46 protein-coding genes, 2 tRNA genes and 1 pseudogene (1 of these 49 running past the window's edge) are annotated in these 57671 nt (G+C 51.4%); 18 read left to right on the forward strand and 31 right to left on the reverse strand.

Annotated elements, in window-relative coordinates; genetic code table 11:
* Positions 1 to 81 precede the first annotated feature (81 nt).
* The 3 genes from BUB27_RS06870 to BUB27_RS06880 all read right to left on the reverse strand — a co-directional run bounded on the left by BUB27_RS06870 (position 82) and on the right by BUB27_RS06880 (position 2296).
* Complete coding sequence (locus BUB27_RS06870; RefSeq protein WP_143158827.1) at positions 82 to 756, reverse strand: L,D-transpeptidase family protein; 675 nt, start codon at positions 754 to 756, stop codon at positions 82 to 84.
* A gap of 80 nt (positions 757 to 836) precedes the next feature.
* The gene (gene gmk / locus BUB27_RS06875) at positions 837 to 1445 is read right to left on the reverse strand and encodes a guanylate kinase (RefSeq protein ID WP_143158828.1); all 609 of its coding nucleotides are present in this window, start codon (positions 1443 to 1445) and stop codon (positions 837 to 839) included.
* Between the two features lie 53 nt (positions 1446 to 1498).
* Positions 1499 to 2296, reverse strand: coding sequence for a DUF3108 domain-containing protein (locus BUB27_RS06880; protein WP_143158829.1), 798 nt, complete (start codon positions 2294 to 2296; stop codon positions 1499 to 1501).
* A 215-nt stretch (positions 2297 to 2511) separates the two neighbouring features.
* On the opposite strand from BUB27_RS06880, the gene BUB27_RS06885 reads away from it, so the two are divergent.
* On the forward strand, positions 2512 to 3132 hold the full coding sequence (locus tag BUB27_RS06885; protein ID WP_143158830.1) for a TetR/AcrR family transcriptional regulator: 621 nt from the start codon (positions 2512 to 2514) through the stop codon (positions 3130 to 3132).
* A gap of 79 nt (positions 3133 to 3211) precedes the next feature.
* Here BUB27_RS06885 and BUB27_RS06890 read toward each other — a convergent pair whose 3' ends face one another.
* Together BUB27_RS06890 and BUB27_RS06895 are read right to left on the reverse strand one after the other, a co-directional pair.
* The gene (locus tag BUB27_RS06890; RefSeq protein WP_143158831.1) at positions 3212 to 4765 is read right to left on the reverse strand and encodes a glucose-6-phosphate isomerase; all 1554 of its coding nucleotides are present in this window, start codon (positions 4763 to 4765) and stop codon (positions 3212 to 3214) included.
* A gap of 31 nt (positions 4766 to 4796) precedes the next feature.
* A complete protein-coding gene (locus BUB27_RS06895) occupies positions 4797 to 5315 on the reverse strand; it encodes an adenine phosphoribosyltransferase (RefSeq protein WP_143158832.1) in 519 nt (172 codons plus the stop codon).
* 239 nt (positions 5316 to 5554) lie between these two features.
* Here BUB27_RS06895 and ccsA point away from each other — a divergent pair, with 239 nt between their 5' ends.
* From ccsA to cobA, 4 genes are read left to right on the forward strand one after another with little or no spacing between them, the layout of a single operon-like run.
* Positions 5555 to 6277 (forward strand): cytochrome c biogenesis protein CcsA, encoded by a 723-nt coding sequence (ccsA, locus tag BUB27_RS06900; RefSeq protein ID WP_143158833.1) that lies wholly within the window; start codon positions 5555 to 5557, stop codon positions 6275 to 6277.
* 7 nt (positions 6278 to 6284) lie between these two features.
* Positions 6285 to 7295 (forward strand): glutamyl-tRNA reductase, encoded by a 1011-nt coding sequence (gene hemA, locus BUB27_RS06905; protein ID WP_143158834.1) that lies wholly within the window; start codon positions 6285 to 6287, stop codon positions 7293 to 7295.
* Complete coding sequence (hemC, locus tag BUB27_RS06910) at positions 7295 to 8245, forward strand: hydroxymethylbilane synthase (protein WP_143158835.1); 951 nt, start codon at positions 7295 to 7297, stop codon at positions 8243 to 8245. The genes hemA and hemC overlap by 1 nt, the downstream gene beginning before the upstream one ends.
* A complete protein-coding gene (cobA, locus tag BUB27_RS06915) occupies positions 8242 to 9762 on the forward strand; it encodes a uroporphyrinogen-III C-methyltransferase (protein ID WP_143158836.1) in 1521 nt (506 codons plus the stop codon). Before hemC ends, cobA begins: the two co-directional genes overlap by 4 nt.
* A 3-nt stretch (positions 9763 to 9765) precedes the next feature.
* Here cobA and mutS read toward each other — a convergent pair whose 3' ends face one another.
* A complete protein-coding gene (gene mutS / locus BUB27_RS06920) occupies positions 9766 to 12249 on the reverse strand; it encodes a DNA mismatch repair protein MutS (protein ID WP_143158837.1) in 2484 nt (827 codons plus the stop codon).
* Positions 12250 to 12399: 150 nt separating this feature from the next.
* Here mutS and BUB27_RS06925 point away from each other — a divergent pair, with 150 nt between their 5' ends.
* Both BUB27_RS06925 and BUB27_RS06930 read left to right on the forward strand, forming a co-directional pair.
* Positions 12400 to 12825: a hypothetical protein gene (locus BUB27_RS06925; RefSeq protein WP_143158838.1), complete on the forward strand. Its 426-nt coding sequence runs from the start codon at positions 12400 to 12402 to the stop codon at positions 12823 to 12825.
* A gap of 118 nt (positions 12826 to 12943) precedes the next feature.
* Entirely contained in the window at positions 12944 to 14296 is a 1353-nt protein-coding gene (locus BUB27_RS06930; RefSeq protein ID WP_143158839.1) for an AsmA family protein, read from the forward strand.
* Here the strand turns inward: BUB27_RS06930 and BUB27_RS06935 are convergent.
* The 9 genes from BUB27_RS06935 to ilvB form a co-directional block, all read right to left on the reverse strand.
* Complete coding sequence (locus BUB27_RS06935) at positions 14293 to 16209, reverse strand: RecQ family ATP-dependent DNA helicase (protein WP_143158840.1); 1917 nt, start codon at positions 16207 to 16209, stop codon at positions 14293 to 14295. The genes BUB27_RS06930 and BUB27_RS06935 overlap by 4 nt on opposite strands.
* 16 nt (positions 16210 to 16225) lie before the next feature.
* Positions 16226 to 16780: a hypothetical protein gene (locus tag BUB27_RS06940; protein WP_143158841.1), complete on the reverse strand. Its 555-nt coding sequence runs from the start codon at positions 16778 to 16780 to the stop codon at positions 16226 to 16228.
* Between the two features lie 81 nt (positions 16781 to 16861).
* Entirely contained in the window at positions 16862 to 18691 is a 1830-nt protein-coding gene (locus BUB27_RS06945) for an acyl-CoA dehydrogenase family protein (RefSeq protein ID WP_143158842.1), read from the reverse strand.
* A gap of 30 nt (positions 18692 to 18721) precedes the next feature.
* Positions 18722 to 20695, reverse strand: coding sequence for a 3-hydroxyacyl-CoA dehydrogenase NAD-binding domain-containing protein (locus BUB27_RS06950; protein WP_143158843.1), 1974 nt, complete (start codon positions 20693 to 20695; stop codon positions 18722 to 18724).
* Between the two features lie 35 nt (positions 20696 to 20730).
* Positions 20731 to 21993, reverse strand: coding sequence for a thiolase family protein (locus tag BUB27_RS06955; RefSeq protein WP_143158844.1), 1263 nt, complete (start codon positions 21991 to 21993; stop codon positions 20731 to 20733).
* Positions 21994 to 22020: 27 nt separating this feature from the next.
* Positions 22021 to 23475, reverse strand: a complete 1455-nt coding sequence (locus BUB27_RS06960; protein WP_143158845.1) for a phenylacetate--CoA ligase family protein — start codon at positions 23473 to 23475, stop codon at positions 22021 to 22023.
* On the reverse strand, positions 23429 to 24466 hold the full coding sequence (locus BUB27_RS06965) for a patatin-like phospholipase family protein (RefSeq protein ID WP_143158846.1): 1038 nt from the start codon (positions 24464 to 24466) through the stop codon (positions 23429 to 23431). The genes BUB27_RS06960 and BUB27_RS06965 overlap by 47 nt, the downstream gene beginning before the upstream one ends.
* Positions 24467 to 24662: 196 nt before the next feature.
* Entirely contained in the window at positions 24663 to 25205 is a 543-nt protein-coding gene (gene ilvN / locus BUB27_RS06970) for an acetolactate synthase small subunit (RefSeq protein WP_143158847.1), read from the reverse strand.
* A gap of 42 nt (positions 25206 to 25247) precedes the next feature.
* Positions 25248 to 26981 (reverse strand): biosynthetic-type acetolactate synthase large subunit, encoded by a 1734-nt coding sequence (gene ilvB / locus BUB27_RS06975; RefSeq protein ID WP_143158848.1) that lies wholly within the window; start codon positions 26979 to 26981, stop codon positions 25248 to 25250.
* Between the two features lie 314 nt (positions 26982 to 27295).
* On the opposite strand from ilvB, the gene BUB27_RS06980 reads away from it, so the two are divergent.
* Positions 27296 to 27371 (forward strand) — tRNA-Ile (locus BUB27_RS06980).
* A gap of 33 nt (positions 27372 to 27404) precedes the next feature.
* Here BUB27_RS06980 and BUB27_RS06985 read toward each other — a convergent pair.
* On the reverse strand, positions 27405 to 28283 hold the full coding sequence (locus BUB27_RS06985) for an alpha/beta hydrolase (RefSeq protein WP_143158849.1): 879 nt from the start codon (positions 28281 to 28283) through the stop codon (positions 27405 to 27407).
* A 288-nt stretch (positions 28284 to 28571) separates the two neighbouring features.
* Here BUB27_RS06985 and BUB27_RS06990 point away from each other — a divergent pair, with 288 nt between their 5' ends.
* Positions 28572 to 29600: a hypothetical protein gene (locus BUB27_RS06990; RefSeq protein WP_143158850.1), complete on the forward strand. Its 1029-nt coding sequence runs from the start codon at positions 28572 to 28574 to the stop codon at positions 29598 to 29600.
* A 130-nt stretch (positions 29601 to 29730) separates the two neighbouring features.
* Here the strand turns inward: BUB27_RS06990 and BUB27_RS06995 are convergent, their stop codons facing one another.
* The 4 genes from BUB27_RS06995 to BUB27_RS07010 form a co-directional block, all read right to left on the reverse strand.
* Entirely contained in the window at positions 29731 to 31086 is a 1356-nt protein-coding gene (locus tag BUB27_RS06995) for an MATE family efflux transporter (protein WP_143158851.1), read from the reverse strand.
* 14 nt (positions 31087 to 31100) lie between these two features.
* Positions 31101 to 32375, reverse strand: a complete 1275-nt coding sequence (locus BUB27_RS07000) for an efflux RND transporter periplasmic adaptor subunit (protein ID WP_159434847.1) — start codon at positions 32373 to 32375, stop codon at positions 31101 to 31103.
* Positions 32376 to 32551: 176 nt separating this feature from the next.
* Positions 32552 to 34012, reverse strand: coding sequence for a DUF1501 domain-containing protein (locus tag BUB27_RS07005; RefSeq protein WP_143158853.1), 1461 nt, complete (start codon positions 34010 to 34012; stop codon positions 32552 to 32554).
* Positions 34013 to 34042: 30 nt separating this feature from the next.
* Positions 34043 to 36913, reverse strand: coding sequence for a PSD1 and planctomycete cytochrome C domain-containing protein (locus tag BUB27_RS07010; RefSeq protein WP_143158854.1), 2871 nt, complete (start codon positions 36911 to 36913; stop codon positions 34043 to 34045).
* 129 nt (positions 36914 to 37042) lie between these two features.
* Between BUB27_RS07010 and BUB27_RS07015 the strand changes: the two genes are divergently transcribed.
* The 6 genes from BUB27_RS07015 (at position 37043) to BUB27_RS07040 (ending at position 41762) form a co-directional block, all read left to right on the forward strand.
* A complete protein-coding gene (locus tag BUB27_RS07015; protein ID WP_143158855.1) occupies positions 37043 to 37849 on the forward strand; it encodes a helix-turn-helix domain-containing protein in 807 nt (268 codons plus the stop codon).
* 83 nt (positions 37850 to 37932) lie between these two features.
* On the forward strand, positions 37933 to 39009 hold the full coding sequence (locus BUB27_RS07020) for a phosphate acyltransferase (protein ID WP_143158856.1): 1077 nt from the start codon (positions 37933 to 37935) through the stop codon (positions 39007 to 39009).
* Positions 39010 to 39017: 8 nt separating this feature from the next.
* Complete coding sequence (locus BUB27_RS07025) at positions 39018 to 39464, forward strand: DoxX family protein (RefSeq protein WP_143158857.1); 447 nt, start codon at positions 39018 to 39020, stop codon at positions 39462 to 39464.
* A 74-nt stretch (positions 39465 to 39538) separates the two neighbouring features.
* Positions 39539 to 40363: an undecaprenyl-diphosphate phosphatase gene (locus BUB27_RS07030; RefSeq protein WP_143158858.1), complete on the forward strand. Its 825-nt coding sequence runs from the start codon at positions 39539 to 39541 to the stop codon at positions 40361 to 40363.
* Positions 40364 to 40386: 23 nt separating this feature from the next.
* Positions 40387 to 41028 carry a murein hydrolase activator EnvC family protein gene (locus tag BUB27_RS07035; RefSeq protein WP_143158859.1) on the forward strand — a complete coding sequence of 214 codons (642 nt, stop codon included), beginning with the start codon at positions 40387 to 40389 and terminating at the stop codon, positions 41026 to 41028.
* 11 nt (positions 41029 to 41039) lie between these two features.
* Positions 41040 to 41762 (forward strand): thermonuclease family protein, encoded by a 723-nt coding sequence (locus tag BUB27_RS07040; protein ID WP_143158860.1) that lies wholly within the window; start codon positions 41040 to 41042, stop codon positions 41760 to 41762.
* Positions 41763 to 41769: 7 nt separating this feature from the next.
* Here BUB27_RS07040 and nspC read toward each other — a convergent pair whose 3' ends face one another.
* The 5 genes from nspC to BUB27_RS07065 all read right to left on the reverse strand — a co-directional run bounded on the left by nspC (position 41770) and on the right by BUB27_RS07065 (position 48537).
* Positions 41770 to 42927, reverse strand: a complete 1158-nt coding sequence (gene nspC / locus BUB27_RS07045) for a carboxynorspermidine decarboxylase (protein ID WP_143158861.1) — start codon at positions 42925 to 42927, stop codon at positions 41770 to 41772.
* Between the two features lie 201 nt (positions 42928 to 43128).
* Positions 43129 to 45075 (reverse strand): acetate--CoA ligase, encoded by a 1947-nt coding sequence (acs, locus tag BUB27_RS07050; RefSeq protein WP_143158862.1) that lies wholly within the window; start codon positions 45073 to 45075, stop codon positions 43129 to 43131.
* 197 nt (positions 45076 to 45272) lie between these two features.
* Positions 45273 to 47372, reverse strand: coding sequence for an alpha-galactosidase (locus BUB27_RS07055; protein ID WP_159434848.1), 2100 nt, complete (start codon positions 47370 to 47372; stop codon positions 45273 to 45275).
* A 65-nt stretch (positions 47373 to 47437) separates the two neighbouring features.
* Positions 47438 to 48271, reverse strand: a complete 834-nt coding sequence (locus BUB27_RS07060) for a pseudouridine synthase (protein ID WP_143158864.1) — start codon at positions 48269 to 48271, stop codon at positions 47438 to 47440.
* Between the two features lie 110 nt (positions 48272 to 48381).
* A complete protein-coding gene (locus tag BUB27_RS07065) occupies positions 48382 to 48537 on the reverse strand; it encodes a small basic protein (RefSeq protein WP_143158865.1) in 156 nt (51 codons plus the stop codon).
* Positions 48538 to 48788: 251 nt separating this feature from the next.
* Between BUB27_RS07065 and BUB27_RS07070 the strand changes: the two genes are divergently transcribed.
* Positions 48789 to 49727 (forward strand): chorismate-binding protein, encoded by a 939-nt coding sequence (locus BUB27_RS07070; protein ID WP_159434849.1) that lies wholly within the window; start codon positions 48789 to 48791, stop codon positions 49725 to 49727.
* Between the two features lie 186 nt (positions 49728 to 49913).
* Here the strand turns inward: BUB27_RS07070 and miaB are convergent, their stop codons facing one another.
* A complete protein-coding gene (miaB, locus tag BUB27_RS07075; protein WP_143158867.1) occupies positions 49914 to 51290 on the reverse strand; it encodes a tRNA (N6-isopentenyl adenosine(37)-C2)-methylthiotransferase MiaB in 1377 nt (458 codons plus the stop codon).
* Positions 51291 to 51491: 201 nt separating this feature from the next.
* On the opposite strand from miaB, the gene BUB27_RS07080 reads away from it, so the two are divergent.
* Positions 51492 to 51563 (forward strand) — tRNA-Arg (locus BUB27_RS07080).
* An 18-nt stretch (positions 51564 to 51581) separates the two neighbouring features.
* Here BUB27_RS07080 and BUB27_RS07085 read toward each other — a convergent pair.
* From BUB27_RS07085 to BUB27_RS07095, 3 genes and pseudogenes are all read right to left on the reverse strand, one after another.
* Complete coding sequence (locus BUB27_RS07085; RefSeq protein WP_143158868.1) at positions 51582 to 52082, reverse strand: hypothetical protein; 501 nt, start codon at positions 52080 to 52082, stop codon at positions 51582 to 51584.
* Between the two features lie 16 nt (positions 52083 to 52098).
* Positions 52099 to 52380 (reverse strand): annotated as a pseudogene (locus tag BUB27_RS07090) (TlpA family protein disulfide reductase); the annotation flags it as partial.
* Between the two features lie 12 nt (positions 52381 to 52392).
* A complete protein-coding gene (locus BUB27_RS07095; protein WP_143158870.1) occupies positions 52393 to 53073 on the reverse strand; it encodes a hypothetical protein in 681 nt (226 codons plus the stop codon).
* 134 nt (positions 53074 to 53207) lie between these two features.
* Between BUB27_RS07095 and BUB27_RS07100 the strand changes: the two genes are divergently transcribed.
* Positions 53208 to 54416: a glycosyltransferase family 4 protein gene (locus BUB27_RS07100; protein WP_234991698.1), complete on the forward strand. Its 1209-nt coding sequence runs from the start codon at positions 53208 to 53210 to the stop codon at positions 54414 to 54416.
* On the opposite strand, the gene BUB27_RS07105 is transcribed toward BUB27_RS07100, so the two are convergent.
* Positions 54417 to 55040, reverse strand: coding sequence for a c-type cytochrome (locus BUB27_RS07105; protein WP_143158872.1), 624 nt, complete (start codon positions 55038 to 55040; stop codon positions 54417 to 54419).
* Positions 55041 to 55130: 90 nt separating this feature from the next.
* On the reverse strand, positions 55131 to 57671 hold the 3' portion of the coding sequence (locus BUB27_RS07110; RefSeq protein WP_143158873.1) for a DUF7133 domain-containing protein. The gene runs 1749 nt beyond the window's last position; the window shows 2541 of its 4290 coding nt (coding positions 1750-4290); its start codon lies beyond the right edge, outside the window; it ends in the stop codon at positions 55131 to 55133.

Genomic DNA, 57671 nt, shown 5'->3' on the forward strand with positions numbered 1-57671 from the left:
GAAAAATTGAGACCAGGGGGAAATGAAAAAGCTCCGGCTAGGCGGAGCTTTTGAGTTGGAAAAGTTTTTATCTCGTTGAGGCTATGGCTGAACGGTGACAGGGGTGCCGATCTTGACCTTGTTGTAGACGATCTTCACCACGCTTCCGGGAGTCCGGATACATCCATGGGAGGCTGGGTAGCGGGGGACGCGGCCACGGTGCATGCCGATTCCGTCCCAAGTGAGTCTCATCCAGTTAGACATGAGAGCGCCCTCGAAACGGCCTCCTTCTGGAATTGGGTCGACAGCCTTATTGGCGTTAGAATTGACTACATTGCCTTCGGCGTCATAGATCTTGCCGTAGAGGTTAGAGCGCTTCTCGGCAGGAACTTTTTCTAGTACTGAGAAATTGCCTGTGCGAGTCGGGAATTTGGAGTTACCAGACGAGATCGGGTAATCCATGGCAAGCTGATTGCCGTTATAGAGTTTAGCGCGCTGCAAACTCAAATCGATGATGATTTTGGAATTTGTCTCATTGGTGGCAGCCAGCACATTCCCATTCTTGTAGACCTTGTATGTTTTGGGGTACTCAGGTAGAGCTGTAAAATGCTGGTAGGTACCAGGCTTGAATGGATTCACATAGACAGCCTTGATTGGCTTTACCTGGTTGGGGTTCGGAGTCGGAGCTGCGCCTGGGCCACAGCTGGTCGCCAAGCTGACTACGCTTCCGAGGAGTAGGCTCTTGATCAGGAGGGTTCTGATTCGGTGTTTATTCATTTGGTGAATGGGTGAAGACGAACTCAGCTTATGCGGGAAGACTTAAATATCAAGTAACTTCGGCTTCTTAGATCGTGTCATTATTGGTTCAAGTCAGTGGTCCTGCTGGTTTTAAGGCGTTCGGCCTCAAGTAGAGATTTGAAAAGAGCATAGTCGTTTTCCCGGGTGGAGGAGATCAGGCGGTAGGTGTATTTCGGCCATTGGCTGATTTCTCCAAGTGAGTTTTTCATGCGCCTTTCGATGATTTCAGGGTCATCCGTGGCTCGATTGGTGAGCCTGGCCCTGAGTTCTTCCTCATTGGGGGGCATGACAAACAAGTCGACCAAGGCATTGGAGATGACCGGGTCAGGACAGGCTCTCACGAGGTCGGCCCCTTGGACGTCGATGTCCATCACCACGTCGATGCCTTGCTCTAGTTTGGCGACTACTTCGGAGTGAAGGGTGCCGTAGTAGTTGCCATGGACTTCCGCATGTTCAATGAAATCCCCTTGCTCAACTTTGCTGATGAATTCCTCTCTGGAGAGGAAGAAGTAGTCCGTGCCGTGGGTTTCACCTGGGCGAGGAGGGCGCGTGGTGCAGGAAATAGCGTAACTGGCCTCACCTTCTTCGGCGAGACGTCTGCAGAGTGTGGTTTTTCCCGAACCGGAAGGGCCTGATACGAGATAGAGGATACCTGTTCTTTCTGGCATGCGGTTAGTTGGAGATAGAACGGGGATCTCTGCAAGCTTGGAGATGAAGAACTTTACATGGCCTCTTTTTTGGTGAGGACAGAGCGGACATCGCCAACAAACACCTCGGTACGTAATTCTACAGGGAGGCGTTCCTCGTCATCACTGATCCACATGGTTGCTCGTTTGAGCTTTTTGTATTCCTTCAACTCCATGGATTTGATGTCAATTTTCCTAAGGCGTATATCAAGCTTGATACATTTGACGCCATTGTGAGTCTCTCGGCCAAGTACTGTAATGTTGGTGTAATAGGGTGATGTGAAGGGGAAGAGGCAAAGGTTGATCTTGTCACCGTCATTCAGCTCCAGGCTTCTCAGGTAGAGGTAACAAGTGACTGAGTCGTGAACAGTTTTAAAATCAAAGGTCTTGTCCTTCGTTTTGACTTTCTTGGATGAGGGTATGGTTGTGCTGGAGCGGTGGATGACCTTGCTGCTCTTGTAGGAGTTTTTAGTGTCGATGATCTCGCCGTCATCGTTTTCCTTGGCGACGAAGAGCACTGGCTTGTGCTGTTTCAGTGTAGAGAAAGAGGTGTAGGTGAAGGAATAGGGGAAAATGGCAGCAGCGGCGCCAGTGGAGCGACCATACATGTGAGATATGAAGGCGCGGGGGTAGCGTTCATCTTTTTTGCCAAGTTCGATGACCATGGTGCCGGACTTGATTGCTCCGTTCCAACTCATCTCGTAGGTGAGTTTGACAGGTTTTACATTAGGGTGGCTTCCCGGTTTGAATGCTTGAACGCTTTCCTGCCACTCAGCTTGGGAACAGGTGATGCTGGAGATGAGCAGGAGGCTGCTTAGAATACGACACTTCATAAATAGCTATAATTGCATTATTATCTTATCCCGCATCAGCCATGGGGCAAATAGTAAATTGTGGCGAATCTGCCGATCGAGGGGGCTTGTAGTAACTAGCGGCAGTGAGTATTTAAATAATCGTTCGTTAGATAGATTGCAAATTTACAAAGAGTAAGTAGAATAGTTTGGAACGGTCAGTTTTTTACAATCAGAAACCTGGATTCTATACATAGATGAGTACAAGAGAGCAGATTTTAGACGCAGCATGGAAATTATTCGGAGAAAGAGGGTTTGAGGATGTCTCCGTACGTGATGTGACCAACGCCGCAGGTGTCAATCTAGCTTCGGTTAGTTATCATTTTGGTAGTAAGACAGGGCTGATTCAGGAGGTTGTCAAAAAGACTCTCAATCCAGCCAACCAGCACCGTCTCGAGCTGTTGGACAAGTTTGCCAAGGAGTATGGGGGAATTGATAAAATTCCTATCAGGTCGATTGTGGATGCATTTGTGCGCCCGGTGTCCTTTCCAGAGGAACATGGAAGTAATCAGGACATAGTTGCCCGTTTGGCAGCTCGTTATTTGATCGAGAGGGATTACAATGTGCCTAATCCGGTGATTATGCTATTTGGGGAAGTCTTTAAAAAGTTTGTGGTAGCGATGAAGTATCAGCTGCCCAATCTGAGTGAGGATGTGATTTTGAATCGCTTTCTGTTCTGTACAGGCTCCACCCTGCACTACCACTCATTTTCAGGTCTTGCGTCCAAGATAGCAGGGCACAATGTCGTGCCAGAACCTGAGGAGCGCTATCAGCAGTTACTAGACTTCTGTGTCCATGGCTTCGGCGGTGGCCAGTGAGAAAAGGAAATATTCTTTATACAAAAAAGCCACTGGTCTGATAACCAGTGGCTTTTTGCTAAATATAATGAAGTGCTCCTTACAGCTTGAAGGTGTCTTCAGCTGGGGTGTCACCCTCTGCGTGCATCGCCTCACCGTTTGCAGCAAGGTGAACGAGAGCATGATAAACCTCTTCCGGATCGTTAAAAGTAGCTTCAGCGATGTCATCAGCGGTCTTGTCCCAACCAGTGAGGGCACCACGGACCTGATTCAGCAGCTCCAGGAATGTAGCGGCGGCTTTCTTGCCTGCCTCTACACCAGGCTGGTGGTAGGCGTTGATGTTGACCAATGAGGCGTAGAAAGACACTGCACGTTCGAAGAGTGCGATGAGCATGCCAAGGCTGTGTGGAGTGACTTCCTGAATGGAGATAGTCACGGACTTGCGGCCTGACTCGTATAGCGCCTTGCGAGTACCACGCAGGAAGCCCTGCAGGTAATCGGCTGAGGTGTTGCCTGGCTCTACTTCGATAGACTCACCATTACGTCCCTTGCGTACCTCGATGAAGGTCGTGAAGAAGTTATGGACGCCATCACGGAGTTGCTGCACGTAGGCGTGCTGGTCGGTGGATCCTTTGTTGCCGTATACTGCGATGCCCTGGTTGACGACGTTGCCGTCGAGATCGTGCTCTTTACCAAGGGATTCCATGACGAGCTGCTGGAGGTACTTGGAGAAGAGAACGAGGGAGTCTTTGTATGGGAGGACGACCATGTCCTTCTCACCTTTGCCGTTGCCGGCGTGATACCAGGCAAGAGCGAGCTGCATCGCGGCGTTGTTACTGAGCTCGGTAGAGCGGGTGCGCTCATCCATTTCAGTGGCACCGGCGAGGAAGGTGTCGATATCGATTCCTTGGAGTGCTGCTGGCACGAGACCTACGGTGGACATCACGGAAGTACGACCGCCAACCCAGTCTTCCATCGGGAAGGTGGTGATCCACTTGTTCTCAGTGGCGTAATTGAAGAGCTTGGAGCCTTCACCTGTGATCGCGACGGCGTGGTGCGCGAAGTTGAGCTGCTGGTCTTCGAAGTATTCTTGAGCTTCCAGCATGCCGTTACGGGTTTCTGGAGTGCCGCCGGACTTGGAAACTACAAGAGCGAGAGTTTTGTTCAGGCCGTTGCCGATCTTAGCAAGAGTCTTGTCGATGCCTGCAGGGTCGGTGTTATCAAAGAAGAAAGTCTTCAGCTTGGAGTCGAATCCCAGAGCATCATAGACAAGCTGTGGGCCGAGAGCCGAACCGCCGATACCGATGATGAGAAGATTCTCAAAACGTCCACCTGATGGAGGAGCGATGTCTCCATTGTGAACCTTATCTGCAAATTCTTTGAGAGCCTTGAGCGGCTCTGTGATCTGTGCCTTGAGTTCTTCGCTTGGAGCTAGATCAGCGTTGCGAAGCCAATAGTGGCCAACCATGCGGCCTTCGTCTGGGTTGGCAATGGCGCCGGATTCAAGAGCCTTCATGTCTGAGAACGCTTTCTCAATCTTAGGACCCATTTCATCGATGAAGCTGGGCTGGATATCCATCAATGAGAGGTCGATGGTGAATCCGAGATTTGAGTAGCGGACCAGGCTCGAGTTGTAGTTGTTCCAGTTAGACATAATTGTTTTGTGCTAGAGTGGGGTGTGTACTTTAGAAAGTGATGATGGATTGGACGTTGTCGAGAGCGAGCTTGCTGCGACCTTCCAGAAAGCTTAGCTCCACAAGAAATGAAGCGCAGACTGTCTCAGCCCCGAGTGTGCGGAGGAGTTCTATGGCCGCTGCGGCAGTTCCGCCAGTGGCAAGTAAGTCATCAATCAACAGGACTTTTTCACCTGGTTTGATGGCGTCCTTGTGTACTTCGATCGTATTGGTGCCGTACTCCAAGGTATAAGAGAGAGAATGAGTCTCCCAAGGTAGCTTGCCTTGCTTGCGGATCGGGACAAAGCCTGCATTCAGAGCGATGGCTGCGGGGGCGCCGAATATGAAGCCTCTGGCGTCAATGCCAGCGACTTTATCGATCTGGTGCTCACTGACTGTATCCACGAGAAGTTCCACGCTGCGGCGAAGCAATTTTGCATCAGATAAGATGGGGGTGATGTCTTTGAAGATGATTCCCGGCTTGGGGAAATCTACCACATCACGGATAGCTTGTCGGAGCGTGTCAGGCATAGCCCTGATAGAATAGGGTGTTCTGGGAAAATGCACGCAAAAAACAGGTTGGCGTGAGATAGTAAGTCGCGTGTCGTTTCTGGCGGGGTCGTCGGTGTCCAGGCAGAGCGAGGCAGAATAATTGACCTATCGAGTCGAGGATCATTGCTATCTGGTCTTGATTGTGGGTCTGCCTCGTGCATGGTTCTCTCGTGACGGAGGTGAACATAGCGTTGATCATAGCGGCGGTGCTAGCAGGCATGGCCGGGTATTTAGGCATGGTTTCGGTACACCACAACAAACGGAGCCGTTGGACGGTCGTGTGGATGTTCTTCTCGTTCTTGAGCCAATGCATGGTTTTAGCCGGCAGAGGTGAATTGCGTGGCCAATGTCCATTGGGCGATTTTGGAGAGATTCTGGTCTTTCTCGCCTGGTCGATGACGATGTTTTATCTGGTCATTGGATCTACCTACCGTCTTTCCCTGCTTGGGGTATTCTCAGCACCTCTGGTCTCACTGATGCTCTTTATTGCGGCGATCCCTGGGGTCATGGAGGCTAATCCGGAGAAAGCCATGAAGATCGATCCATGGGACGAGGCTCACGCAGCGCTCTCGGTATTGGGGTATGGGGCTCTTGGCTTGGCGGCGATCGCCAGTGTGATGTTCATGGTGCTCAACAAGCAGCTGAAGGCACACCACACCAAGTCAGGTTTGTTCAAGAAACTGCCTCCTGTCCATTCAATCGTTGTCTCTGTAGTCAGGCTGACTGGTGTGGGGACCATGGTTTTGAGTGCGGGGATTTTCTGTGGATTGATGATGAAATCTGGTGGCGGCGGTGCCCATCTGTGGGTTGCCATCGGAGTTTGGCTCAGCTATGCCGCGCTCTTGGCAGTGTGGATAATCCGGGGTATGACGCCCTCCAAACTGGCGCTGAGCTCAGTCAGCTTGTTTGTAATCTCTCTCTTGGTATTCGCAGCTCTCTAGGTAAGTGATGGATTTGATTTGTTTGGGACTGAATCATCAGACGGCGCCCGTGGAAGTGCGGGAACGCTTCGCTGTGCCTGGTGATAAGCTGGGGGAAGCAAGCCAAAGGCTGGTAGAGCTTCCAGGGGTGAACGAGGCTGTGGTGCTGTCTACCTGCAACCGGATGGAGGTTTATTTCGTGGCTGATGAGGCTGGGCCAGCTTTGGAGCGAGTCAAAGGCTATCTAGCCAGCGGATTCAAGCTATCCCGCGAGGATGAGAGCCATTTCTACAAGAAATCCCAGCTGGATGTGGCCAAGCACCTCTGCCGTGTGGTGAGTGGCCTGGATTCCATGGTGCTGGGGGAGAATGAGATTTTTGGTCAAGTGAAGCAGGCCTACATGCAGGCGCTGGATTCATCGGCGACTGGTGGTTTGCTCAACAAGCTGTTCCAGAAATCATTTGGAGTTGGCAAAAAAGTGCGTACCAAGACTTCCATTCAGGAAGGCCAGACCAGCGTGGGCAGCGTAGCCGTGGACCTCGCGGAGAAGATTTTTGGAAATCTCAAGTCCAGCGAGATCATGGTGATTGGCGCAGGAGACATGAGTCGCACGACAGCCCAGCGCATGGCCGAGAGGGGGGCGAAGAAGATTTATGTGACCAACCGTTCTTTTGATAAGGCTCAGGATCTCGCCCAGGAGCTGAATGGTGAAGCCTTCAGCTTTGATGAGTGGGAAAAAGGCTTGGCCAAGGTAGACGTAGTCGTGTCATCGACCGGGGCTACTGAACCAGTGGTACTTGCCAAGCATGTCGAGGCGGTACGCCGTGCCCGCAAATACAGGCCACTGTTTATGATCGATATCGCCGTGCCGCGTGATATCGATTCCGCCGTTGGCGAGATCGAAGAGGTTTACCTCTATGACCTGGATACCTTGCAGCAGCAAGTGGCAGAGAACATGAATAAACGTGAGGAGCAGGTGAGGCTGTGCGAGACCATCATCGAGGAGGAAGTTGAACAATTTAAGGAAATTCAGAGATAATGAGTAATGAAGCGAAGCGCCTCGTAGTAGGTACACGTGGTAGCGCCCTGGCGCTGGTGCAGGCGGAAATGACAGAAGGCCTGCTGAGGGAAGCCTTCCCAGACACGGAGATTGTCAGGAAAGTTATCAAGACGACAGGTGACCGCCGCACGGACGTGTCTTTGAGCGAGGTAGCCAAGGTGGAGGGTGTTTTCGATAAAGGAGTTTTCATCAAGGAGCTTGAAACAGCGCTCATCGACGGAGAGATTGATCTCGCCGTGCACAGCCTGAAGGATGTGCCCACAGTCTTGGAGGATACGTTTGAGATCGTCTCTGTACTTGAGCGTGCTCCAGTAGCAGATGTGCTGGTGACCAAGCAGCCCGGCGGTCTGGATGCATTGCCTCAGGGGGCTACAGTCGCTACCAGTTCTGTACGTCGTCAGAAAATGCTGCAGTGGTTGCGTCCGGATCTTAAGGTTTGCGATATCCGAGGTAACGTTCCGACTCGCTTGGAGAAGCTGGCAGCCAGTGAGGAATTCGATGGCATTCTTCTGGCGCAGGCTGGACTCAAGCGTCTGGGATACGATCCTGAGGGTAAGATGAGCACAGATGAAGGTGATGTCTACGGAGCCTTGATTGCTCCAGACAAGTTCTTGCCTGCCGCAGGTCAAGGTGCCGTGGCTCTGGAAGTCCGTAAAGGAGACGAAAGTTCTGCAGCCTACGCCAAGGCTATTTGCCATGAACCGACCATGACCCGCATAGTGGCGGAGCGTGAATTCCTGCGTCTATTGGATGGTGGTTGCCATACGCCAGTCGGCGTGAGCACGGAGCTTTCTGGTGATACGATCAAGATGAATGGCATCGTTTTCCCAGAAGGAGACGAGACTGGAGAGCCTAAGATGGCAGAGGTTACAGGTGACGCTGGGGCTCCACTTGTGGTAGCTAGGGAGCTGTTCGACTCTTTAAAATGAAAAGCAAAGGCATCTGTTATCTGGTAGGCGCTGGTCCCGGTGATGTGGGGCTGGTGACCTTGAAAGCCAAGGAGTGCATCGAAAAGGCCGATGTGCTGGTTTACGATGCCTTGATTTCACCTGAGTTTGTACGCTGGACGAAGGAAGGGTGTGAGCTGATTTATGTGGGTAAGCGCGCTGATGATCACGCTTTGACTCAAGATGAGACCAATGAGCTGATTGTGCAGAAAGCTCAGGAAGGAAAGATAGTGGTTCGCCTGAAAGGTGGAGATCCGTTGATCTTTGGTCGTGGTGGTGAAGAGGCTGCCAAGCTGGCGGATGCCGGAGTACGATTCGAGATCGTTCCAGGCATTTCCTCGGCGATTGCTGGGCCTGCCTATGCAGGGATTCCAGTGACGCACCGCGAGCATTGCTCTCAGTTAACCATTTTTACCGGGCACGAAGACCCGACCAGAGGGGAGAGCAGACTGGACTATGAGCAGCTGGCAAAGGCTCCGGGAACCAGGGTGTTCCTGATGGGGATGCGCCGCTTGCGTGAGATTTGCGATGAGCTGATGAAGTATGGTGCTGCACCAGAGACACCGATCGGCTTAGTACGTTGGGCGACCACAGGTAACCAGACGAGCGTGGATGGCACACTGGCGACTATCGCGGACATTGCGGAAGAAAAGAATTTTAAGGCGCCAGCAGTGGCGGTAATTGGAGACGTTGTGAAAGACAGAGATAAGATCAATTGGTTTGAAGGTCGTCCCTTGTTTGGGAAGAAGATTGTTGTGACACGCACCCGCTCTCAGGCGAGTGAACTCAGCAGGCAGCTCGAAGAGCTGGGGGCTGATGTGTTAGAAATTCCGACCATCAAGATCGAGCATCCTGACGATAAGCGGGAGTTTGCTGAGTGTGTGGGTTCAGCCCATACCTACGACTGGCTCGTTTTCACTAGTCCGAACGGGGTGGAGCGTTTCTTTGAGGCATTCTTCAGTGTCTATGATGACGCTCGTAGCATTGGTGGTGTGCGTATCGCAGCTGTTGGTCCAGGTACCGCCAAGAAGGTGAATGAGTACCGTCTTGCCGTTGACCTGATCCCTGACAAACACGTCGCCGAGGGGCTTGTAGAAGCCTTTACGGAGAAAGAGAGTGTGGAAAACCAGACTATCCTCTGGGTGCGTCCGCAGGAGTCCCGTGATACCGTCGTGGAAGGACTTACAGCTCTCGGGGCGATTGTGGATGAATGTATCGCCTACAAGACCGTGCCTGAATTTGAGGACCCGACTGGTGCCAAAGAACGTTTTGAAAAGGAGGGTGCTGATCTTGTGACTTTCGTGAGCTCATCAGCTGCGAAGCATTTCTTCGCTCTCAGCCTCCCTTGGCCGGAAGGCTGCAAGGTCGCAAGTATAGGGCCTATCACCAGCGCGACACTCAATGTCATCGGCAAGCCTGCCGACGTTGAGGCCGAAGAGCATAATATTCCAGGCTTGGTAGAGGCAGTGGTGAAGAGCTTTTCCACTGAACAAGGATAATTCTTAGAACAGGTCCATCTGCGGCGAGTCTGCCACAGGCATATTCGCGCGGGTGTTCTTGGCCTTTGGCTTTTTCTTGGCTTCAGGCTTGGAGGAATTCATCTCCAAGTGGGAGAGGATGTCCTTGGCTCTATTGACGATGGAAGCGGGGAGGCCTGCGAGCTTGGCCACTTGGATACCGTAGGATTTATCAGCTGTACCGGGGAGGATCTTTCTGAGGAAGATGATGTCGTCGTTCCATTCTCGGACGGCGACGTTGTAGTTCTCCACACCGTTTCGGGTGTTAGAAAGATCGGTTAACTCGTGGTAGTGTGTGGCGAAGAGGGTGCGGGCCTTGATCTCGTCGTGCAAATGCTCCGCTACGGACCAAGCGATGGAGAGACCGTCGAAGGTGGCGGTGCCGCGACCGATTTCATCAAGAATAACCAAGGAGTTCTCCGTAGCGTTGTTGATGATGAGTGAGGTCTCGTTCATCTCCACCATGAAGGTGGATTGACCACGGGCAAGATCGTCAGAAGCACCGACACGGCAGAAGATCCGGTCGACGATGCCAATATGAGCGGACTCTGCCGGAACATAGGCTCCAATCTGAGCCATCAAGGTAATGAGGGCGACTTGACGAATGTAGGTGGATTTACCTGCCATGTTGGGGCCGGTGAGGATCAAGAGTCTTGCGTCCTTTGGTTCCATCAAGGTGTCATTGGGGACGAATTTTTCCTCCACGAGAGTCTGCTCAAGTACCGGGTGACGGCCCTCAACGATTTCCAGTTTGTTGGATTGGTCGATGGCTGGTCTGGTGTGGCTATAGAGCTGGGCTGTTTCAGTCAGACCTAACAAGACGTCCAAGGTGGCTAAAGCATCCGCAGTGGATTGCAGTTCGTCGAGGTGTTCGCAGACCTGAGCGCGTAGCTTGGCGAATTCATCGATCTCCAGTTGCTTGCTGCGCTCTTCGGCTCCAAGCACCTTGTTCTCGACCTCTTTGAGTTCGGGGGTGATGAAGCGCTCGGCATTAGCCATGGTTTGTTTGCGGGTGTAGTCCTCGGGGACGAGGCCGGCCTTGGCTTTGGTCACTTCGATGAAGTAGCCGAAGACGTTGTTAAACTTGATCTTCAGGGTGTCGATGCCGGTGCGCTGGCGTTCGGATTCCTGGAGTTGGGCGATCCATTTTTTGCCATCGCGAGACGCGGAGCGAAATTCGTCCAGTGCGTCGTTGTATCCATCACGAATGATACCACCGTCGGTCAATTTTGCGGGAGGCTCGTCAACGATGGCGCGTTCCAGTAGATCGACGAGGTCGTCGAAGGTTTCGATTTTGGAGAGTAAGCGTGCGGCAAGCTCAGTATTGGCTGCCACGGCAGTGAGATCTTCTTTCAGGGTTGGAATCTGGGCCAGTGAGAGACCCAAGGACTGGAGATCACGCGGGTTGCCGCTGCCCTGGGAAAGACGGCCAGTGGTGCGCTCGATATCGCGGATCTTTTTCAGGGTATCGCGGCACTGGGAAAGGAGATAAGGTTGGGCCAGAAAGGCTTCGAGAAGGTCGTGGCGAGCGGTGATTTCCTCAAGATCACGAAGCGGGTGAAGAATCCAATCGCGGAGCTTGCGAGCACCCATCGGGGTAGAGGTGCGGTCAAGGGCACCGAGTAAGGTATGCTTCTTGCCTGTGCGGGACTCCACCAGGTCGAGGTTGTTCTGGGAAGCTGCATCAATCAGAACGTGGGAGGAGGGATTGCGCACCGAGAGCCCACGGAGGTGATCACAGGAGCGGCGTAGCTGGTGGACGAGGTAATGCAGAATGGCACCAGCTGCTGCGGTGGCTGCCGTCAAACCGTCACAGCCGAAGCCGGCCAGAGACTGAACCTTGAAATGATCCCTCAAGGTGATGAGTGCCGAGTCTGGGATGAAGGCGTAGGAATCGTATGGGAGACAGGAGGCGACTCGGCCAAGGCTGTCAGCCTGATCATCTGGAACAATAATCTCAGACGGGGACAGGCGCTTGAGTTCATCCTCGAGCTGCGCACGATCAGGAAATTCCGCGACGCTGAATTCGCCCGTCGTGTGGTCTGCGCAGGCCAGTCCCCATTTCTTTCCGACTTGGCAAATGGCTGCCAGATAGTTGTGGCGTGTATCGTCGAGCAGGTTGATGTCATCGACCGTGCCCGCGGAGATGATTTGGGAGATTTCGCGCTCGACCAGTTTACCAGGGACAGGAGTGGAGGTCTGCTCGCCGATGGCCACGCGGATGCCGGCTTTGATCAGCTTGGCGATATAGCCTTGGGCTGCGTGGTGGGGTACACCGCACATGGGGACGTCGTGGCGCTTGGTCAGGGCCACATTGAGTACGGAGGCAGCCCGTTTGGCATCCTCAAAGAAGAGTTCATAGAAGTCTCCTAGCCGGAAAAACAGGATCACATCCTCAGGTAAGGAACGTCGCATGGAGACGTACTGTGCCATCATGGGAGTGAGCTTCTTTTCTTTGTTGGCTGCCATTGGATCGGGAGTTTGAAGAGTGGGCGGTGAAGTTTCAAGCGTGGGTTTACACGAGATTTGGACAGAACTCATCCACCATGAAGCGAATTACTTTCAAAATCGGGGCAGGAACTTGACAGGGAAGCTTTTCTGGAAGTGTATGTGACCAGTATGAGAAAATATTTTAGTTCCTCACTAATGGCCGGTCTGTTGTTGTCCGGTGCAATGGCTTGCTCCGTAGTGGCAGAAGAGCACACTCAAATGGAGAAGGACATGAAGGAGACTGGTAGTGCTCTTAAATCTCTTCGTAAGATCGAGAAAGGTGATTACGAGGGAGGCGCAAAGCTCGTCAGAGAAGCTCACGAAGCGCTTCTTAAGTCCATGTCTCAGCAGGCAAGCATGGTGAAGGATATGCCAGATGGGGTAGAAAAACAGAAGGCTCTCGCAGATTCCCGCCGCCTGCTGGGCTTGGCATACGCTGCTCTTTGTGAGCTGGAGATTGCTTACTTGGAAAAAGATGATGCCAAAATTGAGGCTGCCATGACAAAGATCAAGGACAGCAAGAAGGAGGGTCACAAGAAATACACCGACGATTAATCCTCAATAGAATATCTTTAATGGGAGGCCTCTCTGTTTGATGGCGGAGAGGTCTTTTTCTGTTTTGGAGAGTGAAGAAATCTGGGACAGCTTTACATGGCTGGTATATATAGACGTCATGAAGAAGTGGCTCAAGATTGGGGTTGGTGTGGTGATCCTGTTGATCGTGGCGCTGGTTGTGGCGTCTAACATTTTTCTGACGAAGAATTATTTGGTGGCAGAAATTGAATCCTCCATCGATAGCCGGATTCAGATTGGTGATTTAGAGGTGAATTTATTATCGAGCCCAGCAACGGTAACGATCTCAAACGTGATCATTGCTGAGAGAGACGTGTATGCTCAGGATGAAGTGCCTCATGATGAACGACCTAAGATTGAGGATGGTGAAATCAAGGTGAAGGAGATTAGTTTTGATGTGTCACTCGGTGAGCTGATTTCCAAAAAGATCAATGTTAGCAAGTTGGAGGTGACAGGTGCTCACACCAAGGTGGTGATGAATGAAGAAGGCGAGCTGAATATCGAGAAGCTCTTCGCCGAGCCGCCAAAGGAGAAGAAGGAGCGTGAGAGACGCGAGAAGGAGAAGAGCTTTAACGCCAAGGAAAACGAAGACTTTGTGACCGAACTGAAGCAGCTGATTGTTAAGGATACCTCATTCACCATGGTCATCGAAAAAACAGGCCTGGTGATTGAAGGGTCGGATCTAAATGTAGATCTATCAGATATCAGGGTAGATCCAAACTCTCTCGAGCAGGTCAATGAGGCTAAGCTCCAGTTTGCTGCGAAGATGGAAGTCTTCTCAAACGAGGATGAACGGGTGAAATTTGGCCAGATTGCACTACAGGGACCAGCGAGAGTGAAACTGTTTGATCCGGCCACAGGAGACCTGGAGCCAGATGCAGATGTGGATTTTAAAATCGATGATTCATCCTATGTCAGCACCAAGGTGCCTTACGTAAAGGAAGTCTGGAAGGTGACTGATACGCTGGGCAAATTGGGGCTAAAGGTGAAGGTGCTACCTGAGCAGCTGACCTTTGGACGAAGCAAGAAAATCAAGGCTAGCTATCTGAAAGGAAAAGTAGATCTACATGAGCCAGTTTCACTGGTGATGAGTGACTGGGAGCTGGCACTAGATGGAGGTTCTTGGTTTGAGTCTGGCACGGAGCAACACAGTTTCGGTGTTCTCCTGATGGCTGGTGAGTCTGAAAGCGCTTTTGTCAGCAAGCACCTTTCGACGATTACAGACCTTGTTCCCAAAGAACTGAGGGCCAAGCTCCATGAGGAGATCCTGGAGAAAGTGTTCGTCGAGGGCAGATTGACTTTGCAGGTGAAGACTCATGGAGCCTTGTCAAAACCAAAGGTCAAGCTGATCACGAGGCTTCCGGATACGGAAAAAATGGCAAAGGAATACGCCAAGAAAAAGCTCCTTAATTTTGCTCTAGATAAGCTGCTAGGAGATGACAAGGAGGATTAATCGTGGGCATTTAGGCTAGCCCTCACATGGGCTAGTACATCCTCGTAAGGATACTCAGAGAGCAAGCCGAAGTACTTGTGCTTGTTCAGCCAGTAGTGTCTCAGATACAGGCTCCCTATCCCGCATAGAAAACGGGTGAGTTGCTGATTGGTTTTGAAGCGCTTCTTGGGATGCTCAATCAACTCATGAAGAATACTCAGCTGAGTCTCTGAAAGCTCAGGAAGTTTGGAGTGAGGGAGTTTACGTGGACGTTTCTCCCCCTTGCAGGAAGAGCAAACACCGCAGGGATCTGATACCTTCTCACCGAACCATTTAGCCAATTGGTTAGGAAGGCAGCTGGTAGAGTTAGCAATCTTGACGACCTGCTGGAGTTTTAGGATTTCTTGGTTTCTTTGTGTATCCAGTGTGGTGAAGAGCTCGTCGGTCATCAGTTCTAGATCAGTCTCAGGGTTCTTGATCGCAAAGTGCCATAACCAACCACTCTTCATCAGTTTGTAGGAGCCGCTTTGCTGAAGGCAGAGCAAGTGTTTCCAGAGTACGGTGGTGGAAATACCGAAGTCCTCTTGGCTACAATGTGTATCGTATCTGTCATCCAAACTCAGGATATGCTGCAATGCTTTGCGCACCTTGGGCGGGTAGGACTCCAGGCTGTCTGGGCGTCCATAGAGGGGATAGAGTTTGATGTAGCGCCAGGAGAATTCTTTGTACTGGAGATGCCCCTTGATCTCAAGGTGTGCAAGGGTGATATCCATCACGCTGGACTGGATATCATGCTGTACGCGAGCATGATAGGGGGAAATCTTGGCTAGCTTTCCCTGTGAGTAGAGTTTTGTCAGGAAATTTGTGAGAGTGGTCTTGGAGACTCGCTTGGCTTCCGTGAAATTCTGCAGGGGGATAGTGTCGTCCTGACAGGCGAGGAGCAGGCAGTGGCTCTCTAGGCCATCACGCCCGGCTCTGCCACTTTCCTGCATCCAGCCTTCTGGCGACTTGGGAAGGTGGTAATGAATGACGGAGCGGATGTTGGCTTTGTCGACGCCCATTCCAAACGCAATAGTGGCCACGACGATTTCGATTTCATCCTTCAAGAAGGCGTCCTGAATCTTGTTGCGCACCTCATTGTTCAAACCTGCATGGTAGGAACGGGTATTTAGTCCGTGAGAGGAGAGGAAATGAGCGATCTCCTCACAGTGTTCCTGCCGCATCACATAAACTACTGCGGGGAGTTTTGCTGGATTAGTAAGAGCTTCTAACAAATGCGACTTCTTGCTGTCAGTGAGAGTCGGTACAATGCGGAACTGGAGATTGGCTCTTCTATGGGAGGAACTGAATTGCTCCGATTGTTTGATCTTAAAGAGTTTCCTAATACTGGATGCTGTTTTCTTTGTAGCCGTCGCTGTGAGCGCGAGTACCGCTTGAGGCTTAAGCTTTCGGATGAGTTTGGGTAGATAGAGGTAAGAAGGTCTGAACGAGTGACCCCACTCAGAAATGCAGTGAGCTTCATCGATAGCGATCAGAGAGATGTTTATAGATTTGAGTGATTCTAGCAAATCTGGGCGAGCGAGTGATTCCGGGGAGGTGTAGAAGAGCTTTACCTTGCCGGATTTGAGCTCTTGAATGACCTCGTTTTTCTCTTCAGTTGACTGGGTGGAATCCAAACGCGCTACATGAATTCCTTTCCGGTTCAGAGCCTCAGTCTGGTCTCTGATCAGTGAGAGGAGAGGGGAGATGACAATCGTGAGACCGTCCTGAAGAAGAGAGGGGAGTTGGTAAGTGAGAGATTTACCACCGCCTGTAGGTAGGATGGCTAGGGTGTTATTCCCCTGCAGGAGGGACTCGATGATTTCGCGCTGGAGAGGGCGAAAGTGGCTATGGCCAAAGTGCTCGTGTAGAGCTAGTGAAAGCGAGTCCGTCACCAGAAGTGCTTGAAGATCAGTTTTCTGTTTTCACAGGCTTGATCACTTTGGAAGTGAATCGAATGGAGACATAGTATTTATCCTTGGCGTGAGCTACGCCAAGCATGAGTGAACCTTCTCCTGGATGCCATAAGTGGGAGTTCATGATAGCGCCAGGATTGATGTCTTTGCGGGGAGGCATGTCATTGGACATGATTGGTGATCCGTAGATACGGGTAATCAGATCACTGGCATCTGAGTAGTACTCTTTGAGCTTAGAGTTGTAATCAGAAGGGCCGACATCTTCTGAGCGCAAGGTGACTTCCTTCAGTCCGCCAGTTTCATCCCAGTCGAAAAAGAGGGAGAACTTGAGACCATTGAGGTCTTTCTTGATCTTGAATGAGCCATTGAGGCCGACGCGGCCAAACATGGTTTCAGGCACCGTGACTTCTAAGCGTGGACAGGCCAGAAGTTTCTTGGTGACGGTTTCTCTGGTGTCCCCGTAGCTCAAGTTTTCATACACATGACCGGCAAAGGCGGTAGACGCCATTGATATCATCGCCAGAAGTGTCATCCGTACTAATCTACTCATCTCGCTACGGACAATAGAGTAGCGTGAATCAGGCTGGCAATGCAGTAATTGAGGCTCGTGTCATACTAGGCCGACTTGAGTCTAGCTATTCTTTGTCAGTGCTTGGGTTAGCTTATAGCCAGATTTTTCAGATTTGGTGTCTTTTGCCTCTCTGAAATGTGTCTCGATCCGTGTGTCACCTCGTGAACAGAGATAATTCACGGTAGATAAGGCGTTTTCCGCCTCCTTGTCCTTGCTCTTGAGCAAGAAGTCCGCCTGTGAGCAGGCGCATGACATGGCGAAAAGCTCAGCGGCGATATCAACATAGCGGCCAAGCAACAACTGGCGCTTCTCAAGCTTGGGGCCATTCATGGCCATTGCGAGGAAGAGCGCACGAGAGAGCTTGCGGCTCCACTTGGCGATCATCTTCAAGTTTTTTGCCAAATCAGGATGCATGTCTGAGGGGATACCTTTGGCAAAGGGGAGGTAGCGCGTAGGGAACCACAGCGAGTAGTGCATGCCTGCTTTGAGTGCGGCTGGTATACGCTCAGACATGGGTTTACGGGTATCGATGGCGGCCGCCCCTCGGCGCAGATGGGGATCCAGTGCCTCACGAGCGATGAAGAGCTTCATGATTTCAGTAGAGCCCTCAAAGATGGTGTTGATGCGTGAGTCGCGCATCAGGCGTTCAATCGGATCGGGAACCTCACCCCGGTTTTTGAGGGAGTCCGCTGTTTCGTAGCCACGCCCGCCTTTGATCTGCATGGTCTGGTCGATACCGTGCCAGCCAGCCTCAGTACCCCAGAGCTTGGCCATGGCCGCCTCGATCCGGATGTCGGCTTTCTTATCACGATCTACCAGAGCGGATACGTAGAGTACCATGGCTTCGGTGGCGAAAGCATCGGCAGCTAGGTCGGCTATTTTACCTGCGATGGCGGCATGTTTGGCGATGGGGGCTCCCCATTGTTCACGGGTGCTTGACCAGCGTAGTGAAATATCCAGACAGCGTTTCAGAAGACCGGCGCAGGCGGCAGGGAGAGTGAGGCGCCCAGTATTCAGGGTGGTGAGCGCTACTTTGAGTCCTTTTCCTTCTTGGTGGACGATATTCTTGCGGGGAATTTTGACATTGGTAAAGCGGATCACACCATTGTACAGCGCCTTCAGTCCCATGAAATGGCAGCGGGTTACGATCTCTACCCCAGGCCAGTCAACATCCACGATGAATGCGGTAGTGGCATAGGGTTTTTCAGGGGTTGCCGTCTTGGCCATGACCACGATGTGGCAGGCTTTCAGACCGTTGGTGCACCAGAGTTTTTCCCCATTGAGGATGAAATGTTCTCCATCCTCGGTAGGAGTCGCCGTGGTTTCCATTTTAGCCGGGTCGGAGCCGACCTTCTCCTCAGTAAGGGCGAAGGCTGAGACACCGCCTTTGGCGAAGATGGGAAGATATTCTTTCTTCTGTTCCTCTGTCCCGAAGACGATGAGAGGCTGAGGTACACCAATCGATTGGTGAGCCGAGAGCAGGGCGGTGAGGTTACCGCAATGTGCTCCCAGGATCATGGCAGCTCTGGAGTAGTTGGTCTGGGAAAGTCCCAGTCCTCCATATTCCTTGGGGATTTTAATACCAAAGGCTCCCATTTCACCAAGGTCTTTGAAGACTTGATCCGGGATTTCACCTGTACGGTCGATTTCGTCCGGATCGGTATGGTTCTCCAGATAGTCGCTTAGTTTTTTGAGGAAGACATCGCCTTCTTCTTTATCTTTGGCTGACTGGGCTGGGAAGGGTGCGATCCTGGAGAAATCTGCTTCACCTAAGAAAAGTGGTCCGGCAAAGCCTGAGATCTCACGGGTATCGCGAGAGTCCTCGGCCATTTCCAGCGCGGCGCGCTGACCTTCGGACATTTTTGAAGTATCAATGATGGTTTTGCTCATGGCTTTCTTTGGTTGGGGTTGATGTGAGGTTTAGTAAAAGCTTCGGTCTAACAAATTGGTGGTGTCTGCATGGCGAAGTGGACCTCCACGGAAGGGGGCATAGCCGGTACCCATGACCATCGCGAAGTCGATGTCCTCGGCACAAGTGGCGATGCCTTCGTCCAGACACATGGCAGCTTCTTTGCTCATTAATAGTGTGAGCTGGTACTGGACATCGCGTGGGGTTCGGTTGTTAGGGCGCAGAGCGATAGCATCACGGTTCGGTTCTGAGTGGCCCTTGCCATAGACGTAGAAGCCTTTGCCTGATTTTTTGCCAAGCATGCCCTTATCAATCATTTCCTGCAGGATGTAAGGCACAGCCATTCTGTCAGGGAAGGCTGCTGCCAGAGTTTTGGCAACATGAAGGGAGACATCCAGGCCCACTTCATCTAGCAGGCGAAGAGGCCCCATGGGCATGCCGAAATCGAGCATCGCCTGGTCGATCAAAGTAGGTTCCGCGCCATCGGTGAACATCTCACCAGCTCTTACCAGGTAGGGCAGGAGGATACGATTGACGAGGAAGCCGGGTGAATCCTTCACCACGACAGGTAGTTTGCCAATCGACTGCACAAACTTGACGGCGGTGGCAAGTGTCTCGTCTGAGGTAGAATCCGTCTGCACGACTTCGACCAGTTTCATGCGTGGTACGGGGTTAAAGAAATGAATGCCAACCAGCCTTTCAGGGTGGATAATGACTTTGGAGAGTTCGTGAATGGGGAGTGCAGAGGTATTGGTGGCGAGGATCGTGCTCGCGCTGCTTTGTTCATCCAGTGTAGCGAAGATCTTTTTCTTCAGTTCCAGATTCTCAGTGGCTGCCTCAATGACGATTTCTCGGTCTTTGAGGGAGACTGGTTTCGTTGTCGCGGTGATACGGTCCAGTCCGGCGGTGGCCTCAGTTTTGCTGAGGATGTGTCGTTTGACTGAGCCGCCATAAAGGTTCTGGATCGTGCCCATGCCTTTGGCTAGGGCCTCCTCGTTGACGTCTTTGAGTAGGACGTCTTTTTTGCGGGTAGATAGCCAGTAGGCGATGCCTGATCCCATCACGCCTGATCCAATCACAGCCGTCTTGTTGGTGGCTCTGGCTTCAGCTTTATTCGGTTTGAGCTTCTTGGAGCGCTCGGTAAGGAAGAAGAGGTTGATCAGTTGCTTGGCCTCAGGTCCGGATGTCAGCTTGATGATCGCTTCTCGCTCGTTATTGAGGCTGTCTAACAAGGATGCACGAACTCCATCGCAGGCTACCTTAGTCGCGGCCAGCAAGGCAGGGTAGTGTCCGCGTGTCTTGTCGAGCAAATCGTGCGTGGCTTTTTTACGAATGTAGGCCACTGAGAAAGGGTTGTGTTCCAGCATGTGGATGGGTTCCTCACGTTTAGGGTAGACCGTGAAGCTATGCGCATAATCGAGTAGGTTCTCATGTGGGCAGACGCCATCGATCATACCTTTTCTGAGAGCAGCTTTGGCTTTCAGGATCTTTCCGCCAAGAATCAAAGGCAATGCCTTGGATAGTCCGATGAGTGCAGGGAGACGTGTCGAACCTCCCCAGGCTGGGAGTATTCCCAGCTGAGTTTCAGGGAGGCCAATCCGGGTGCATGAGGCATCCGAGGCCACACGGTAGTCGCAGGCCAGAGCCAGCTCGTAGCCTCCTCCAACGCAGGCTCCGTGGATGGCAGCTACAGTGGTTATGCGTAGTAATGCCAGTTTGTTGAACACGCTTTGACCGAGGCTGATCAAATCATTCATTTCGGATGGGGGAGCCGAGAATAGGGATTTGATATCTGCTCCAGCGATGAAGATCGTTGGTTTTGAAGAGGTGATGATGAGGTTCTGAATCGATTTATCTCTAGCGATTTCATCCAGTCTTTCGTCGAGCTCGGTGAGCACGGCTTTATCAAAGATATTGGCCGAAGAATCCTGACGGTTGAATATCAGGATGCCAGTCGACTTTTCTTGGTGAAGCTCGATGTTCATGGGTGGGTTTCTACGGGTAAGAAGATTAAAGGGGGTTAGACTCGTTCCAGCCACAGGGCAGCTCCTTGGCCGCCACCGATGCAGAGAGTGGTAAGTGCATGCTTTTTATTTTCTGCGTGCAGCTGGTGAAGTGCGGTGAGTACGAGGCGGGCACCTGTGGCTCCGACAGGGTGGCCAAGAGCGATGGACCCACCTCGACGATTGAGTTTTTCCATGGGGATTTCTCCCAGAGCCTTGTCCAGGCCAGCTTTTTCAGCCTCGCTGGTAGACGCTGCGGCTTTGGCGCAGGCTAGCACCTGGGCTGCAAAGGCTTCGTTGATCTCAATGAGGTCAGCTTTATCCAGGGAAAGGTCCGGGTTCTCTGCGAAGAGCTTTCGCATGGCAAGGACTGGGCCCAGGCCCATGCGTTTGGGGTCGCAGCCCGCATAGGCGTAGCCACGGAGTCTGCCTAGAGGAGTAAGGCCCAGCTTCTCACCGATGGCCTCCGATCCTACGAGGAGGACGGCAGCGCCATCGGTGATTTGCGAGCTGTTTCCAGCCGTGACTGAACCGGAACTTTTCTCAAAGACTGGTCTGAGTGTGGCTAGTTTCTGAGGGGTAGAATCTTCTCGAAGACCATTGTCCTCCGTGATGGCGTGCCCTGCGACATAAACAGCCGAAATTTCATCATTAAGCATCTCGCGTGCGGCGAGTGCTTTTTGGTGGGATTCTGCGGCAAACGAGTCTTGCTCCTCACGGGTGATTTGAAATTCACGAGCCAGAACCTCGGCAGTCTCTCCCATGTTCAAGCCGACCACAGGATCAGTCAGACCCACTTGCAAGCCGACGATGGGGGAGAAGTCACCTGGGCGAAATGTAGCGAGAGCCTTGAGTTTGGCGAGTGTGCCTCTGGCTTTGCCTAGCTTGGCAAACTTCGCCACGGCAGATCTACGGTAGATGAAGGGAGCATTGGTCATGGACTCGGCACCTCCTACGACGAAGAGTTCTCCTTTGCCCGCTGCCATACGTTCATAAGCGCTGGTCAGGGACTCCATGCCACTAGCACAGTTTCTGTGTACTGTGGCGGCTATGACCTTATTAGGGATTCCGGCTCTCAAAGCAATGACTCGCGCAACATTTGCCGCATCTGCAGGCTGGCAGACACAACCAATGATGACTTCATCAATCAGGGCTGGGTCGATGTCTGACTGAGTGAGTAGGGCCGAGACGGCGTGTTTGCCGAGATCGGCTGCGCCTAGGGTGGCAAACGAGGTGCCCATCCGGGTGAAGGCGGTTCTGGTAGCTTGATAGATGTACATGGTTAGATTGTAATAAGCTGTTAGTGACTAGGATTCCGGGCGGTTATCGATAAGCTTCTGCTCTTTGAGTTCTTTGCCTACGCCCTGAAGTTTGCGCATTTCCTCCCAAGTGTGGAAGACGACCTTGTTAGGGGAGAGTTCTGTCGCTTTGCGAAGGCGGCGAGAAATCTCTTCTGCCAAATCATCCGTGGCATCATCCATCTTGACGACGTGGATATTGATTTCATCCAGAGCGAGAGGGTCATCGTTTTCTTTTCTGAGCTCTATTTGCCAGGCTCCGACCCCATCTGTGTCGTCGAGGACGTGCTCCAGGCTGTTGAAGTCGACCAAGGTGCCTTTGACTTTGCCGATGTTGAGTCGCTTGATGTCTGAGACTCGAGAGATTTTTCCTATGAGGCGAGGGCAGGTACGGCCGCAGTAAGGACATGGCTCATGGGTGATTCCTCCCTCGATCAAGTCTCCGGTTCGGTAACGTAGGACGACGGATCCACGAGAATCGAGTGGAGTGTACACTATTTCTCCCGGGCTTCCATCTGGGACTCGTTCTCCCGTCTCAGGATCGACCACTTCGACGAAGGCCATGTCTGAATAGAGATGGAACCCAGAAGGGTCTTTGCCTTTAGGAGGTACACATTCCGCAAAGGCTAGTTTGGCTTCGGTGAACCCATAGGTGGAAATCACGTCTACGTCCTCGGATCCCAGCTTCTGGCACAGGGCGCGGAGTTTGCGGCGCATCCCCAGAGGGACTTTCTCACCGCCTAGAACTAAGCGTTTGAGGTTCGTCCATTGCATGTTCTCTGAGTCTGCATACTGCAGCATGTGGTAGAGGAATGTGGGCATGGCAATGATGGCATCGGGCTGGATTTTGTTAATGACATTCACATTGCCGGAGGTTCCCATGACTTTTCCTCCTCCAGTACTGAGGACAAAGCAGGTATTACCCAGAGCTGCGTACCATGCCTGCCAGAAGGCGAGGTGAGGCGCGAAAGGGAAAGCGTTGATGACCCGGAAGTCGGATCTTGCTTGGCAGAGCTCCATCAGGCGCAAGCCTGAAGCCTCCAAATTTGCCAGATCATGTTTGGTATAAAGGAAGGGGACTGGCTCAGAAGAGCGCCCGGTGGTCGAGGTCATGTGGATGGGGCGTAGTTCCTCCGCAAGGGCTTGTTTCACCCCTTTGGGACCATAGCGAAAGACTTTGAGGATGGTTCCCAGCTGCTTTTTTAAGACCGCTTCGTCGGGGATGATGACAAAGTCCCGCGTTTCTCCCAGATCGCGCTTTGAGGTGAAGGGGAGTTTGACAAGGTCGTCAGTGGAGCGGATATCATCCGCTGTAAGATTATTGTCCGCAAACAATTTCCTGTAGTGAGCCGCGAATGGGATTACGCGGTTCTTGAGAAAAGTATGGAGAAGTGCGGACTGGCGTTTTTTAATTTCGTCAGGCGACGCGCTCTCCCACCATGGGTTCTTGGGTGGAGCTATCATCGGTTTTGACAGGTATGGGTTCGAGAATTTCTCGGATCAGGGGGAGAGCCGAGGTGGCTTTTTCCCTGCCGAGAGCGATAAAGTGTTCAAAGCGGTCATATTCATGCCATTGGGCTCCTTTAGAGACCGGATGAATGGTAAGATCGGCTCTTAAGCAGGAATCGTGAGCCATGCGGATTTGGGAGGCGCGTAGGGAGCGTCTGAGGTTATCAATCATGTTTCCTGGGGCTGCTGGATTGATTTTGGAGCCTAATTTATAGAGTGTGCTGCGCCACCATGGAGCTATCTCTTCTTTGTCCTCTTTGGCGGTTTCGGTGGCGGAAATGTGGGTGTCGATTTCTGCAATCGTCGGAATGGTGCTGACGGCAATGACGTAGTCAACATCGGTAAACTTGTGCAGTGCACCCACTGGGACGGGATCTACCACGCCCCCGTCTGTGCAGCGCATGCCATTGACTTCTACGGGGACAACAATTCCGGGCATGGCACAGGAAGCATGCACGGCGTCCAGCACACTGCCTTGGCGGAAGACCACCCGCTCGTAGGTGTCCAGATTGGCGGCAATCACGAGTAGTTTGCGGTCCAGATCCTCAAAATTGACGTTGCCAATGGAGTGGGATAAATGGGTTTTGACCTTGTGGCCGTAGAATACCCCTTTTATGGGGGGAATGACAGGGTCGGCAAGTTTCTTTAGTGTAGTGGGGTCTTGCATCTGTTCGGCGAGTTCAATCATCTGCTCCACACTGTGACCTGTGGCCCAAAGGGCTCCGATGTAGGCTCCCATGCTGCTGCCTGATATCGCGTGGATGGGAATGTTATTCTTGGCAAGAACTTCAAGTACCCCGACATGTGCGAGCGATTTGGCGCCACCACAGGAGAGGGCAAGGCCTATCTTGGGAGTGCGGGTTTCCTGTTTCTTAGAGAACAAGCGTCTGAGGAATTCCGGAAGTCGATTCCTGTATTGGCTCAGTTTTGTCTCTTTTTCATGCATGGAGTGTTAGGGGAATAGGAGCATCATGAACGAAATACACCTTTCTGTAATATATTGATCTGGAGAACGCTTTCAAGATATTTCAGATAGATTCGGTAAATAGATGTTAGGTTTTTTGCCGGAATGAAAAAGCCGCGCAATCCTCATGGGATGCGCGGCTGGAAATTAAGCTTAAATTTAGCTCTCTAATCTGGTGTTAGGTAGTGGAGCCACCACGTACCATAACGACCTTGCCGGTACGCACAGTCTCGATGATATCGAAGTCTGAGAGAAGCCTGATCGCTGAGTCTATCTTCGGCGTGTCTCCGGTGATCATGGCGATCATGGACTTAGGTGTGAGGTCCACAGTCTTGCCCCCGAAGTGATCGATGATCTGTAGTGCCTCAGTGCGGCGCTCACTGCTGTCGGCAATGAATTTGATCAGAAGCAGCTCTTTCACGACAGAATTCTCCGCCTTGTGCTCTGAACAATGAATCACATCGATCAGTTTGGTGACCTGCTTGATGATTTGCTCAAGGCCATTGGATGACCCAGTGATGCCGATGGTCATGCGAGAGAAACGCTCGTCGCGACCTTCAGAAACGACGAGAGAGTCGATATTGAAGCCACGGCGTGCGAATACCTGGGTAATACGCATCAGGACACCGGGAGTGTTGTTCACGTAGACTGACAGCGAATGTTGGCTGATGTCTGGTGAACCGTTTTGCGGTGTATCAGTGGTAACGATGTCTTTGGACATGGTATGAACTTGGTGAAATGTTGATGGTTGCAGTGGGGCGGCCTAGGTGGAACCAGTTGGTTTGGCCATCTTGTGCTTCGGTGGCTCAGTGAGCATTTCCTCCAATGCTGCACCAGCTGGGATCATTGGGAAGACGTTGTCGGTCTTCACGCACTCAGCGTTGATGAGGATTGGTCCGTCGTTGTATTCAAGGGCTTGAGCCACCATGCGCTCGACATCCGCCGGGCGTTTGATGTTGATGCCTTTGATGCCGTAGGAAGCTGCCAGTTTGACGAAGTCCGGGTTGCCTTCGAGGTCTACACCGGATTTACGGTCGTCGAAGAAGAGCTCCTGCCACTGGCGAACCATGCCTAGATAATGGTTATTGAGAACCACGATCTTGATCGGAAGCTTGTGGATGGCCGCAGTTGCGAGTTCACAGAGGGTCATCTGGAAGCCACCGTCGCCCACGAAGGTGATGACGGTACGGTCAGGACAGGCAAACGCTGCACCGATGGCGGCTGGGAAGCCAAAGCCCATGGTGCCTGCTCCGCCGGAGCTGAGCCAGGAGTGGGTCTTGGCATTGCGGTAGAACTGGGCGGACCACATCTGGTGCTGTCCAACGTCTGTAGAGACAATGGCTTCACCTTTGGTCTGCTTCCAGAACTCCTCAATGACTTGCTGCATACGCAGACCGCCTTGCTTGCGGAAGGCGAGAGGGAACTTCTTCTTGTAGCCATCCAGGTGGTCCAGCCAAGCAGTGTGCTTTTTCTCGGAAATGTGCTTGTTTAGCTCAATAAGAGCAGCCTTGGCGTCGCCAACGATCTGAACGTCCGGACGAATCATCTTGTTCATCTCAGACTCATCGATGTCTACGTGGATGATCTGTGCGTTCGCGCAGAACTTGTCCGCCTGGCCGATGATGCGGTCATCAAAGCGAGAGCCAATGTTGATCAAGAGGTCACACTCGCAGACAGCCTTGTTGGCGTATGCGGTACCGTGCATGCCCAGCATGCCAAGTGAGAGTTCGTGCGTCTCGGGAACCACGCCTTTACCTAGCAGTGTATTCGTGACCGGGCAATTGATCGTCTCCATAAAGTGGAGAAGCTCTTCTTGAGCCTGCGCAATCATCGCTCCCTGGCCAGCTAAGATAAGCGGGCGCTGAGCCTTTTTGATCAGTTTGATGGCCTCTTTGACTGAGGTGCTATCGATTTCTTTGGATGCATCAGGGTTGTAGCCTGGAAGGTTCATGGGAACCTTCTTCTTGAGGTCTCCTGTGAATGGAGCCTGGCTAATGTCCTTCGGTATATCGATGAGAACAGGACCAGGGCGGCCACTGGTAGCGATGTGATACGCCTCTCGAGTGATGCGTGGAAGAGCGTTGGTCTCTTTTACCAAGTAGTTATGCTTCACCACAGGAATCGTGATGCCGAAAATGTCTGCTTCCTGGAAAGCGTCTTTGCCCAGCATCCAGGTCACTTGCTGGCCACTGATGAGAATCATTGGCACGGAATCCATCTGGGCAGTCATGAGGCCGGTAATCGTATTACCTGCTCCTGGTCCGGAAGTCACAAGTACCACGGCAGGCTTGCCTGTGGCACGTGCGTATCCGTCCGCCATGTGGCAAGCGCCTTGCTCGTGGCGGCTGAGGACGAATTTGATCTTGGATTTGACGGTCTCCAGGGCGTCGAATATAGGTAGAGCTGCACCTCCGGAGTACCCGAAGATGTATTCGACCCCGAGCTCGTCGAGAGTCATAATAAGTGCTTGAGCACCGTCTATTTGTTGTTTGGCCATGATGAAAAATGGTTTGCGGGGGAGAAAGTGCACTATTTTGCCGAATGGTAAACCTTAAAAATGGCTGAAAAATGGCAAAATGTGCATAATTGCCCGCATGTTTGGGTGAAAATTGGGGTTTGGTGGGTAGATTTGCTTGTTTTGGGTGCGTTGTACTCGGGAAATGCGTCTCTTTTTTGCTAGGTGAGTAAGGGTTTCATTTTGAGAGACTCATCAAAATTGATCAAAAAAGAGCAAGATGGAGGATTGCCAATACCCTGAGAATGCGTATATTCGCGGCTCTTTCCAACAAAAGGGAAGATCTTGGAAACAAGGGGGCTGTAGCTCAGCGGTTAGAGCAGGGGACTCATAATCCCTTGGTCGCGGGTTCGAATCCCGCCGGCCCTACCATAATCAATCCATGTGGTCTGTTTGATTAGGCTACTAAGGCATGAGGGTGCTCTTAATAGGCTTGAGGTCGGCTCTGTTCGTGTTCTTGAACTGCTCATCAAGATAAGTAATCACTCTCTGGGACAGGGTGATCAATACCAGAGGGTTTTTGATGATGTGGCCTGTGTTCTCAATCATGTGCACTTTACAGGGGACGCCTGCCTTCGTGAGGGCATCATTGTACTTGAGGGTTTGTTTATAGGAGACAATTTCATCCTTTTTACTGTGAATCAGTAAATGAGGGGAGGCGTTCTTGCTTACATTATAGAGAGGAGAGGCTTTTCTGGCATCCTGCAGGTAAGTGCCATACTTTTTGCCGAACAATTGATCCAGGAGGTCTTGGATGGTGCGGTCTTCCTCTAGATAGCTAGTATTGCGGAAGTCTTCGGTGAGATCCGTAGGGCCGGCATAGGTAATCACGCAGTTGACCTTGCTGGAATAATCAGGAAATTCAGGTTTCGTTTGGTTTCTGGTTTCGATAAGACCAAGCAAATTAGATAGGTGACCACCAGCTGAAGCCCCGCTGGCTGCTATTCTACCTGGGTCGACGCCAAATTTTTTCGCATTGTGGCGAATCCAACGCACGGCGGTCTGGGCATCATCGAGCTGGGCAGGCCAGACGTTTTTGTGGTCTTTGCCAGCGAGACGGTAATTGATGGCGAAAACAACATACCCCTTGGCTGCTAATGTGTTGGCAAACATGGAGCATTCGTCCTTGCTGCCATATTCCCAGCCACCGCCATGGAGGCAGAGTACGGCTGGTTTTCGCTCTGCTGGAGACTTGATTCCTAGATCCGGAGCTGAGCCGTAAATATCAACCAGTAGTTTTTCTCCATTTTGGACACTGTAGGTCTCCGTGGAGACTACTGGCATGCAGCTCCCTAGGCTGGTGGATAGAATCAGGAGAAGGAATATGGAGAAAATTCGTTTCACTTAAGTATAAGTATGGCTCGTTTGAGGCTGTAGTGCAAATAAGTTTATTTTAGTGGGTAAGCTGTTAACCAACCGTGTGTTGTGATTTTTTAGGGCCTTATTCGGGATGGGCTGAATTGATGTGTTGACTAGGCTAATTTCTTGAATAAGTAGTTCTTGTCTAAGAATTTCGTATATCGATCGTTTAAATGTTGTTGTACGTGTAACGCTCACTAAAAAATGATGTATATGTCGTCTATCAAAATAACACTGCTCGCAGGTGTGGCCACTCTCTCGATGGGGCATGCTTTCGCGAACACGAATATAGATGGACTCCTCACTGAAGGGAGTCACTGGGACAAAGCTTGTGAAGCTGCGTCCAAGGACTTTCCAAACATAGAATGGGAGTCCAAGGGAGGGGTTTGGAGTATTAAGGATGATGATCTGAAGCTCTGGAACCGTAATGTGGAGACATTCAAGATGTCTTCATCATCAGGGAAGATTCGCCACCTCACTGTGGGAATCACGAGTACCGATTCAAAACCTGTATTCCTAGAGTCTCTAGAGACTTGGAAAGCGGTAATGAATTCCCGTTTGGGTGAAGAGGGGCGTGAATCCGCGTCCAGCTCATCAAAAGGAGGCGTGATTCATGTAAGATGGCGTCAAGAGAGCTATCTAGCTTCCCTGACTGGTAAGGAAGAAAGCGGCAAGTACTCACTTACGCTAAATTATCGTCCTATTTCTGAACCTCCGGCATCGGTGGCCAAAGAGCAGGACCAGTTTGATGGGATTTATGAGAGAACATTCTATTCGCCCGATTATGCAAAGTCATTCCGCGGCACTATCGTGCAATACGATGAGCAGAACATGGTCGCGAAAATTGAAAAAGGCAACTCAGTCATATCTGTAAGCTTGGATCAACTGAGTGATCGAGATGCTGACTACATCGATAGAGTAAGTGGACTACTTGCTGCGAGTAATGGTCTGGCTCTTCAAATCTCGGAAGTTAAAGATAAGCCGGACAAAAATGGCCGAGCTATCACGGTGAATACCAGGTTCGATTTGACTCTGGTCAATAATTCTCCAAACGAGATCAATGAAGTAGAACTCCGCTACGACATCTTCTACAAGGAAGATACTCTGGATGGAGCACCTGTGTTGAAAATGACATCCGGTTCAGTTCAGCTCGGTGATATCTTTGCTAATTACCGTGAAACAAACTCTACCGAAGGGGTTGGAATCGTGCGCGAGTCCAGCCCCGGATTAAGTGGTGGATGATGTGGTACTGGAACACCTGCCGGTCGGCGGGTAGACAGTATGGTAGGATGCGTAGTAGAGGTTTATATCAACGGCGCCATGGTTCTCAGAAAGCCTAGCCGTCGAGGTCTCTACAATGATGTACAATCTATTAAGGAATATTAACCAGTTTTGGGGAGTGTACTTTATTCCAGATCCTGAAGGATAGGAATAAGGCGGCTATCCCCAAGCCTATTGCCAGACCCCACCAGACTCCACGGGCTTCCATGCCCATCTGGTGGGAGAGGTAATAGCCTGTTGGAATCCCAATGATCCAGTAGGCGACAATCCCAATAACGGCCGGACCCTTGGTGTCATGCAGGCCGCGAAGCATCCCGGCAGAGGCCACTTGAAGGCCATCCACGATTTGGAAGATACCCGCCACAAAGAGGAGCGTGGTGGCTGTACTGATGATAGCTGGGTCTTGATCACCCATGACAAGCCAAGCAGCCAAAATACTCCCTGAAGTGATGAAGAGTATGGCTGTGCTACAAGAGGAAGTCAGAGTGAGAAGCCAGCCAGTTTTAACAATGGTGCGCTGTCTCTGATTGTTTCCTATTGTCTCACCTATGCGCACGGTCAATGCCATGGATAGTCCCAGGGGAATCATGAAGGCCATTCCAGCTATGCCGAGGGCTACTTGGTGAGCTGCCATAGGAACTTTTCCAAAATGACCGATCAGGAGGCCTGCGGTGGCGAAGGCGCTGACCTCAGCCAGCGTCTGAAGGCCGGATGGTAGACCCAGCTTGAACTGGGCTTTCAGTTCCTCGATATCGGGTTTCTTGAACCAATGCTTGGGAGTCCATTCCTTCAGCGATTCAGCCTTCTTGAACCAAATGACCATCGCCACGACTATGGCAATACGTGCCATAAGGGTAGCTATACCGGCTCCCACGAGCCCCATGGCTGGAAGGCCTAGTTTACCGAAGATGAAGATCCAGTTGAGCAGGACATTGAGTGCAACGCCGCTCATGTTGATCCAGAAGGCCGGCCATGGCCGTTCTAGGGCGTCTGCATGGTTCTTGAGCATGATACCCATAAGACAGGGTATCAGGGAAATCATGACGATGCTGTAGTAGGATGGTGTGGCATCGATGACATCGGCTGGTTGATCCAAATACGGAAAGAGAGGGATAATAGCTAAGGCTATTGTGCAAAAGACAACGCTGACAGACAGCGCAAGGAAGATGCCATTTCTACAGACATTCCGGGCGGTTTCAGAGTTCTTTTGCCCTCTAGCCGTGGAGGTCCTGACAGAAATACAGCTGATGATTCCCATGCCGAATACCATGGGGATGTAGAACAGGCTGTTGGTGAATGTCAGCGTGGCGAGAGGGGTGACACCTAGGCTACTGACCATGATCGTATCGATCACTCCCAGTAGCATTTGTCCCAATTGGCCGATGATGAGGGGAGTGGCCAGAGCGAGGATGCTTCTGATCTCCCTAAGAAAGCTGGAATATGGCATTCAGACGAGAAGGGTCACGCATTGGAGGTTTGCGGTGACTTGGCTGATTTTTTCTGGGTTTTGGTATCTTTGTTTGGAGCGCTGGCCGCGGGAGGGCCTTCTTTAGAGGTGTCGCTATTTGTTTTAATGATGCGAATAGGGGACCCCTCAGGAGCGTATGTCAATCTGGACAGAGCGAGCATCGTGTTTTCCAGTTCAGGGCTGTCGGTGAGTACTGTTTCTTGGGTGCTCCACACGATATTGATTTGCTGGCGCTGGATTTTGTTATCAACCACCAGAATAACTTCATCTGCACCGTGTAGTGCGGTTCTGGGGATCTCATACACTCGGTTGAGAGTGTTGCCCTTGATGTGAGCTTTCACCGGCTGATTGATACGCAGCGGATGATGGCCTGAATCCAGTCCAAACGGGTCAACGATCCTGGCTACCACATAGAGTTCGCGGGAGGTTTCATCGAGTTCGCCTTCCACGCGGACAATTTGGGCATCCCAGGTGATATCTTCATTCTCGATCAGAGCATTGCTAAGTTTTAGCGGGATGCTGGATAGATTGCGTTCGTTGATCTCTAGCTGCGATAATTGTCTGGAGGATAGCGGGAGACGGACTTCTGCATAGGAGGTCGAGAAGATGTCTCCCAGTTGGGTGCCGGTCCCAACAGATTGGCCCAAGCCAACACTTCTTTCGCGGACACGGCCATCATAGGGTGCACGTACTTTGGTGCGAGTTAGGTCGCGCTTGGCCTGTTCCAAGGCGGCTTTTTGAGCTTCAACATTGGCTTCGGCTTCTCTCAACTGAGGTTTACGCAGTACTAGATCATTTGGCTCATCATCAAAACCGATATCCTTCCAGTTTCGCAAGGCTTGGGCAGCTCGAGCCTGCTCTTGAGCGAGTGATGACTCGGCTCTGGCCAAGGATGCTTCGGCTGAGATGATGTCTGCTTCGTAGTCAGTCGGGTCGATTTCGGCCAGGATGTCGCCTTTCTTGAAGAAGGCTCCATTTTCAAAATGGGCAGAGAGCTTAATGATTTTGCCGGATACCTGAGGAGTCAGAGAGGTGGTTGAAGCGGCACGCACGATGCCCTGGGTTTCCAGAATGACTGGATAGTCCTCAGCATGAAGCTCCATGGCCAGTGTCTGTTGGGCACGGGCAAAGCGGCTTCTCTCCCGGTCTTGGCGTGAGAACTTTGGTTTATCTTTCTCTTCGTTGGCTTTATCTGAGAAATATTTCCAGCCCCAGACACCTCCAGCAAGGATGATGATAGCCGGAACGATCTTTAAAACCTGCTTCATGTTGTGCATATACTGACTCAGGAATGTGAACTTGTCAGGTTTTACTTGCGATTTAATACCCAAGAAAGCCCCTGTGAACAATATCTGACAGGGGCTTTTTGGGCAGTTAGTCTGCCATTTTTAGATCCTCAAATTTTAGGGAATAGATCTGTGAGTTTATGTCTCAGGAATATATTTTAGGAGAAGATTTCGTTGATGACTCGCGCTGGTTTGGTGACACCGGGAAGCGTTTGGTCTAGACCTTGGAACGGATACGTGAGTTTGTTGTGCTTGAGACCCATGGTATGGAGGATGGTTGCTTGAAGGTCCTGTGTGGACACTTTATCTTTAACGGCTTTATATCCGATCGGATCGGTTTCGCCGAAGCTCATGCCCCGTTTTACACCAGCACCTGCCAGCCACATGGTGAAGGCTCCAGGGTTGTGGTCTCGGCCGATGAATTTCATCTCAGAACCACCGCGGTTTTCGCGCATTGGAGTACGACCAAATTCACCGCCCCAGACGACGAGTGTATCTTCCAATAGTCCTCGTTGCTTGAGGTCGGTCAGGAGGGCGTACATTGGTTTGTCGACTTGCTTGCACTTGCGCTTGAAGCCTGTGTTGAGTGCCTCTGATTCAGCGGCACCATGAGAATCCCAACCCCAGTCAAAGAGCTGGATGTAACGGACACCACGTTCAGCTAAGCGGCGGGCTAGCAAGCAGTTGTTGGCGAAGGATTCTTTACCGGGTTCGGTGCCGTAGAGTTCATGAATGTACTCAGGTTCATCCTTAAGGTCGAATGCCTCATTGGCGTGAATCTGCATGCGGAAGGCCATTTCGTACTGGGAGATACGAGTCAGCGTTTCCGGATCGTTAGTGGAGTCATATGCTTCCTGGTTGATTTTGGTGATCGTATCCACGGCCTGACGGCGCATGTTTCTGGATACTCCGTCAGGATTGGAGAGATAGAGTACAGGATCACCTTTGGAACGGCACTGGACACCTTGGTAGACTGACGGAAGGAATCCTGAGCCCCAGACTGATTTACCGGCCGATGGGGCTTTACCACCAGAAACGAGGGAAATGTAGCCAGGCAAGTTTTCGTTCTCAGAGCCTAACCCGTAGGTTACCCATGAGCCGATTGAAGGATTGCCTAGAAGGGAGTTCCCTGTGTGCAATAGCAACTGTGCAGGGGCATGGTTGAACTGGTCTGTGTGCATGGACTTGATGAAGCAGACTTCATCGATCACTTTTTCAAACCAGGGCAGACGATCGGTAATCCACTGGCCTGATTGACCTGCTTGATGGAATGGGTATATGGTGTCCATCAGCTTTGGTACACCTTGGATGAAGGCGAAACGCTGTCCTGCTAGATACTCTGAAGGGGTGTCTTGACCATTTAGCTTTTTAAGGTCTGGCTTGTAGTCGAAGAGTTCGAGTTGTGAAGGTGCGCCAGCCATGTGGAGGAAGATAACTCTCTTGGCCTTTGGGGCTATATGGGAAATGTGGTCTGGTAAGCCATGGCTGCCACCGGCCAATGCCTTGGAAGCCATAGAGGTCAGCCAAGCGGAGCCTACTCCAGCTACACATTTGGAGAGGAACATACGACGTGACTGATTCAGCAGATAGTCGTGTTGGAGTTGTTCAAAGATGTTCATGGTTGAGAAATGTATGTGTGAGTCTTAGGATTATTTAGTCAGAGCTGAATCGAGATTCATGATGGTATTGGCTAAGACCGTTTTGGCTGCTTCTTCAGGGCTGGAAGCGATTTTCTTGGAGTTCTCTGTATTCGCTTGGAAGTCTGCCAGCATCTGGTCGTGCAGCTGCGTGAGGAGTTCCACCGTGCGAGAACTAGCCTCTTGGCAGGTGGCTAGCTTGTAGCCGTGTCTGATTTGTGTTTCCAGGCTTGCACCACCCTCATTCACCATCCTCTTGGCTAGAGCTTTGGAACACTCAAGATACACTGGGTCATTTAGGGTGATCAGCGCATGGAGTGGCGTGTTGGTAGGTATTCTCTGAGCTGAGCAGAGGTCGCGGGCTGGTGCGTCGAAGGTGATCATGGACGGGTACGGGCTGGTACGCTTCCAATATGTGTACACACCTCGGCGGTATCTGTTCGGGCCTTCTGCTGTATTCCATTTTGAGCCAGAATAGACAGTCTGCCAGATGCCGTTGGGTTGTGGTGGCATCACTGATGGACCTAGCTGAGTAGGGGTGAGGAGGCCGGAAATGCTCAGGGCATTGTCGCGAATCATTTCCGCATTGAGGCGTGTTCGAGGACCGCGAGCTAGCAACAAGTTGGATGGGTCATCTTTGGCGAGTTCTTTGCTGGCTTTGTTGTCTTGGCGGTAGGTTGCAGACAGCGCCATTTCCCTGATCAGTGACTTGATAGACCATTGGTGAGTACCTTGGAATTCCACGGCTAGATAGTCTAATAGAGGAAGATTTGTGGGAACCACGCCTGTGGAGCCAAAATCACCGAGAGTTGATACGATGCCTCGTCCAAAGAACTCTGAGAAAATTCTGTTAGCCATCACTCGTGATGTCAATGGGTTCTCCTCGGAGGTGATCCATTTGGCCATTTCGAGACGGTTTGATGCTGGTGCTTTGTAGCGATTGAGAAGTTCAGGAACACCTTCAGTGTATAGATCTCCTTTGTTCAGCCACAGGCCGCCAATGAAAAGACGGGTCTCTCTTTTGGCGCTCTCTGGACGCTGCTGAATGACGGGAACGTTGGTTCCTTTGATGGAGTTATATTGTTTTTCTAGTTGGGTGAGCTTGGCAGTACTCTGCTTGTGCTCCTCCGTGGAGATGAGTTCGGTCCACACTGGGGAAGTGGAAGTATGAACCTGGAATCTTCGGAGGGTGGCTGCTTGATTTCCAGTGGTTGAAGCTTTGTTCTGAATGATGACATTCAGTCTTTCACCTGGTTCGAAGCTGACGGGCGAGGATGGTACAAAGACGACGCTGCGCTCAGTGAATAATTTGGGGTAACCGCCAAAACCGGATGCTCCGCCGCGAAGAGAGTCTAATGGGTCATAGGGGCCGGTGATCGTGTCGGCAAAGGCGTAAGCGAGTTTGATGTCTTCAGCTTTACCATCGACTTTGAGCTTCTGAATTTTGATGTGTGACAGAACAGATCCTCGCTCTGGAAGTTCAGCCGGATTTTCAGTCTCGGGAATAATAGTCACTTTCAGGGCTGAAAAATTCTGAGCTTCGGCTTTGAGAGTGAAGTCGGTATGTATGGCGAGAGTGCCAGAGGTGCGCAGCTCACCATTTGGGTAGGGAGATAACTTGCCGCTGCTGGTTTTGACATCTAGGTAATTCAGTGGCTGCCATCCCTTATCTTGGGCAATGGCTTTCTGGCCAGGTTGATTAATTTTCTCACGCAGAGGAGTTAGCTGAGTGTAGAGTGAAGCGGTCTCATCACGCTGCTTGAGATCGTTGGCTATCTTGAAATGAGGGTAGTCATTGTTCAAGTCGGCGTCCTCTGTGGAGTTGAAGAAGGCATAGAAGCGGTAGTAGTCGCCGTGTGGAATAGGCTCGTAGGGGTGAGCGTGACATTGAATGCAGCCGAAGGTTAAACCCTGCAGGGCTGTCCATGTGGTGTTGACTCGGTCGATGGTAGAAGCGACTCGAAATTCTTCATCATCTGTTCCGCCCTCGGTATTGGTCTGAGTGTTGCGGTGAAATGCTGTGGCAAGAAGCTGATCACTTGTGGGTGATGGCATCAAATCTCCAGCCAGCTGTTCTTGGACGAAGATGTTGTACGGCTTGTCATTGTTGAATGAACGAATCAGGTAGTCTCTGTATGGCCAAATGTTTCTGTGTGGGTCTTTTTCGTAGCCCATGGTGTCTGCATAGCGAGCCAGATCCATCCAGATGGAGGCCCAGCGCTCGCCAAAGTGAGGAGAGGCAAGTAGACGATCGACTTGCTTTTCATAGGCTTCCACTGATTGATCAGCGACAAAGGCTTCAAGTTCTTCTGGGGTCGGTGGCAGGCCGATGATATCCAAGGAGGCTCTGCGTAGCCACTGGGCTTTATCTGCCTCAGGGCTGGGAGCGAGTCCTTCAGCTTCAAGTTTGGCCAAAACGTACTGGTCCATACCAGTCTTCGACCAATCCGCATGCTTGAGATTGGGCAGTTTTTCTTTCTTCGGTTTGACATACGCCCAGTGCTCTTCCCATTCAGCACCTTGCTCAATCCACTTTTTAATCAAAGCGACTTCCTCTGGAGGGAGAGGTGGTTCGGCATGATCGCCCTTTTGAAGGGGCATTTTATCATCGAGATCGTCGGTGATGATGCGGCGGAACAATTCAGATTCCTCGGGTTTGCCTGGGACGATGATAGTCTTCCCGGATTTCCCTTTGCCCAAAGCCTCCTCGCGGTAAATGAGCGAGAGGTCTCCATCAGCCTTGGCGCCGCCATGACATTTAGTGCATTTGGAATTCAGGATTGGCCTGATGTGCTCGTTGAAGGAGATTTTTTCCTGCGCTAAGCTTGTGGCGGTGACCAGCGTGAGTGTTGCCAGGGTAGTGCTGATGATGGATTGAGGCATGAATGCGTGTGTTTTTTTGAGTATTATGCTACTAAGATACCCTAGTTTTTCACAAATATTACATCTTATCTGTAGTTCAGTTTGGTGATAAGGGTTGTATAAAATGGTTATGTGGGGGAGAATGGGGGTGTGGCATCAAATCACATACGTGTAGAGTTGGATACGGAGATTGATCCCTTGATTGGTGGGGTATCCGTTGCTGGTAAGGTGTATAAGAAAGATAGCGGGGCTATGGTGCACATGCGCTATCTAGGCTCATATGCAGTGCTTTATGTAATGGATGGCGGGGGATGGTATGAGGACGAGCGCGGCTACCGATCGAAAGTGAGCAAAGGGGATGTGCTGATCATTCATCCCGATGTCGGACACCGCTATGGTCCTGCACCCGGCCAGCATTGGCATGAGCTCTACTTGGTATTTCAGGGGCCTATCTTTGATTTGTGGAGAGATGCCGGATATCTCAAGTCTGGTCTCTGGAAGGGGGAGTCTCAGGTGATGGAGGAGTGGGGTAAGGAATTGGAGGAGTACTTGAAGATGTACGCTATGAATCAGGCCCACTTGGTAAGCGCCCTTCAGCTGATGATCGCCAAATTAAGTAGTATTACCTATTCTGGAACCAAGAAAATCAGGCGTGATCACTGGAGCACCCTTGCGATGAAACAATTGGCAGGTTCCGACAGGGATTTGCACGAGATAGCTGGTGAATTGGGTATGAGCTACGAGCATTTCCGCAAGTCCTTCAAGAAGGAGGTCGGACTTAGTCCTCTGCAGTATCGTAATAAGCAATTGGCCATTAGAGCTTACCATCTGATTGTGGGGAGTGAGGATAGTGTGAAGGAAATTGCCAGAAAGCTTGGGTTTTACGACGATGCTTACTTTTCCAAATTCTTCAAAAAATATTACGGAGTGGCTCCGAATGAAGTGCGATCCATGTAAACCTCATTTTTACTGGGTTTTTAGATTGCGGCGAGTGAGAGGATATTCATAGTCTCCTTCCTGATTCGTTAGAAGTATATTTTATGAGTGAAGAGCAGATTCAATTTTCGGAAGCCAATGCACTGACTAAAAGGGTATTTGAGACCCTGAAAAGGCATCCGAAGCGGATCGTGTTTACCGAAGGTGAGGATGAAAGGGTCATCCGGGTGGCACGTAGGATGGTTGAGCTTCAAATTGCGGCCCCTATTTTGCTGGGTGACAAGCTCCGCATTCGTGCTCTCGCAGCAAAGATTGGCGTGAAGCTTGATTTTGTGAACGTCATGGATCCCAAGCAGTCCTCGGACTTGGATCTGTTCTGTCGCCGTCTGGAGAAGATGGAAAAATACCGTGGCCGCGAGGTTTCCGATGCTCGTGAAATGATGGCGAGACCTCACAATTTTGCAGCCATGATGATCCAGTACAGCCAGGCCGACGGTATGGTAAGTGGTAACAAGGCTCAGCCGGTGACCATCTACAGGGCTTTGATGAACTTTGTGAAGCCGATGCCGGGCGTGCCGAAACTTTTCAGTGTAGTAGCCATGGTGGCTCCTCACCTGCAACATTTCGGGAGTGAGGACATGCTGTTCCTGACAGACTGTGGTGTTAATCCTAAGCCGGATGTGAATGAACTGGCTATTTCAGCTATTGAAGCGGGCAAGCTTGCCCGCCATTTCATGGGCAGAACTCCACGTGTTGCTCTCCTCAGCCACTCAACTCACGGGTCCATGCCAACGGATAGCTCGAAGAAAGTTGTCGCAGCAACGGCAATGGCAAGGGAACTAGCCCACCGTCAAATGATCGAACTGGATATCGACGGCGAACTACAGGCCGATGTGGCTCTGGACCTCAAGGCTGCCGAGACCAAACTGGCTGACTCCAGAGCGGAGACTCCAGCAGATGTCTTGGTTTTCCCAAATCTGGATTCCGGTCATATAGCCTTCAAGTTGTTGCAGCATGTCGGGGGTGCTCAAGTCTATGGCCATCTTCTGATGGGGCTTACCCGTCCTGCAGCTCAGGTGCCTGTGACTGTCAGTGAAGAGAGTCTTCTAGGGACGGCTGCTATGGTTGGTGCTGAGGCCATCAAGTTCCGTCAGATGTATCCAGACGGCGAAGTGGAATAGTCTTTGGCATGTCCAGGCTCGCTAAGGTAGTGGAACTCGTCTTGAGGGTGGCGCTTGGCCTCATCTTTGTGGTTTTTGCTGTCTTCAAGCTCATAGATCCTCAGGCCTTTGTTCAGGATGTTGCCAATTTCCAGATCTCACCATTCAGTGGTGCTCCATGGGATATGTGGCTGGCCTACTCATTGCCGGGACTAGAAATTATTGCGGGACTCTGCCTGATATTTAGATTTCTCTATCGAGGGGCGTTAGTGGTAATTGGAGGAATGGTCCTGACATTCATCGTCGCAATCGGTTATGTTTGGAGCATTGGCTTGAACATTAATTGTGGCTGCGCTGGGGAGTATGATTTGCTTGGTGGTTATGTATCGCACATCACGGCGCTGGGAGTCATGCTGGCTGCCGTCGTCTATCTTGCCATCGATGAGCTGTTTTCTGGTCAGCCAGTGGAGGAATAAGCCTCTGGGTGTTTTGAGGCTTGTATCGGCGGGGCATGAGCTTAGTCTGCGCATGGTTCTGAACACTTGATAATATGGAAATTTGGAAGGCTATCGTTGTTGGTATCGTGCAGGGTTTGGCTGAGTTTTTGCCGATATCCTCCAGCGGGCATATCGTTTTAACCCAGTATCTCCTGGGAATACGTGAGGTGGGGGCTACCGAACATGCTTCTGATTTGAGTTTTGAGATTATCTTGCACGTGGGGACGCTAGTCAGTGTGCTCATTTATTTTAAGCGACAGCTCTGGAATATGACACGCTCACTATACACTCCGGAAATGAAGGAGGAGCGTATGATGATCCTCTGGCTGGGATTGGCGACTTTGCCAGCAGTGGCCGCAGCCTTGCTCTTCAAGGATTTCTTTGATGCTGTTCCAGGTCGTCCAGTTCTCGTGTCTGGCTTGCTGATTGTGACAGGCTTACTGCTATTTGTTCCAAGGCTGCTGAAAGGCCGTGAACGCAAGGTGGGTTTTACGAGTGCACTAATCATGGGTGTGGGACAGGCCTTTGCGATCTTGCCGGGCGTGTCCCGTTCAGGTTCGACTATTGCCGCGGGCATGGTGAGCGGGGTGAAGCCTGAGAAGGCAGCTGAATTCTCCTTCCTGATGTCTATTCCTGCCATTGCTGGGGGCTTTGTATTTACTCTCAAAGACAAGCAAGAGGCTGAGGGTAGCTATATGGCTGCGTTAAAGACTTGTTTCAATGAAGCCTACCTAGCTGGAGCACTGGCGGCAGCCGTAGTTGGTTTGTTTGCGATCTACTTGGTGATGGGGGCAGTGAGGAAAGGAAAGCTGGAATACTTCTCCTACTATTGCTTTGCGGCAGGTATTGCTGGTATGGTTTACTTCAGCATGAGCTAACGGCTCACAAGTAGTACCCCTAAATGATACGTTTTTTATTAGTCTGGATTGTCGTGACGATGACTACAGCTGCCTCTCTGCGGGCTGGTCAAGTCATGGTGGAGTTAGCGGATGGATTTGATTTTCCTGTTGGAAAGCCTGATGCCAAAAATTACTACAAGGCTCGTGGTATGCGCTTGCGACCGCCTGTGCATTTTGGTGAAGACTGGAATGGGACAGGAGGGGGAGACAGTGACCTTCATGACCCAATTTATGCCATCGCTAATGGGGTGGTGACCTTTGCTTATGATACCAAGGGGGGGTGGGGCCGTGTAATCATCATTCGTCATGCTTATCGAGACCCAAAGTCAGGCAAGGTTGAGTACTGCGATTCACTCTATGGGCATAACCGTACCATGAAGGTTAAAGTGGGGGACATGGTTACACGTGGGCAGCAGATCGCTACCATGGGGAATAACCGGGGGATGTACCCAGCTCATTTACACTTTGAAATCAGGCATAACTTGAAGGTCGGTATGCATAGAGAGAGTGTGCCGAGAACCACCGGAAACTGGGCGGATCCTACCAGCTTTATCAAAAAATACCGGCAACTTAAGAAAGAATGGCGCAAACAAGCTGTGCCGACTGGAACGTATCAGGTGTACAAAGGCTTTAAAGGGCTTTAAGCTGATACTCTATGGCTGCTAGAAAGCAATACTCGGGTTTGTGGCTGCTATTGGCATTCGCCCTAGCAGTGACCGCTTACTATTTACGGGAGCAAGAGAGGACTGATCCTCCCACAGCTGTCGAGCAGCTTGAAAAGTTCATTGAGGATTCATTACCTAGTGAAGGGGAGGATTTGATAGCAGATAAGCTGACTGAGGTAGTATTATCCGGTAAAGGCTATGATGTTCTGAAGGAGTGTGCACTCGAGGAGCACCGTCACAATGACGGGGACAGTTTTCACGTGAGACATGGTAGGGATACCACAGAGTTTCGGCTCTATTTTGTGGATACGCCGGAGAGCAAGTATAAGACCTACCGTGATGGGAACGACAATGGAAAGCGCATCGATGAGCAGGGAAAGTATTTCAGTGGCCTGAGCAGAGATCAGACAACGGCCGTTGGGATGGTGGCCAAGAAGCACATCCTGAAGCTTTTACGAAGGCAGGAGTTTACCGTCGTTACCAAGTGGGATAATGTCTATGGACCAGAGAGACGCTATGCCTTTGTTGTTGTTGATTGGAATGGAAAGCAAGTCTACTTGCACGAGCTGTTAGTCGCCCATGGACTGGCTAGGATTCATACGAGACCTGCAACTCTTCCGGATAACACCGCGGCGAGCCGTCAGAGGGAAAAGTTGAAAGTGTTAGAAAGCTTGGCTAAGGAAGCAAAGCGAGGGGGGTGGTGTTTGAAGTGAAAAAGGCTTAGCCAAGTCTCTGCTCGAAATCATCGTAGGTGAATTCACGCACTACTTCGATACTTCCATCTTCTTGTTTAAGGGCAATTGCAGGGTGGGGGACGCCATTGAACATGGTGGTTTTGACCATGGTGTAGTGTGCCATGTCATCAAAGGTGATACGGTCTCCGATGTTGAGAGGCTTATTAAATGAGTAGTCCCCGATAACATCGCCGGCAAGGCAGGTAGGACAGCCAAGACGATAGGTGTGACTGAGTTCGCCCGCCTGACCTGTGGGCTGGAGGTCTGAGTCCAGCACATCCGGGCGGTAGGGCATTTCCAGGACATCAGGCATGTGCCCTGTGGCTGAGACGTCTAGGATGGCAATGTTGTGGTCGTTGTTCTCGATCAGATCAATCACGGTGCATTCAAGAACACCGGTGTGAATGGCTATGGCTTCGCCTGGCTCGAGCCAGACTTCCTCCAGATTGTATTTTTTCTTGGTGGCTCTGACTAGCTTGACGAGATGATCGCGGTCATAGTTTGGTTTGGTGATCCAGTGACCTCCACCCATGTTAAGCCAAGTGATCTCGGGACGGTTGAGGATATGGCCAAACTTCTTGTCGAGGGCTTCTAGGGTTGTCTCGAGGTCACCTGTGTATTGTTCGCAGAGGGTGTGGAAATGTAGCCCGGTCAGTCCAGTGAAGTCCATGTCGCCGATGCTGGCGAGTGTGGCCCCGAGACGTGAGCCTGCGCTGCAGGGATCATAGAGCGGAGTTTGCCCAGTGGAGTGTTCAGGGTTTACACGGATACCGCATTTGAGCGCACCGCTGATGTAGCGTGGATGGCTCATCACGGTGTCTTTGTACCTGAGCCACTGGCCAGGAGAATTAAAATCGAGATGGCTACTGATTTCCAGAAGCTCAGCAATTTCATCTGGCTTGTATGCCGGCGAGTAGGTCAGGATGTGCTTTTGAAAATGCTTGTGGGCAAGTTTGGCTTCCCATTTGCCGCTGGCACAGCAGCCATCTAGATATTCCGCAATGAGGGGGAAGGTGTGCCACAGTGAGAAGCCTTTCAAAGCCAGAACAATATGGCAATCCGCCTGCTCTTTAACCTCTCGTAGGATTTCGAGGTTCTGTTTGAGTTTAGCAATGTCGACGATGTAGCAGGGAGAAGGTGTCATGTAGAGACGAGTTTAAAGCTGTAGGTCTGGTGCAGAGTTTGGTACGAATCTCAGCGGTGATCGTCTGCAATTTACGTTCGTCTTGGCTCAAATCAATCCTAATTGGTGCTGGTGAGAGGGGGCTTGAACGGAGTCACAAAAAAGCGGGAAAGGCAAATGCATGCCTTTCCCGCAATAATCAATGAAGTGTTTGCCCAGCGATTAGCCTTTCAATGACTTCTGCAGGGCTTCAATCACTTTGGAGTCTTCGAGGGTAGTCACGTTACCAGTGATGCTACCAGTGTTGACGAGTTCCTTGAGAAGGCGGCGCATGATCTTGCCTGAACGAGTCTTTGGTAGACCTGGGGCGATGTGAATCTCATCAGGCTTGGCGATGGCGCCAATGACTTTGCCTACGTGATTACGAAGCTCTTTCTTTAGCTCGTCAGATTCCTTGGCGTCTTCTTTGAGGGTGACAAAGCAGACCACTGCCTGACCTTTGATGTCATGTGGCTTACCAATGACCGCTGCTTCAGCTACTGACTTGTGAGCCACGAGAGCGCTTTCTACTTCGGCTGTACCGAGGCGGTGACCGGATACGTTAAGAACGTCATCGAGGCGTCCAACAATGTAGATGTTGCCTTTCTTGTCCTTGCGTGCGCCGTCACCTGCGGTGTACATGCCGTCGTAGTCACTCCAGTAGGTGTCTCTGTAGCGCTTCTTGTCTCCGTAGATAGTACGGAGCATGGATGGCCATGGCTTGCGGATTACAAGGCGGCCCGGTTGGTTTGCCTTACACTCGTTGCCGTCCTCATCAAGGATAGCAGCATCAACTCCGAAGAACGGAAGTGTTGCTGTACCCGGCTTGATTGGTGTTGCGCCAGGGAGCGGGGAAATCATGACTGCACCTGTCTCGGTCTGCCACCAGGTATCTACGATTGGGCAGCGGCCGCCACCGATCTTGTCGTAGTACCACATCCAAGCGGATGGGTTGATTGGCTCGCCCACAGTGCCAAGGAGGCGGAGAGTGGAGAGGTCGTGTTTGTCGACGAATTCGTCGCCAGCCTTGATGAAGGCGCGAATCGCTGTAGGAGCAGTGTAGAAGATGGAGACACCGTATTCTTCGATGATGGACCAGAAGCGGCCAAAGTCTGGGAAGTTGGGGGCACCTTCATACATGATCTGAGTAACGCCATTCAGTAACGGTCCGTAAGTGATGTAGGAGTGGCCAGTGATCCAGCCTACGTCAGCAGTACACCAGTAAACATCATCTTCCTTCATATCGAAGATGTATTTGCAGGTCGTGTAAGTGCCTACCATGTAGCCTGCAGAAGTGTGTAGGATGCCCTTTGGTTTACCTGTTGAGCCGGATGTGTAGAGAATAAACAGAGGGTGTTCCGCGCCGAAGCCTTTGGCCTTGTGGGTGGCAGGTACGTCAGCAATGTCGTCTTCCCACCAGCTGTCGCGGCCTTTCTTCATGGTGACGTCGTTACCGATGCGTTTCTGGACGATGACATGCTTGACTGTCTTGTTGCCCTTGAGGGCTTCATCGACGTTGGCTTTGAGAGGGACAACGGATCCACGGCGCCAGCCACCATCAGCTGTGATGACTGCCACAGCCTCTGAATCTTCGAGACGGTCTTTGATGGATTCAGCTGAGAAGCCGCCGAAGACGACGGAGTGAACAGCACCGATACGGGCACAAGCGAGCATCGCAATCGTAGCCTCAGGAGTCATCGGCATGTAAATGAGGACTCGGTCCTTGGATTTGATTCCTTTGGCTTCGAGCGCGTTGGCAAAGCGGCATACTTCGCGTTGGAGTTGGCGGTAGGTGATGACGCGCTTGTCGCCGGGCTCACCTTCCCAGATGATTGCCGCCTTGTTGCCACGGCCTTCTTCGACATGGCGGTCTACGCAGTTTTCACAGACGTTGAGCTTGGCGCCATCAAACCACTTTGCATAAGGGGCTTTCCAGTCGAGCACTTTGTTCCACTGCTTTTGCCATTTGAGTTCCTTTGCCTCACGTGCCCAGAAAAGGTGTGGTTTCTCGATGGATTCAGCATGCATGCGCTTGTACTGTGCCATGCTGGAAACCCGGGCTTTTTTGGAGAATTCCTTGGAGGGTTTAAACTCTTTGTTCTCGTCAATCTCTACGGTTTTTTTGCTCATGTTAATAGGTCTCTGTAGACGTGAAATGTGATAGTAGAAGATAACTAACAAGGAGCATGGGCGGAAGACAATGCGTATTTTACGGCTTATAGGTCATAACTTCGTTTAATCAGGCCGAAATGAATGATATAAGAACGGGCTAACTCGTGAGAGCTAGCCCGATGGTGATTTTTTCTGATGGTCAGTTTTGGTCAGATCTATTTTTTGAAGTGCTCTGTAGCAGCATCTTGCAGTCTTTTAAGGGCGGACCAGTCCTGAGGCTTATCGAGTTGGAAGTTCAGGATGTAATTGGTTTCAGGCTTCAGTGTTAATTCGATCGTGTCGCCAATTTTATAGGTATTTTTTAGCCCCTTGGTGCTCTCCTCTATGGGGGAAGTGAGGAAATACTCCGAATTAGCAGCCTGATTAGCCGGCAGGCCGAAGACTCGGTTCAGGGTGAACTTGTAGGTCTTTTCTTCTTTTGAGGGGTTGAAGATAGAGACGTAGCCTAGCTGACCTTTCCAGGCTGTGTACCCATATGGTTCCTTCTTCCTGGGGCTTCCGCCGTGCATGCGGGCGCATGGGAAGGTCGGAGCCACTTCGTGTGCCCAAAGCAAGCCTTCCGCCAGCACGTCCCAGTCGGCCTGGCTTAATTTCTGTGTTTTGATGTAGGACTCCACAAAGCCAGTTCCTCGAGCCATATTCGCATAGAGGTAGTTGCGGAAAACTTCCGGGGTTTCTCCAGTCTTACGTTTCTTTGGCTCGTGATTGAAGATGGCGGAGAGGGGGAACTGTGTATTCTCGGAGACGGCAAGATCGTGATACACGCGATCGCGATAGAGGAGTTCTGCAGTGCGGTCCGCACCTCCAGCTGCATCGCCTGCATTGATCATCCAGCTGGTGTCCGCAGTGTGAAGCCACCATGGGGAAAGCCAGGCGCCATTGGATACAATAATGAATACATCCGGATTCACTTTGCGGACTTTACGGAAGATCTCGGTCAAGCGTTCGGTGCCTGCAGAGAGGTAGCGTACTTTCGCCTCATCATACTTTGAGTCATTGAGCTCTTTTTCTGAGCCTTTGAAGCCTTCCACGACAAAGTTGCGTGTATTGAGGTGGCCAAAGATTCCGTCGAGTTTGAAGAACTCGGTGCCATTCTCTGCGAGATAGATCATACGTTTCTCCAGAGAGTTCATGTAGTCCTCGCCAGTCATGGACATCCATGGGTCCAGAGATTGCCATCCTGCAGCTTTCATTTTAGGGATAGCGGCTTGGGCGCCGAATAGGCAGCCTGGACTCATCCACAGGCCCAGATCACTACTGATGCCTTTGAGTACCTTTCTGGAGGCGGCAAAGTCTTCACTGAACCTGCTTTTGTTGATTGGCCAGACGCCAGTCTTGGACCAGTCGGCTCCCTTGTCTTGCCAGCCGTCATCAATGACATAAGCGGAGAGGGCGGGAACACCGCGTTTGTTGACCAGCTCCTCATTGACGGTTTTGACGCTGCTTAGGAATTTGTCCTTGGTGACACCGGGGCCGAAATCAAACCACGAGTTGTACTGGGTCTGGAGTCGGAAGGGGTGAGCACGGGAGTTTTCAATATAATCGAAAAAGGCGTCCTTGATAAAGTCTGCGGAATCGCTGGTGCCACACACGGAGCTATGGCTGCTCCACCAAGCATTTGGCTTGAGGGTTTCAGAGACGTAGTGTGAGCAGGAGAGGGTGCTGTCTTTGACCGTATTGACAGAGGCTGGGAATTCCACTCCCCAGAAGCTTCCCGAATCCTTGGTGTAAAGTGGTTGACCAATGCCGGGCCTCCATTGGGCGGCGCCTTTGGCGGTGATCTGTTTCTGCGTATATGGCTGGTAGGCTTGAGCTAGCTTCATATGCTCAAGCTCTACTCGGTCCAGCATGAGACCTTCTTTGGAATGAAGGGAAAGGGTCTTGCGGATGACTTGGTCCTTTTCTGAGTAGCGAAAGGCAAGTTTGGCTTCGATGCCTGAAGAGGGGTCATGAAGGGTGATGTCCAAGCTGCCAGGCTTAGTTTGCTCAGCATCTTTGACTCTAAAGTTGGTAGAGCTCAGGGTCTTGCCATCTTTAAGGTGAAGAACAAACTCTTGCCCCTGAGCCGGGAGTAAGGTCTTGCCATCAAGATGGTTGATGATTTTTGTAGTTTTGAGCTGGCCGTCTGTGATGTCAAATTCTCGGCTCACGGTATCCCCCTTTAGGGTGAATACTTTCGCGTAGCAGATCGGCGTGCAGAAGAGTACTGCAATAGGGGAAATCAGTGTAATAGGTTTGAGGAGCATCATTTGCATAGATGCTACAAACTACGTTCCAGAAATAGAAATGTTTCCGGAACTTGTGTCATAGGTTTGCCGGGTTAGCGGCGTTTGTATGACTTGTTGCGCTTGGTGCTGCGGATCTTCTTGTGCGCAGGCTTTGCAGTCTTCTTCTTCGCCAGTTTACGTTTGGCGGTAGCTTTGTGCACCTTGCCCGAGGGTTTCGGGTTGATTTGCATGAGCTGGATTTCGTTCATGTCCAGCGTGCGGTAGCGCCCTTGCTCGAGGCCGTTGGCCATGAGGGAGCCGATGCGGACACGTACGAGTTTGGTGACGTTGAGCTGAGCAGCTTTACACATCATGCGGATCTGGCGCTTGTGTCCTGTATCGATGGTGATCAGGAAGCGGCGCGGAGAGAGGCGCTTGATGTACTTGGCGAAGGCTTTATGTTCACCAGTCCAGATCCCGTGCAGGAATTGGTCGAGTACTTCGTTTGAAAAGGCCTGGTTCACGGTGACCAAGTATTCCTTCTCCACCTTTTTCTTGGGGTGGGTGAGAATGTTGGCGAGTTCTCCATCGTTGGTGAGAACAAGAAGACCTTCTGAATCCCTATCAAGGCGGCCGACGTGGTTGAGGTGCTGCAGAGTAGGTGGAAGGTGCTTGTAGATCGTCTCGCGGTCTAATTCGTCATCCTTCGTGCAAACGCAGCCTTTCGGCTTGTTGAAGAGGATGGTCATGGTCTCACGAGGGAGCACACGCTTGTTATCCAGCTTCACGAAGTCGTCTTCGGTCACATGCATTGAGAGGTCGGTGCTGACCTTACCGTTGACGATGACCTGACCTTTCTTGATGAGTTCATCACAGGCACGCCTGGAGCCAATGCCGCAGGACGCCAGATATTTATTGAGGCGGATGCCTTCTTGTTGATCACTCATAAGATTTGTTGATGACGGTTTACCAGATGGAGGGGCAAAGAAAACCCGCGCGACGAAATATAAAGGATTTTCGCCGGGCGGGTGTATGAAATTCGATGGAAAGAGACTAATTAGTTAGTCACTTTGGTCTTTGGCAGGCCGATTGGAGACTGGCCTTCTTGCCACTTTCCGTTCTCCTTGAGAGCTTTTACGCGCTCGAAACGCTTCATTACAGAGCGCTTGCCTTGTGCGCCGCCTTTAGCTTTGAGACTTGAGTGCTTGGACATAATAAAAAATTGTTAAAATTCGCTGGGGCGCGCAAGCTAGGGGATGATTTTGGATTTTGCAACTGGAAATTTAGGTTTTTAAAGACAATCGACCCTGTATGCCCTCCCTTAGCGGGCTAGAGGCGGTTTTTTTCCTCACCAGAAAAGCAGGGGTTGATTGTTTAGACGGGATGGTTTTGATTCAGGCAATGGATCTTTCCGGGAGAGATTTTGCCCTTTTGGGTGTGAAGAATGGCAGGGTTAGGGTCGGCTTGGGACCGTTTTCTGAGGCTGAAGAGTGCCCGCGAGAGGGGGTAGCTTTTTATGTCAATGACTTCCAGTTATCCGATAGTCGGCCATGGAGAATCCCTAGCGAGGTAGTCGAGTTAAGTCTTGAGGATCTCAGCCAGGGAGATCTAGAGGTCGACTGGCAAGAGATGAGTGTTGAGGGCTTTGCCGGTGTCTTTACCGAAATTGGTGAAGCTATCCAGAGGGGGATCTTTGAGAAGTCCGTTCCTGTGGTCACTGAGATGGGCAAGATTACGGCTGGGTGTCCGGTGAGTCTGATTGGCAAGCTGGCTGGTGCTGGTGAGTCGTTTTACCCCTATGCTTGGGTTCACCAGGGTAAGGGCTTCTGCGGGCTGACTCCGGAGTTGCTGCTCCATTTGCGCAAAGGTCGGTTGAAAACGATGGCGCTGGCCGGCACGGCTAAAGCGGATGAAAAAACGATTTTCGCCTTCGATGAGAAAGAAATCAGGGAGCACGAGTACGTTGCTCAAACTTTGGTGGCAAGCTTGTCTGATATTGGCATGGTCAAACGGAGTACGCGCCGCGTCATGAATTTGGGCAGCCTAGTTCATTTTCATACGCCAATTGAAGTCTTCATGTATGGTGATTATCCTTTGGAGTATCTGGTGAGAAAAATGCACCCGACTCCGGCTCTGGGGCCTCTGCCAAGAACTGAGGAGACCATGTCCATGCTTGTGGACTGGAGGAAGCGTTTGGGCTGTCCCGCTTATTTTGGAGCACCCTTTGGGATATTTGATCATGGTGAGTTCCATGCAGTCGTCATGATCCGAGGCATTCACTGGTCAGGTGAGGAGATCATGGTTCCTTCCGGCTGTGGGGTGATTGAAGCATCACGCCTTACCAATGAATGGCGTGAACTTGGACTGAAGCGAGATGCCATCAAGCAGCGCTTCTCAATTTAGTTGCGAGCGGCAATTCAGCTGACCTATGCATGCTAAAGCTGGCAAGCTGGCTATCAATGAAGATTGCTGGATATTGCTTAGTATGCAGGAGGGAATGTTTTGTTAGAGTCTGAAGTGACGAAATAAAAACGGGAAGCATTTGCTTCCCGTTCTATAGGATTCAGATAGTTTGATGGCTGACGTAGCCTAGTGAATGACCGGTGTGCCGTAGAGGGTGAAGCCGGTAGACTCCTCTACTTTGACCGGGAAGATTTTGCCAGTCATGCGGTCGTGGTCGCCATTGAAGATCACAATCTTGTTCTGGCTGGTGCGACCGGAGAGAGTCTCCTTGTTGTTCTTGGAAGCTCCAGTGCAGAGAATTTCTTGTTCGGTGCCTACGAGGGCATCGTTCTTTCTGATCGCAATCTCGTTGACCACGGAGAGAAGGGCCTGGTTGCGCTCTTCCTTTACGCTTTCGGGAAGCTGGTTTTCCATTTCTGCTGCAGGCGTGTTGCGGCGAGGGGAATAGCGGAAGACGAAGGCGTTGTCGAATTGCAGGCGCTTGACCGTGTCCACGGTGTCTTGGAAGTCCTGCTCGGTCTCACCAGGGAAACCAACAATAATGTCTGTGGTGATGGCCATGTCAGGTCGGGCGGCCTTCATCTTTTCGCAGATTTCCACAAACTTCTCGTTCTTGTATGGGCGGCGCATAGCGCGCAAGATGGTATCGCTACCACTCTGCATCGGGAAATGGATGTGAGAGCAAAGTTTCGGTAAGTAGGTGAATGCGGCTACGAGATCATCGCGGTAACCGATCGGGTGAGGGGAAGTGAAACGGATACGCTCGATACCGTCGACGTCGCTGACCTGCTCCAGTAGTTGGACGAATGGTGACTTGCCGTCGATCTTGTCGAACTCGGTGCGGCCATAAAGGTTCACAATCTGACCGAGTAGGGTGACTTCTACCACGCCACGGTCACGGAGCTTCTTCACTTCCTCGACGATGTCGCTGATCGGACGGCCACGCTCTTTGCCTCGGGTGTCTGGCACGATGCAGTAGGAGCACTTCATGTTGCAGCCCTGCATGATGGAGACGAAGGAAGACGGATTGATATTTTCAGTGACGTGGTCACGGATCGTGTTCTGGGAACCTTCTTCTTCCTCGATGTCACAGACGGACTCACCGGTCATGGAGAGTTCGAGTTCGTCCATGCGGCGCTCGAGGCGCTTGGAGAGAATGCCGTCCACGTATTCAAAAACTTTGTGGTACTTCTGGGTGCCAACCACCACGTCAAGATGAGGAACGTTCTGGAAAAGCTCGGCACCGCGGGACTGAGCCATGCAGCCCATGAAGCCATACACCACGTGTGGCTTGCGGGCACGGTGTCTGGCCATGTGAGTCATCTTGCCGATGGCCTTTTGCTCAGCCTGATCACGAACGGAACATGTATTCACCAGGATGGCATCGGCATCGGATTCGTCTCCAGTGACGGTATATCCACCTTCTGTGAACATGCGGGCGACTTGCTCGGAGTCACGCTCGTTCATCTGGCATCCGTAGGTCTTGATGAATACTTTTGGCATAGTTGAAATTCGTTAATCGTTCAGCAATAAAAGGATAGCGTTCGTGGCGCAATCCGCGTCCGTGAGGACTGGGATATAGCGATGATTCGCCAGATTGCAAGTATCACCTTTATTTGTCTTTTCTCAAGGAGGGGCAGGGCGATTGATGACTTGCAATCTCGTTTTGAGGACACTAGCGTGCAGCCGCATTTGCGACTAAGCGCCCCGGTAGTTCAATGGATAGAACGAGGCTCTCCTAAAGCTTAGATCCAGGTTCGATTCCTGGTCGGGGTATTTTGTGATGTAGAAGTATTAAGGTACAAAGTCGATGCTGCCGCCGATGGCGACGAGAGCGGAGCGGCGAGTGAGCCTGAGCAGGGAACCCTTCATAGGGCCGGCTTTCTCGAGTGGGAGTTTGACGAGAATGCGTTCATTACCTTTGCTGTCGAAGAGTTTGAGTCTGGCGTGGCCGCTTTGGGCATCGTATTGGTAAACGATGAGTCCGTCATAGGCTTGATGAGTCTCGACTAGCTTGGCGACTTGTTTCTTGCTCGTGGGGGTGATGAGTGCCTTGAACGTATCTGGACTTTTGGGGACTCGGATGATTTTGACTGATCCTTCCCAAGGGAAACCGAGGGTTGCGCTCTGCAGGAAAATGATACGGGCATCATTTTGCAGCAGCTCGTAAAGCCGCTTGGAGATGGCCGGTTCCTCGCCAGGAGTGGCATTGATCATGCCGATAGCTGTTAGGCCTCTGGATCCGGCTGAGCTGAGTCCAGAGAGTAAGATATATAGAAGAAACAGTCGAGCCAAGGCCATATGGGGTAGATCAGAGTGATTTGATTTTCTCGATGCAACTGTGATGACCTCTGGCGATTTCCTTGCCGTTTTTGTCGATAAGGACATAGGAAGGAATGCCGCGTCCACCTAAGCTGCGGAGAGTGAGATTTTTTTGATCACCGGCGAGCACGGAGTAGAATGGAAACTTCTCACTCCTTGCCCAGTCGAGAGCGCTGTCTTCCTCCCTGTCTGCTGAGATCTGAACGAGTTCGACTTTATCGTTTGTCGCAATATCTGAGTTATAGAATTTCACCAACTGTGAAACTGATGCACGGCAAGGTGGTCACCAACTCGCGGAGAAATAGAGCAGGAAATATTCAGGATCCCCCTCGATGTCTTGCTTCTTGTAGCGTCTGCCTTGGAGAATCGATGTTTTGCCCTTGAGTTCTTTTAGTACTGCACTGTCGCCAGCTACTTTTTGTTCGGACTCTTTATGAAGGTAAGCGGTTCCTGCTGACTTTGAAAGCAGGGTCAGTTTCAGCTGCTTGGGGGAATCACCTACTTGCGCAGAGAGAACTGCAACGGAATCATCAAACTCCCAAGCGGTTCGCTTGTCTGTGATGCCCTCAGAGCTGATAGATGGCATTCTGCGGCCCACTTTTTTTGTGTTTTTGTCCAGCAATTGCTTCCAGACCTGAGTGGCATGGGAAAATTTTGTGTTGCTGATGGCCCCATTGTGCTCTGGGGAATAGATCAGCAGTTCGATGGACTGAGTTCCATCGGGAGCAGAATGCACGGACAGGCCTTGGATGCTCATGCCCATAAACTCTAAGTCTTCAGCACTACTGGATAGATAATCGTTGCCATCTTGTTGCCACTTATAGACGGGGAACTTTTTAGCAATGTCCTCAGTGGATAGGCTCCAGATATTCTTGTTGTAGGTGAGAGGGACTGCGTCTACCGCACCGTAAGCTTCAGCAAAGCTCAGGGTGAGTACAGTCGAGATGGTAAGATAGAGATGCATGAGAGAGTAAATCTGCAATGAGTAGCTGATATAGGCAAAGTATCGTTTCTGACGGATATCACCAGAGGAAATCGTATCTATTCATCTATTGGGTTGCTCTGGTGGAAGGTTACTGCAAGATGCCCGGATCAACGATGCCTCCGCAACCTGAGTCATATCCTTCTGTTCTCCATCTCTGCTGGGAGTTTCCTCCCAGGTTGGAAGGCGGTTTGGGGCAGGCTTGTGCGGGCCTTGTGTCGGCTTTGAAGGACTCGTTGTGGGTGAATGTGTTTTCTCCAGATGAGGGTGGCCATGTCTACGAGCCACTGATTTCTCAGGGAGTGAACAAGCGGGGCGTGGCTAATATCGGAACGTATCAGAACAGCTATGCCAATGTGGGAGATCTCAGAGGTATGGAGGATATGGAGAGCTTTTATCTGGCATTTCTCTCTGGGGACCCGTTAGGACTCGATCCGTTCTTGGAGCAGGTACTCAGGTTCAATCGCTCGGTTATCAATCGTCCAGAGAGTGATGTCCAGGTCGTGCATGCTCATGACTGGCTGAGCATTTTGGCAGGTGTGTGTCTGAAAAGGCGCTATGGCTGCAAGCTAGTATGGCATGTGCATTCGCTACAGAGTGATCGTGTAGGCTATCACGATCATGGCTTGATTTATCATTTGGAAAAATGGGGGGCGGAACAAGCGGACTGTATCGTCGCGGTCAGTCATTACACCAAACGTGTCCTCTGTGAAACTTATGCAGCATCACCTGAGAAGGTTCGCGTCGTTCATAACGGGATCGAGACTGAGCGTGGGCCGGTGACGCCTTTTGGTAGCCGGAAGAAGGTTTTATTCCTCGGGCGAATGACTGGCCAGAAGGCTCCTGAGTTTATGGTGGAGGTAGCCAGAGAGCTCCTGAGACATGAACCCAGTGCGCACATTATTTTGGCAGGCGAGGGAGAACGGCTGCCGGTACTGCGTGAAGTGGTGAATTTTAGAAAGCTGCAGGGAAGTATCCATTTTGTGGGGCGAGTTCATCCTGACCGGGTTCGCGGCCTGCTGGAGAACGTGGATGTGCTCTGCCTTCCCTCTTTGTCCGAGCCGTTTGGACTGGTGGCTTTGGAGGCGGCGATGGCGGGTGTGGCCGTGGTGATGTCTGATCGCTGTGGTGCATCCGAAGTGCTTTCCTCTGCCAGAGTGGTCAGGGAACTGCATCACTATGAATGGGCTGGTGCGATCCAAGAGATATTTGCTCAGGATCAGACAGGAGAAATTCGCCGGCAGGTACAAAAAGAAGCAGCGTCACGCTCGTGGCATGACGCAGCTGGAGAAATGATGAAGATCTATACTGATCTTGTCAGCTGATTATCTGCCTCGGCCAAGACCAGTGATCGCTGGGACAATGCAGAGACCAGCCCATGCCAAGAAGCCAATCACAAGGCCTGTGGTGATGGAGGAAGTGTGCTCCATGGAGCCGACTTTCTTGCTGTCCTTTGGTGCGTCTACAGAAGTTTCAGGGGACTCGGTGTCTGCAGATGTCTCTGTAGTGTCGGGAGTTTCTTCAGTTACGGTGCTAGGGTCGATGAGGTCAGCAACGGTGAGCATAGGTTTGCCCACTTCGCTACGCAGAGCTTTGACTTCGTCTGCAGAGACCGGACCAGAGTTGTTGCCGAAGTGGCTGCGGATATAGGTGAGAACTGCTGCGATTTCTTCGTCAGACTGGTTAGCAAGAGGAGCCATTACACTGTTGTACTCGACGCCTTTTACTTTGATTGGTCCGCTGAGACCACGAAGTTGAATACGAATGAGGTTCTCAACCGGACCGTTAACCCACTCTGACTCAGTGAGTGGAGGGAATGCTCCGGGGATGCCTTGGCCTTCAGCTTGGTGGCATGCTGCACAAGTTGCGTATACGGTTTTACCATCAGCAGCAAATGCGTTGGAAAGAGTCAGGGAAGTAAGTGCGATAAGGAGACTGATCGTTCTCATGGTGTCGGTGAATAAAATCTGACTGCTCAGTAGCCTCAGAACTACTGAGGTTCAAGGAAAATACCTCGCGATCACTGTCAGAGGTGGTTTCTACTCTTTTGGTTTTTTCAGATCTTCTGCTTTCAGCAATGGTTTCTTGGCCTCATGTCTTAATGCTTTGACCTGGTCTGGCGTGACGGCAGGGGCCTTGTTGCCGAAGTTACTGCGGATGTAGGTGAGTACTGCGGCGATTTCTTCGTCCGATTGTTGGGCCTGAGCTGGCATGACGTTGTTATACTCGACTCCTTTGACGGTGATTGGCCCCTGCAGGCCTCTCAGCTGGATGCGGATGAGGTTCTCGGCAGGTCCATTAACCCACTCGGATTCGGCGAGTGGGGGGAAGGCGCCTACGATTCCCTTGCCATCGTCTTGGTGACAGGCGGAGCAGCTGGCGAGATAGGTGCGCTTGCCCAAGTCCTCTTGCTTGGGTGTGGGCAATTTATCGATGTCCAGAGGGGAAATTACGGGGGGAAGGGATTTCGGTTTTCCAGTTTCATCGGTCAAGGTGGAGATGTACTCCAGCAGGTCTCTGATTTCACGCATGGTGAGTGTCTCTCCCATTGGAGGCATGGCAGACGGAGAAGTGGAGAAGGAGTCCAGCTCGTTTTTCTTGATCCGATGAACCAGTTCGCCCAGCTGTACGGTAAGACTCTGGTCGTCTTGATCGATCAAGGTGGCGCTGACGGATTTACCATTCTTGAATTTCAGAGAGACAGACCCGTATCCGGAGGCTAGCTGGGCGGAAGGTAGGACGAGTGCTGCGAGCAGATCCTCGCGGGAGCGGCGGTTCGCTACACCTGCCAGGTTGGGTCCTGCATTGCCGCCAGAGACGTGACCATACCCGATCTTATGGCAGCGCATGCACTGTGCGGAACCATGAGAATAATAGATGTTAGCGCCATTGCCTCCATGGCCTCCAAGAAGGGCGGAGCGGTATTTGTCAAGTGGGGACTGCTCCAGTTCGCTCACGTAGTTGGCAAGCGCTTCATTGGTTTGTGGATCGTTGATCGCTTTGGCTGCCTCCATGATTTCCAGAGTCGCAGGAGAGATTTCTTTTGCGCTCAGAGCTTTGGCTCCCTGGATGATTTTTTCCTTGGCTGCGGCAGATTTGCTTTTGCCTAACAGTGTCCAAGCTGTTTGTTGGACGAGAGGAGATTTGTATTCACATGCTTTAATAAGATAGGGCACCGCTTTGCTCGGGGCGGCATCGCTTAGACTTGAGAGGGCTTGAGCTGCCAGCTCTTCGATATCGGACTCGGCGAGTTCAGGGGCAATCCGAATCAGCGTGCTCTTATCTTGTGTTGCTAGAACGGACAGTGCGGAGCCGCGTACCGAGGGGCTATAATCCTGGTTAGTGGCAATGGAGGCGAGCTTCTGGGCAGTGATACTGCTGTCTGTGATTGAATAGCGATTCAGCAGGTGTAGTGAGGGGGCTACAATGAAGTCCTCTAATTCGACGAGCTTCGGGATAGCTTTGGTGAGGAGGGCGATGAGTTCCTCGGTACTGCGTTCTGGCAGCGGTGCGTATTTTCCCAGAGCCTGATTGACGGGGAATGGCTTTGCCCACTCATCCAGTAGTCTGATCGCTTCAATCCTTTGGTTTTGATCACTGTTAGCATCTGAAGCAAATGTGATCAGTCTCTGGATGTTTTCTTTGCCGCCGACTCGGTAAGCCGCATGGATGAGACGACGTTGCATCATAGGGGTGAGTGCATGAGGTGAGCCGTTTTGGTTGTCAGCAGAAACTGGGAGGAGTTCGCAGAGCGCGGGCATCAGTTCTGTAAGTTCCTGATCAAAAATGGCTCGGATGGCTGCATAGTGAATGCGCTGGTCAGAATCCTTCAGAAACCTGCTCAGGCTGGGGTGATGTAGGTGGCGAAGTGCCAAAACGGCAGCCAGACGGACATTGACGGAATCGTGGGAGCTGAGTTCCGCGAGCTGCTCTGCGGTGGAGTTGTTTTTTAGGGCGAGTGCTGAAGCATTGAGAAGATAGGGATCCACATCTTCCATGTTCTTGAGCATGAAACGTAGGCGGATGTGTGCATCCGGATCCTTGTGCTTGGTCAGACCGATGGCGGCAAAAAGCCTGACCCTGGGGGAATTGTCCTGCAGATTTTCGCGTAAAACGAGCCCCTGCTTCTCGATGGTGTGAGGGATGTCTCCAAGGCAGCGCAGGGCTTGGGCTTTCAGCTCCGCATGCTTGGAATGCATGGCGAGAGAAATGAGCGGGCCGCCAGCTGAGTACTGAGCATCGGCGTGCTTGCGGGCAATGATACCAAGTCCCCAAGTCGCGTGAAGAGCTGGAATGATCTTCTCTTCTTTTTCAAACTTGGCGAGTGAGTCGGCAAGCAGTTGGATTTCCTTCCTTTCCGCCAGACAGATGTGCGCTCTTGTTCTGAGGCGCAGGTCGGGGTGCTCTAACAGACTGACTAATCTCTCCGAGGGGAGCTTGTGAATACCCTGCTTGATTAGTGAGGAGACTTCGGCAATGTGATCGGCATTGACGGGCTTGTCAGCGGTGATGGTGTAGAGACGGCCAGCTGCGTGGGTGCTCCAGCCTCCCACAAAATCCGAGACATAGACCTTCCCATC

Source organism: Rubritalea squalenifaciens DSM 18772 (assembly GCF_900141815.1).
Classification (GTDB): Bacteria; Verrucomicrobiota; Verrucomicrobiia; order Verrucomicrobiales; family Akkermansiaceae; genus Rubritalea; species Rubritalea squalenifaciens.

Coding starts and splice junctions, on each gene's coding strand:
- BUB27_RS06995 (WP_143158851.1), bottom strand. CDS start 31,086: ATGCCATATTCCAGCTTTCTTAGGGAGATCAGAAGCATCCTCGCTCTG.
- BUB27_RS07020 (WP_143158856.1), top strand. CDS start 37,933: ATGAGTGAAGAGCAGATTCAATTTTCGGAAGCCAATGCACTGACTAAA.
- BUB27_RS06990 (WP_143158850.1), top strand. CDS start 28,572: ATGTCGTCTATCAAAATAACACTGCTCGCAGGTGTGGCCACTCTCTCG.
- ilvN (WP_143158847.1), bottom strand. CDS start 25,205: ATGTCCAAAGACATCGTTACCACTGATACACCGCAAAACGGTTCACCA.
- BUB27_RS06925 (WP_143158838.1), top strand. CDS start 12,400: ATGAGAAAATATTTTAGTTCCTCACTAATGGCCGGTCTGTTGTTGTCC.
- BUB27_RS07055 (WP_159434848.1), bottom strand. CDS start 47,372: ATGCAAATGATGCTCCTCAAACCTATTACACTGATTTCCCCTATTGCA.
- BUB27_RS07035 (WP_143158859.1), top strand. CDS start 40,387: ATGATACGTTTTTTATTAGTCTGGATTGTCGTGACGATGACTACAGCT.
- gmk (WP_143158828.1), bottom strand. CDS start 1,445: ATGCCAGAAAGAACAGGTATCCTCTATCTCGTATCAGGCCCTTCCGGT.
- ccsA (WP_143158833.1), top strand. CDS start 5,555: ATGGCCGGGTATTTAGGCATGGTTTCGGTACACCACAACAAACGGAGC.
- BUB27_RS07010 (WP_143158854.1), bottom strand. CDS start 36,913: ATGCCTCAATCCATCATCAGCACTACCCTGGCAACACTCACGCTGGTC.
- BUB27_RS07030 (WP_143158858.1), top strand. CDS start 39,539: ATGGAAATTTGGAAGGCTATCGTTGTTGGTATCGTGCAGGGTTTGGCT.
- BUB27_RS07100 (WP_234991698.1), top strand. CDS start 53,208: ATGCCTCCGCAACCTGAGTCATATCCTTCTGTTCTCCATCTCTGCTGG.
- nspC (WP_143158861.1), bottom strand. CDS start 42,927: ATGACACCTTCTCCCTGCTACATCGTCGACATTGCTAAACTCAAACAG.
- ilvB (WP_143158848.1), bottom strand. CDS start 26,981: ATGGCCAAACAACAAATAGACGGTGCTCAAGCACTTATTATGACTCTC.
- BUB27_RS06965 (WP_143158846.1), bottom strand. CDS start 24,466: ATGCATGAAAAAGAGACAAAACTGAGCCAATACAGGAATCGACTTCCG.
- BUB27_RS06895 (WP_143158832.1), bottom strand. CDS start 5,315: ATGCCTGACACGCTCCGACAAGCTATCCGTGATGTGGTAGATTTCCCC.
- mutS (WP_143158837.1), bottom strand. CDS start 12,249: ATGGCAGCCAACAAAGAAAAGAAGCTCACTCCCATGATGGCACAGTAC.
- BUB27_RS06880 (WP_143158829.1), bottom strand. CDS start 2,296: ATGAAGTGTCGTATTCTAAGCAGCCTCCTGCTCATCTCCAGCATCACC.
- cobA (WP_143158836.1), top strand. CDS start 8,242: ATGAAAAGCAAAGGCATCTGTTATCTGGTAGGCGCTGGTCCCGGTGAT.
- BUB27_RS06940 (WP_143158841.1), bottom strand. CDS start 16,780: ATGAGTAGATTAGTACGGATGACACTTCTGGCGATGATATCAATGGCG.
- BUB27_RS06955 (WP_143158844.1), bottom strand. CDS start 21,993: ATGTACATCTATCAAGCTACCAGAACCGCCTTCACCCGGATGGGCACC.
- acs (WP_143158862.1), bottom strand. CDS start 45,075: ATGAGCAAAAAAACCGTAGAGATTGACGAGAACAAAGAGTTTAAACCC.
- BUB27_RS06985 (WP_143158849.1), bottom strand. CDS start 28,283: ATGCCAGTAGTCTCCACGGAGACCTACAGTGTCCAAAATGGAGAAAAA.
- BUB27_RS06950 (WP_143158843.1), bottom strand. CDS start 20,695: ATGAACATCGAGCTTCACCAAGAAAAGTCGACTGGCATCCTGATATTC.
- BUB27_RS07065 (WP_143158865.1), bottom strand. CDS start 48,537: ATGTCCAAGCACTCAAGTCTCAAAGCTAAAGGCGGCGCACAAGGCAAG.
- BUB27_RS06870 (WP_143158827.1), bottom strand. CDS start 756: ATGAATAAACACCGAATCAGAACCCTCCTGATCAAGAGCCTACTCCTC.
- BUB27_RS07095 (WP_143158870.1), bottom strand. CDS start 53,073: ATGCATCTCTATCTTACCATCTCGACTGTACTCACCCTGAGCTTTGCT.
- BUB27_RS07040 (WP_143158860.1), top strand. CDS start 41,040: ATGGCTGCTAGAAAGCAATACTCGGGTTTGTGGCTGCTATTGGCATTC.
- BUB27_RS07060 (WP_143158864.1), bottom strand. CDS start 48,271: ATGAGTGATCAACAAGAAGGCATCCGCCTCAATAAATATCTGGCGTCC.
- BUB27_RS06930 (WP_143158839.1), top strand. CDS start 12,944: ATGAAGAAGTGGCTCAAGATTGGGGTTGGTGTGGTGATCCTGTTGATC.
- BUB27_RS06960 (WP_143158845.1), bottom strand. CDS start 23,475: ATGATAGCTCCACCCAAGAACCCATGGTGGGAGAGCGCGTCGCCTGAC.
- BUB27_RS07000 (WP_159434847.1), bottom strand. CDS start 32,375: ATGAAGCAGGTTTTAAAGATCGTTCCGGCTATCATCATCCTTGCTGGA.
- hemA (WP_143158834.1), top strand. CDS start 6,285: ATGGATTTGATTTGTTTGGGACTGAATCATCAGACGGCGCCCGTGGAA.
- miaB (WP_143158867.1), bottom strand. CDS start 51,290: ATGCCAAAAGTATTCATCAAGACCTACGGATGCCAGATGAACGAGCGT.
- BUB27_RS06945 (WP_143158842.1), bottom strand. CDS start 18,691: ATGAGCAAAACCATCATTGATACTTCAAAAATGTCCGAAGGTCAGCGC.
- BUB27_RS07105 (WP_143158872.1), bottom strand. CDS start 55,040: ATGAGAACGATCAGTCTCCTTATCGCACTTACTTCCCTGACTCTTTCC.
- BUB27_RS06890 (WP_143158831.1), bottom strand. CDS start 4,765: ATGTCTAACTGGAACAACTACAACTCGAGCCTGGTCCGCTACTCAAAT.
- BUB27_RS06885 (WP_143158830.1), top strand. CDS start 2,512: ATGAGTACAAGAGAGCAGATTTTAGACGCAGCATGGAAATTATTCGGA.
- hemC (WP_143158835.1), top strand. CDS start 7,295: ATGAGTAATGAAGCGAAGCGCCTCGTAGTAGGTACACGTGGTAGCGCC.
- BUB27_RS07005 (WP_143158853.1), bottom strand. CDS start 34,012: ATGAACATCTTTGAACAACTCCAACACGACTATCTGCTGAATCAGTCA.
- BUB27_RS07025 (WP_143158857.1), top strand. CDS start 39,018: ATGTCCAGGCTCGCTAAGGTAGTGGAACTCGTCTTGAGGGTGGCGCTT.